Annotated in this window: 49 protein-coding genes, 1 other RNA gene and 3 pseudogenes; 46 read left to right on the plus strand and 7 right to left on the minus strand. The window is 37.9% G+C overall.

The annotated features are described in order from the left end of the window. From FNK51_RS20000 to FNK51_RS20010, 3 genes are all read left to right on the plus strand, one after another. Positions 1-247 (plus strand): fumarylacetoacetate hydrolase family protein (locus FNK51_RS20000; protein WP_181762301.1); only part of this gene is annotated, 247 nt, incomplete at its 5' end. A gap of 274 nt (positions 248-521) precedes the next feature. Then, positions 522-869: a PadR family transcriptional regulator gene (locus FNK51_RS20005; protein WP_034306796.1), complete on the plus strand. Its 348-nt coding sequence runs from the start codon at positions 522-524 to the stop codon at positions 867-869. Next, positions 856-1,845: an HAAS signaling domain-containing protein gene (locus FNK51_RS20010; protein ID WP_141994444.1), complete on the plus strand. Its 990-nt coding sequence runs from the start codon at positions 856-858 to the stop codon at positions 1,843-1,845. The genes FNK51_RS20005 and FNK51_RS20010 overlap by 14 nt, the downstream gene beginning before the upstream one ends. 176 nt (positions 1,846-2,021) lie before the next feature. On the opposite strand, the gene FNK51_RS20015 is transcribed toward FNK51_RS20010, so the two are convergent. After that, positions 2,022-2,555 (minus strand): IseA DL-endopeptidase inhibitor family protein, encoded by a 534-nt coding sequence (locus FNK51_RS20015; protein ID WP_098372401.1) that lies wholly within the window; start codon positions 2,553-2,555, stop codon positions 2,022-2,024. 655 nt (positions 2,556-3,210) lie between these two features. Between FNK51_RS20015 and FNK51_RS20020 the strand changes: the two genes are divergently transcribed. From FNK51_RS20020 to ssrS, 5 genes and pseudogenes are all read left to right on the plus strand, one after another. Continuing rightward, entirely contained in the window at positions 3,211-3,603 is a 393-nt protein-coding gene (locus tag FNK51_RS20020; protein WP_286178794.1) for a sporulation protein, read from the plus strand. A gap of 21 nt (positions 3,604-3,624) precedes the next feature. Beyond that, positions 3,625-4,506, plus strand: a complete 882-nt coding sequence (locus tag FNK51_RS20025; RefSeq protein ID WP_141994445.1) for a mechanosensitive ion channel family protein — start codon at positions 3,625-3,627, stop codon at positions 4,504-4,506. A gap of 685 nt (positions 4,507-5,191) precedes the next feature. Further along, a pseudogene (locus FNK51_RS20030) lies at positions 5,192-6,422 on the plus strand (MFS transporter). A gap of 229 nt (positions 6,423-6,651) precedes the next feature. Then, positions 6,652-8,133, plus strand: a complete 1,482-nt coding sequence (locus tag FNK51_RS20035) for a UDP-N-acetylmuramoyl-L-alanyl-D-glutamate--2,6-diaminopimelate ligase (RefSeq protein ID WP_141994446.1) — start codon at positions 6,652-6,654, stop codon at positions 8,131-8,133. A gap of 130 nt (positions 8,134-8,263) precedes the next feature. Then, positions 8,264-8,450, plus strand: a non-coding RNA gene (gene ssrS / locus FNK51_RS20040) — 6S RNA. 160 nt (positions 8,451-8,610) lie between these two features. Here ssrS and FNK51_RS20045 read toward each other — a convergent pair. Then, positions 8,611-9,153 (minus strand): ribonuclease H-like YkuK family protein, encoded by a 543-nt coding sequence (locus FNK51_RS20045; protein ID WP_098372396.1) that lies wholly within the window; start codon positions 9,151-9,153, stop codon positions 8,611-8,613. A gap of 672 nt (positions 9,154-9,825) precedes the next feature. Here FNK51_RS20045 and FNK51_RS20050 point away from each other — a divergent pair. The 4 genes from FNK51_RS20050 to cobA all read left to right on the plus strand — a co-directional run bounded on the left by FNK51_RS20050 (position 9,826) and on the right by cobA (position 16,543). Further along, the gene (locus FNK51_RS20050) at positions 9,826-11,031 is read left to right on the plus strand and encodes a nitrate/nitrite transporter (RefSeq protein ID WP_098372395.1); all 1,206 of its coding nucleotides are present in this window, start codon (positions 9,826-9,828) and stop codon (positions 11,029-11,031) included. Between the two features lie 54 nt (positions 11,032-11,085). Next, positions 11,086-13,407: a nitrite reductase large subunit NirB gene (gene nirB / locus FNK51_RS20055; RefSeq protein ID WP_141994447.1), complete on the plus strand. Its 2,322-nt coding sequence runs from the start codon at positions 11,086-11,088 to the stop codon at positions 13,405-13,407. A gap of 96 nt (positions 13,408-13,503) precedes the next feature. After that, positions 13,504-15,654, plus strand: a complete 2,151-nt coding sequence (gene nasC / locus FNK51_RS20060; RefSeq protein WP_141994448.1) for an assimilatory nitrate reductase catalytic subunit NasC — start codon at positions 13,504-13,506, stop codon at positions 15,652-15,654. Positions 15,655-15,772: 118 nt separating this feature from the next. Then, positions 15,773-16,543, plus strand: coding sequence for a uroporphyrinogen-III C-methyltransferase (gene cobA, locus FNK51_RS20065; RefSeq protein ID WP_141994449.1), 771 nt, complete (start codon positions 15,773-15,775; stop codon positions 16,541-16,543). Between the two features lie 183 nt (positions 16,544-16,726). On the opposite strand, the gene FNK51_RS20070 is transcribed toward cobA, so the two are convergent. Beyond that, positions 16,727-17,053: a MerR family transcriptional regulator gene (locus tag FNK51_RS20070; protein WP_286177147.1), complete on the minus strand. Its 327-nt coding sequence runs from the start codon at positions 17,051-17,053 to the stop codon at positions 16,727-16,729. Between the two features lie 204 nt (positions 17,054-17,257). On the opposite strand from FNK51_RS20070, the gene nirB (FNK51_RS20075) reads away from it, so the two are divergent. The 6 genes from nirB (FNK51_RS20075) to FNK51_RS20100 all read left to right on the plus strand — a co-directional run bounded on the left by nirB (FNK51_RS20075) (position 17,258) and on the right by FNK51_RS20100 (position 24,382). Then, on the plus strand, positions 17,258-19,672 hold the full coding sequence (nirB, locus tag FNK51_RS20075; protein ID WP_141994450.1) for a nitrite reductase large subunit NirB: 2,415 nt from the start codon (positions 17,258-17,260) through the stop codon (positions 19,670-19,672). 17 nt (positions 19,673-19,689) lie between these two features. Continuing rightward, positions 19,690-20,007, plus strand: a complete 318-nt coding sequence (gene nirD, locus FNK51_RS20080; RefSeq protein WP_098372390.1) for a nitrite reductase small subunit NirD — start codon at positions 19,690-19,692, stop codon at positions 20,005-20,007. Between the two features lie 217 nt (positions 20,008-20,224). Then, the gene (locus FNK51_RS20085) at positions 20,225-21,844 is read left to right on the plus strand and encodes a family 14 glycosylhydrolase (RefSeq protein WP_286178795.1); all 1,620 of its coding nucleotides are present in this window, start codon (positions 20,225-20,227) and stop codon (positions 21,842-21,844) included. A 662-nt stretch (positions 21,845-22,506) separates the two neighbouring features. Beyond that, a complete protein-coding gene (locus FNK51_RS20090; RefSeq protein ID WP_141994451.1) occupies positions 22,507-22,932 on the plus strand; it encodes an OsmC family protein in 426 nt (141 codons plus the stop codon). Positions 22,933-23,286: 354 nt separating this feature from the next. Further along, a complete protein-coding gene (locus FNK51_RS20095; protein ID WP_098372388.1) occupies positions 23,287-23,607 on the plus strand; it encodes a hypothetical protein in 321 nt (106 codons plus the stop codon). A 313-nt stretch (positions 23,608-23,920) separates the two neighbouring features. Continuing rightward, complete coding sequence (locus FNK51_RS20100) at positions 23,921-24,382, plus strand: hypothetical protein (RefSeq protein WP_141994452.1); 462 nt, start codon at positions 23,921-23,923, stop codon at positions 24,380-24,382. Positions 24,383-24,791: 409 nt separating this feature from the next. Here FNK51_RS20100 and FNK51_RS20105 read toward each other — a convergent pair. Next, positions 24,792-24,983: pseudogene (locus tag FNK51_RS20105) on the minus strand (recombinase family protein); the annotation flags it as partial. Positions 24,984-25,134: 151 nt separating this feature from the next. Between FNK51_RS20105 and FNK51_RS27305 the strand changes: the two are divergent. The 10 genes and pseudogenes from FNK51_RS27305 to FNK51_RS20150 form a co-directional block, all read left to right on the plus strand. Then, positions 25,135-25,374: pseudogene (locus tag FNK51_RS27305) on the plus strand (ArsR/SmtB family transcription factor); the annotation flags it as partial. A gap of 93 nt (positions 25,375-25,467) precedes the next feature. Next, positions 25,468-25,860: an SRPBCC family protein gene (locus FNK51_RS27310; protein ID WP_260398101.1), complete on the plus strand. Its 393-nt coding sequence runs from the start codon at positions 25,468-25,470 to the stop codon at positions 25,858-25,860. 82 nt (positions 25,861-25,942) lie between these two features. Beyond that, positions 25,943-26,536: a YdeI/OmpD-associated family protein gene (locus tag FNK51_RS20115; RefSeq protein ID WP_098372385.1), complete on the plus strand. Its 594-nt coding sequence runs from the start codon at positions 25,943-25,945 to the stop codon at positions 26,534-26,536. A gap of 897 nt (positions 26,537-27,433) precedes the next feature. Next, positions 27,434-29,377: a transporter substrate-binding domain-containing protein gene (locus tag FNK51_RS20120; RefSeq protein WP_141994453.1), complete on the plus strand. Its 1,944-nt coding sequence runs from the start codon at positions 27,434-27,436 to the stop codon at positions 29,375-29,377. A gap of 24 nt (positions 29,378-29,401) precedes the next feature. Then, the gene (locus tag FNK51_RS20125; protein ID WP_286178796.1) at positions 29,402-30,778 is read left to right on the plus strand and encodes a sigma-54-dependent transcriptional regulator; all 1,377 of its coding nucleotides are present in this window, start codon (positions 29,402-29,404) and stop codon (positions 30,776-30,778) included. A 161-nt stretch (positions 30,779-30,939) separates the two neighbouring features. Further along, positions 30,940-31,947, plus strand: coding sequence for a TAXI family TRAP transporter solute-binding subunit (locus FNK51_RS20130; protein WP_141994454.1), 1,008 nt, complete (start codon positions 30,940-30,942; stop codon positions 31,945-31,947). A 19-nt stretch (positions 31,948-31,966) separates the two neighbouring features. Further along, entirely contained in the window at positions 31,967-33,067 is a 1,101-nt protein-coding gene (locus FNK51_RS20135) for an ABC transporter substrate-binding protein (RefSeq protein ID WP_141994455.1), read from the plus strand. A gap of 47 nt (positions 33,068-33,114) precedes the next feature. Then, positions 33,115-34,248, plus strand: a complete 1,134-nt coding sequence (locus FNK51_RS20140; protein WP_141994473.1) for an ABC transporter ATP-binding protein — start codon at positions 33,115-33,117, stop codon at positions 34,246-34,248. Then, positions 34,212-35,156 carry an ABC transporter permease gene (locus FNK51_RS20145; protein ID WP_098372380.1) on the plus strand — a complete coding sequence of 315 codons (945 nt, stop codon included), beginning with the start codon at positions 34,212-34,214 and terminating at the stop codon, positions 35,154-35,156. Before FNK51_RS20140 ends, FNK51_RS20145 begins: the two co-directional genes overlap by 37 nt. Beyond that, positions 35,156-35,962, plus strand: coding sequence for an ABC transporter permease (locus tag FNK51_RS20150; protein ID WP_094246734.1), 807 nt, complete (start codon positions 35,156-35,158; stop codon positions 35,960-35,962). The genes FNK51_RS20145 and FNK51_RS20150 overlap by 1 nt, the downstream gene beginning before the upstream one ends. A gap of 62 nt (positions 35,963-36,024) precedes the next feature. Here the strand turns inward: FNK51_RS20150 and FNK51_RS20155 are convergent, their stop codons facing one another. Further along, positions 36,025-36,666, minus strand: a complete 642-nt coding sequence (locus tag FNK51_RS20155; protein ID WP_141994456.1) for a hypothetical protein — start codon at positions 36,664-36,666, stop codon at positions 36,025-36,027. Positions 36,667-36,778: 112 nt separating this feature from the next. On the opposite strand from FNK51_RS20155, the gene FNK51_RS20160 reads away from it, so the two are divergent. Then, complete coding sequence (locus FNK51_RS20160; RefSeq protein ID WP_141994457.1) at positions 36,779-38,185, plus strand: FAD-binding oxidoreductase; 1,407 nt, start codon at positions 36,779-36,781, stop codon at positions 38,183-38,185. 32 nt (positions 38,186-38,217) lie between these two features. Further along, a complete protein-coding gene (locus FNK51_RS20165; RefSeq protein ID WP_286178797.1) occupies positions 38,218-39,513 on the plus strand; it encodes a (Fe-S)-binding protein in 1,296 nt (431 codons plus the stop codon). Between the two features lie 296 nt (positions 39,514-39,809). On the opposite strand, the gene FNK51_RS20170 is transcribed toward FNK51_RS20165, so the two are convergent. After that, on the minus strand, positions 39,810-40,439 hold the full coding sequence (locus FNK51_RS20170; protein WP_098372376.1) for a homoserine/threonine efflux transporter: 630 nt from the start codon (positions 40,437-40,439) through the stop codon (positions 39,810-39,812). Between the two features lie 138 nt (positions 40,440-40,577). Here FNK51_RS20170 and FNK51_RS20175 point away from each other — a divergent pair, with 138 nt between their 5' ends. The 13 genes from FNK51_RS20175 (at position 40,578) to FNK51_RS20235 (ending at position 53,428) form a co-directional block, all read left to right on the plus strand. Then, positions 40,578-41,405, plus strand: coding sequence for a TrmB family transcriptional regulator (locus tag FNK51_RS20175; RefSeq protein WP_141994459.1), 828 nt, complete (start codon positions 40,578-40,580; stop codon positions 41,403-41,405). Between the two features lie 325 nt (positions 41,406-41,730). Further along, complete coding sequence (locus FNK51_RS20180) at positions 41,731-42,186, plus strand: HEAT repeat domain-containing protein (protein ID WP_141994460.1); 456 nt, start codon at positions 41,731-41,733, stop codon at positions 42,184-42,186. 319 nt (positions 42,187-42,505) lie between these two features. Continuing rightward, positions 42,506-43,447: an XdhC family protein gene (locus FNK51_RS20185; RefSeq protein WP_286178799.1), complete on the plus strand. Its 942-nt coding sequence runs from the start codon at positions 42,506-42,508 to the stop codon at positions 43,445-43,447. Then, complete coding sequence (locus FNK51_RS20190) at positions 43,444-44,046, plus strand: nucleotidyltransferase family protein (protein WP_141994462.1); 603 nt, start codon at positions 43,444-43,446, stop codon at positions 44,044-44,046. Before FNK51_RS20185 ends, FNK51_RS20190 begins: the two co-directional genes overlap by 4 nt. Positions 44,047-44,088: 42 nt before the next feature. After that, positions 44,089-46,410 carry a xanthine dehydrogenase family protein molybdopterin-binding subunit gene (locus tag FNK51_RS20195; RefSeq protein ID WP_141994463.1) on the plus strand — a complete coding sequence of 774 codons (2,322 nt, stop codon included), beginning with the start codon at positions 44,089-44,091 and terminating at the stop codon, positions 46,408-46,410. After that, entirely contained in the window at positions 46,410-47,252 is an 843-nt protein-coding gene (locus tag FNK51_RS20200; RefSeq protein ID WP_141994464.1) for an FAD binding domain-containing protein, read from the plus strand. The genes FNK51_RS20195 and FNK51_RS20200 overlap by 1 nt, the downstream gene beginning before the upstream one ends. Beyond that, complete coding sequence (locus FNK51_RS20205; RefSeq protein ID WP_098372369.1) at positions 47,245-47,742, plus strand: (2Fe-2S)-binding protein; 498 nt, start codon at positions 47,245-47,247, stop codon at positions 47,740-47,742. Before FNK51_RS20200 ends, FNK51_RS20205 begins: the two co-directional genes overlap by 8 nt. A gap of 42 nt (positions 47,743-47,784) precedes the next feature. Continuing rightward, entirely contained in the window at positions 47,785-48,240 is a 456-nt protein-coding gene (locus FNK51_RS20210; protein WP_397429082.1) for a hypothetical protein, read from the plus strand. A 655-nt stretch (positions 48,241-48,895) separates the two neighbouring features. Beyond that, positions 48,896-49,717, plus strand: coding sequence for an alpha/beta fold hydrolase (locus tag FNK51_RS20215; protein ID WP_098372368.1), 822 nt, complete (start codon positions 48,896-48,898; stop codon positions 49,715-49,717). Positions 49,718-50,055: 338 nt separating this feature from the next. Then, entirely contained in the window at positions 50,056-50,886 is an 831-nt protein-coding gene (locus FNK51_RS20220; RefSeq protein WP_141994465.1) for a class I SAM-dependent methyltransferase, read from the plus strand. Between the two features lie 414 nt (positions 50,887-51,300). Then, positions 51,301-51,444 (plus strand): hypothetical protein, encoded by a 144-nt coding sequence (locus tag FNK51_RS20225; RefSeq protein WP_286177145.1) that lies wholly within the window; start codon positions 51,301-51,303, stop codon positions 51,442-51,444. 156 nt (positions 51,445-51,600) lie between these two features. Further along, positions 51,601-52,518: a GntR family transcriptional regulator gene (locus FNK51_RS20230; protein WP_141994466.1), complete on the plus strand. Its 918-nt coding sequence runs from the start codon at positions 51,601-51,603 to the stop codon at positions 52,516-52,518. Beyond that, positions 52,511-53,428 carry a DMT family transporter gene (locus FNK51_RS20235; protein WP_141994467.1) on the plus strand — a complete coding sequence of 306 codons (918 nt, stop codon included), beginning with the start codon at positions 52,511-52,513 and terminating at the stop codon, positions 53,426-53,428. Before FNK51_RS20230 ends, FNK51_RS20235 begins: the two co-directional genes overlap by 8 nt. Positions 53,429-53,799: 371 nt before the next feature. On the opposite strand, the gene FNK51_RS20240 is transcribed toward FNK51_RS20235, so the two are convergent. Next, on the minus strand, positions 53,800-54,171 hold the full coding sequence (locus FNK51_RS20240) for a cyclic-phosphate processing receiver domain-containing protein (RefSeq protein ID WP_098372364.1): 372 nt from the start codon (positions 54,169-54,171) through the stop codon (positions 53,800-53,802). A 359-nt stretch (positions 54,172-54,530) separates the two neighbouring features. On the opposite strand from FNK51_RS20240, the gene FNK51_RS20245 reads away from it, so the two are divergent. The 3 genes from FNK51_RS20245 (at position 54,531) to FNK51_RS20255 (ending at position 56,797) form a co-directional block, all read left to right on the plus strand. Then, the gene (locus FNK51_RS20245) at positions 54,531-54,710 is read left to right on the plus strand and encodes a hypothetical protein (RefSeq protein WP_141994468.1); all 180 of its coding nucleotides are present in this window, start codon (positions 54,531-54,533) and stop codon (positions 54,708-54,710) included. Positions 54,711-55,064: 354 nt separating this feature from the next. Then, complete coding sequence (locus tag FNK51_RS20250) at positions 55,065-55,703, plus strand: long-chain fatty acid--CoA ligase (RefSeq protein WP_141994469.1); 639 nt, start codon at positions 55,065-55,067, stop codon at positions 55,701-55,703. Positions 55,704-56,584: 881 nt separating this feature from the next. Further along, positions 56,585-56,797, plus strand: a complete 213-nt coding sequence (locus FNK51_RS20255) for a hypothetical protein (protein ID WP_098372361.1) — start codon at positions 56,585-56,587, stop codon at positions 56,795-56,797. Positions 56,798-57,619: the final 822 nt, after the last annotated feature.

Raw genomic sequence — 57,619 nt, forward strand, 5'->3', positions numbered from 1 at the left:
CGGGGTAGATCCCACTAATTTGCGGATTGTGACCACTTTAAACGGCCGCGTTGTCCAAGACGGTAATACCAATGAAATGTCTCTAAGCATTCCGTTTCTAATCAGCTGGCTTTCACAGGTAATGACACTGGAGCCAGGTGACATTTTGGCCACGGGTTCACCATCTGGCAGCTGCCCGATCAAGCAGGGGGATGAGGTCGTTGTTGAAGTCGAGAACATCGGTCGATTAAGTAATGCTGTTCAGTAAGATTTGCCAGCATTTGAAAGTGACGGATGCCTACAAAGCTCAAACGATGGCAACCTTAATACAAGGAGTGGTCCAATTATCACGACGATGATATCATGGGTCATTCTTGTGTGATATTAATAAAGGAAAAACGGAGAGGCGTGAAACGCTTCTCTTTTTTATGCTTTAAATAAAATATATTTTCATTTTTATGGTGTTGTAAGAACTAAATTAGTGTATGATGCATAGTATAAGGTATGGTGTACGTCACATAGTATAGAGAAGAGGTGATTGGATGAGCACTTTACTGAATTCATTAACCACTGAGCTGCGCAGAGGCACTTTGACGTTAGCTGTTTTAAGTCAGCTCAAAACCCCTCAGTATGGGTACTCGCTTGTCCAGCGTTTAGAGAAGTCGGGAATTACCATTGATCAAAGTACTTTATATCCATTGCTTCGCCGCCTGGAAAAACAAGAATTGGTAACCAGCAGCTGGGATACTTCTGAAAGTAGACCGCGCAAGTACTATTCTTTAAGCGATTATGGGGGAGAAATCTTCACCCAGTTAAAAGAAGAATGGGAAAAAACTTCTCAAGAGCTTTATATATTATTAAAAGGAGAGGGAGAAGATGGAGCTGATTGAACTTTATATTCAGGAAGTGACCCGCAGGCTGCCAGAAAAAAACCGGGAGGATATTGCGCTTGAGCTTCAATCTACAATCGAAGATATGCTTCCAGTGGATCATACGGAGCAAGATGTGAAATCCGTTCTTTTAAAATTAGGAGATCCGGTTACACTGGCAAGCCGTTATCGCGATCGGCCGATGCATCTGATTGGACCGCGTTATTTTGATGTTTATATCTGTCTGTTGAAAATGATTTTACCAATCGCTGCAGTCATTTCACTGATCGGATTAATAGGGGATAATCCTTTTCGGGATATGGGGAATACGGTTGTAGACGCAATTTTAATAATAATCGGGAAAGGGATTGCGGGTATCATCAGTACAGGTATCCAAGTGTTTTTCTGGTTAACGATTTCATTTGCCATTTTAGAACGCGTGGATACTTCAAAAGACCAGTCGCCTTTAACAAAAGACTTGAAACCATGGACACCGGAAAACCTAAAAGATATTACGAACATTTCAAAGAAAAAAGCGGTTCCTATGATCGAGATTTTTGCGAGTTTGTTAGGTCTTTCTGTCTTCGCGGCCCTTTATTTCAATGCAGCAAACCTCTTAGGAGTCTATGAAAAAAGAAATGGCAGTCTCATTTTCGTGACACCTTCTTTCAATCAAGACGTCTTGAATTCCTATTGGCTGCTGGTATCATGCGTCGTCATCATTGGGGTGCTCTTGGCGATTTATAAATTATTTTTAAGGCGATGGACCCTGAAACTAGCTTTATTTCATGCCATATACCAGCTGTTATCCACTCTGACTTTCATCATCATCATCAGTAATCCTGATTTATTGAACCCGGAATTCATTGCGTACCAAAAAACACTATTTTCAACCGATGAATGGAAAACCTCGATTTACTGGGGGCTCATACTCATCTCCATCTTTTTTGCCGTCTACGATTCCTATCAAGGCTTCCGTAAGGCAAATATCCGTTAAGGCACAGCATCTAGCTGTGTTTTTTTGTTTGAAAGTTCCCTGAAGTGAAAAGTGAGCTGTTACAAGTCTGTAAGATTATTTCTTAAATTACAATGGAAAACAGAAAAACACCTCATATGAAATATAGTTTTTAACTAACTATACAGCATATGAGGCGTTACATTTAAACCATTTTTTTATTGAACTGCATCGAACTGATTAACTTTCCAAGTGGATCCGGACTTATAAAAGGTAACTGTTCTTTTTACTGAGTCACCGTCGACTGTAGGTACAGTTAAATTGTAGGATCTAACGTTAGTTTTTTGATAAACTAATTTAATTTTTGCTTTTCTCCACTCTAACATGCTGTCGCCGTCTCCGATTGGACGGGCTAATTTCCCTTTATGGGTAATGTAACTATATTTGTTCAGCCCTTTTTCAACTGCATTATTAGTAAATGTCTCTGCTAAGTAGGTAGTCAATTTATCTTTTGTATTAAACTCTTGGCAAAGGTATGAATACGCTGTTCCTTTATAATTGAAAGTTTTTTGTGAACATGAACGGGTTTTGTACCCATGTAAAGCATTCCAAAAATGTTTGCTGGCATTATCGGCTATCTTTAATGCATTTGCGTCAGACAAATTCTGTGATGTCGTTTTTGCGGTAACCTGACCACTTAATGTGAAAAATAAAATGATAATGGATAATAGCACACCTGAAAATTTTTTCATATTTTATCTCCCCAATCCCTATTAGGATACTTATGTAACGAAAGTTTAATTAATATTACATTTGTTACATTTATATTACAACATGATTGGCATAAGTAAAAGAGAAATCTTGTTAATTTTTAAATAAAATTTTATATATACATAGTTTGTTCACTTTATTCTTTTTGAAAGGAGCGTTCACCCATTTGTAAGGACTTGGCTGATACATACTTATTCCACCAACTGGCCTATTTAAAACCCAGCAGTTAATTCTTTTCCAATAACGGGACAAGTTAATTCATTATATTTTCATTAATATCAAGATATGTACAAAGAACCCGAATTTCCCGGGCAGATCCCGAAAATAATAAAATATAAAGGTTTGACAAACTTTCTAATCCTACCGTATTATAGATTATATACTTGAATACATCCTCCAAAGGGGAGTAGCTTTTACAACAATGTCGTCATTACGGAGCTCTTTGCTCTCGGTGTTGTTGGCAGCATATTGTTGTTAGCCAGACCTTACCTATTGGTAAAGGTCTATTTATTTTTAGTAAACCTTTACCAAAATGGTAAAGGTTTTTTTGTGCAGGATAATGCAGCCCTTAAGGAAATGTATAAATATATTGGGAATAGTAGAATTACAAATAAATATATAATTGGAGTGTATTCTTTGATACTTAGAAAATCTTTGTTACTTTTAGGGATAGGTTCTGCACAAATAGATTTAATCCTTCCGAAAAACACGTATAAATCTGGTGAATGCATAAATGGATATTTCTTGATTAAGGGTGGTACTCTTGCGCAAAGAATAAGGAGGATCGAATGTGATTTAATTATGGATTCTCATTCTACCGGAATCGACGAAATCCTTAAAACGAGCACCATTTTGTCTTCAAGAGAGATAAATTCAGGGGAAAGCAATGAAATTCCTTTTAACTTTTGTCTGCCTATATTGAAGGAACCTTATAAGCGAGGGGTTTCCTATCGCCTTAAAACGAGACTAATACTGGATAAAGGGATAATAGGGAAGGATGATGACTGGATTTTAATCGATTCTGAATAAAGTGGTAATGGAGGTGGGAACATGAATATCTTGAAATTTACTGAGCTTGCTATGGATTATTTTAAAGAATTTTTATTATTGAGGCTTTTTATATTAGCTTTACTGTTATTGGCGGTTTATTATATTTTGAATAAAATGGTTGAATGGTTCTTTAAAAGGTCCAATTTTTTTGAGGAAGAAGTCGAGAAAACGATACAGGGGGTTACTCGTTCTTCTCTTAGGTACGGCATTTCCGCGCTTTTCCTTATTTATTTGATTGGACAGTTTATAGACCTAAAAGGAATTTTAGCTGGAGCTGGGATTTTAGGGGTCGTTATCGGATTTGCCGCTCAGCAAATGCTAAAGGATATCTTATTGGGATTCGTAAGGCTATCAGATAATGAATTCCGAGTGGGGAATTTTGTGACATTCAATGGGACAAGTTCTGGGACGATTGAGGAAATCGGTATCCGGTTCATGCAGATCAGGGAATGGTCAGGGAAATTGCTGACTATCCCACACAGTGAAATCAGGACGATTCAAAATTTTAATAAAGGGAGAATGCGAATCATTGAACGCATTACAGTAAGTTACCAAGAAAATCCTGAAAAGGTAAAACGACTGTTGGAAGATATATGCCTTATCTGCAATGAAAAGTATGGTGAAACACTTCTAAGGCTAGAGGATGGTACACCTGAAGAGGATTTTAGATATATTGGCATCACGGATTTAAATCCGAATCTTAAATATGTTGGTTATGAACTATGCTTAGTGGGACTTGTTAATCCTGAACATTACTTTGAAACAGCGAGAAGCGTGAGGTTTGAAATGATGACAGCTTTTCATGAGCATCAAATTATAATGCCATCTGCCCATTTGCTTGTTCAGGGCAATCCTATTCATGAACGTATATTGGAGAATTGAAAAGAAGAATCACAATTGTTTGAGGTGATTCCGGTATAGGGTCATGAAAAAGTGATAGAGAAGATAAAAGAGGGCAGTAAGCATAACTAGTAATTCTTGGTAACTAATGGAATTTAAAATACTTTTTTAATGAAAGTGTTTGAACGTTGATTGGAAAGTAGGGCACTCGCTTTCCACGGGCGGTCCGCCCTCAACGCGTTTACGGCTAGGAGGCTTGGCAGACAGTCGGCGGAAAGGGAGCAGATTTCTGAAATCAAATGGAACGTTTTTTAATAAAAAAACCGCAGGCAAACTCGCTTTTCTTCGAGTTTGTCTACAGTCTGGGCTTTCTTTTAAAGAAAGTCCATTTTTTATACAATACGTCGAACAACCCTGCCCAAAAAAATGGGTTATTTTTATGGATTTCACCTTGATTTATCAGATTAAATAGATTATTATGAAATTAACATAAAATGGAAGGGTGACCTTTAAACAATGATCATTTAATCCTATTCTTTAAGAAAAAAATGCGTGCTAAATACGAACTTTTTTCTGGATAGGATTAGTCTGTACATTAAAATACAAACAAAGATCATTGTGTTCCGTCCATTAGGGATATTTTGCTCTGTTAATTTTGTATTGTACTGCCTCCTGTCCAGATATCTCACAGGAGGTTTTTATATTGGGGGAAAACACATCAGTAACATTGAGTAATAAGGAACCTAACTTATTTAAAAATCGGGTATTCCGGGCCATTATCTTTTCAGGCTTGTTTTTACAAATAGGGATATGGGTACGGAATTTTGCAGTTTTGCTATTCGTCATGGAAAAGACAAACGGGGATGCCTTTGCCATTTCCATGATATCAGTAGCGGAATTCGCGCCCATTTTTATTTTTTCATTTATTGGAGGGACGTTTGCTGACCGCTGGAGTCCGAAAAAAAACGATGGTTTGGTGTGATATATTAAGTGCAATATCCGTATTTGCTGTGCTTATCTCGCTTATCTTCGGCAGTTGGAAAATGGTATTCTTCGCTACTTTGATTTCGGCGATACTTTCCCAGTTTTCTCAGCCATCAGGCATGAAGCTATTTAAGATGCATTTGCCAGAAAGTCAAATTCAGACGGGGATGTCTGTTTATCAGACCGTCTTTGCAGTATTTATGGTTTTAGGTCCGATTCTCGGTACATTCGCCTTCCAATCATTCGGGATAAACATTTCGATTGCGATTACTGGCCTGGCGTTTTTACTTTCAGCTGGTGCACTCGCCTTTCTTCCAAAAGATCGTAAACTGAATGAAGAGACCGCAAAAACAACGATATGGCAGGAAATGAAAAGCGGAGTGAGGTATGTGTTGCGAAAAAAGGAACTAAGTTTGCTTGGTTTATGTTTTCTGGCAGCCGGGCTCGGACTTGGTTTCATTCAGCCGCTCTCTATATTCCTTGTTACAGAACAACTGGAACTGCCTAAGGAAAATCTGCAATGGTTATTTATGGTGAATGGGTTTGGCATGATTTTAGGTGGAGCCGGTGTGATGATTTTTGCCAAAAAGGTGGCACCTCAAAGATTATTAGCTTTAGGAATGCTTGTGAATGCTATCGGATTAGCGGTAATGGGGCTTTCAACAAATCTTTGGATTACACTTACAGCCGAGTTCTTTAATGGGCTAATGCTGCCTTGTATTCAAATCGGGATCAATACATTGATATTACAGAGGACCGAAGGTGAGTTCATCGGAAGGGTCAATGGAATCTTAAGCCCGTTATTCACTGGATCGATGGTGTTGACCATGAGTGCAGCAGGCGTACTGAAAGAGCAATTTTCACTCGTCGCCATATTTGAAACAGCCGCTTTCTTTTTTATTCTAGGGATGTTTTTCATTTTGCCATTGTACAATCAAAAGGCCGAAACAAAACCCCTGGAAATTCAATCGTAATTATCTTGCAGTATGCCAACACCTAAATACAGCTATAGCCATAAGAAAAGCAGCCAATTTTGGCTGCTTTTCTTTCTTTTTTTCCTTCTGACTGTAATTACAACTAACAAAATCTAGATTGACAATTATTTTTAGAGTACTGGTAAATACTAAAAATGGGCTTATTGGTACTTATGCATTTAATTTTCAAAAGTTGGTGAATAGCTTACATGAAAAAGGAGAAAAGTTAATGATCCTTAAAGACATATTGAAAGAAGCAATAAACGGGGAGATGCCGAAGGATGTTGAAAATATATCCATCACAGGTGTAACCGATAACTCTAAAGAAATTAAAAAGGGATACCTTTTTGTTGCCGTAACCGGATATAAGTCCGATGGCCATAATTACATTAAAGATGCAATTCGTTTAGGGGCATCGGCTGTGATTGGCAATCGCGATATTAAGGGATTGGAAGTTCCTTTTTTACGAGTGGAGAACAGCCGAAAAGCATTAGGGCTAATCGCCAAAAGGTTTTATGGAGATCCCAGCAATCAAAAAATAATGATAGGAATTACGGGCACAAATGGAAAAACCACAACTAGCTTTATGCTTCAGCAAATATTAGAAGAGAATGGGGTAACCTGTTCCGTCATTGGAACGATACATCATATTATCAATGGAAACAAAGTCGATTCCCATAATACGACTCCAGGTACCATGGAACTGAATTCCTTGCTGGCAGCCAGTCAGGACATGGTTGTCATAATGGAAGTGTCTTCTCATGGATTAGCTCAATACCGTTTAGAAGGAATTGAATTTGATTTCTGTGTCTTCACGAATTTGTATCATGACCATCTCGACTTCCACGGTACGATGGAGGATTATTTCCTGGCAAAATTACTGCTTTTTGAAAAATTAAAACCAAATGGTCTTGCGATTATCAATGGGGATGATTTCTGGGGAGAAAAACTACAAGAATACTTACGGGAGAAGAATGTCAGTGCCTTTGTATTTGGAAAATCCAATCACTGTGATTTAACCATCACCAATTATAATACTGCAATAAACCCCTTTATTTTATTGAATGAGAATCATGACTTTGTGAAAATTATGTTACCTATACCTGGACTTCATAATTTATATAACGCAACAGCTGCATATTCAGTAGCGAAGATGTTTCCAATTTCAAAAGAGGAAATCCTCACTTCACTGAAACGATTTTCCGGTGTGCCAGGAAGATTTGAAATGTATAAGAAAGAATTTGGACCGACAATAGTCATCGATTATGCACACACTGCAGATGCCATTCAACATATGCTTCAAACTGCCAAAGAATGCGGGGCCAAAAAGATTTATCATATTTTTGGTTTCCGAGGTGGACGAGATACAACCAAAAGGGCTGAAATGGTTAAAGTATCATCGGAACATAGTGATGTTTCGATTTTGACGATGGATGATCTGAATTCGGAGGGAATAGAGGTGATGGAATCGTCACTAAATAAACTCCAAAGCGATTACTCTGCTGTAAATGGGAAGGTTATTCCAGATCGGACACTTGCTATACAGGAGGCGTTGCAAGCAGGAAAGGAAGGGGATTGGATTATCATTACAGGAAAAGGAATTGAGAAGTATGAACAACATTTCGGACTGCCTACTATTTCTGACAAAGAAACGGTACTATATCTGCAAAATATAGACCATGGGGATTTTATCGGTTATTTTGATCAATAGTTTTAGTCTAATACGAATTCTTTTATAAAGGGCTAATAGGGCTTCTTTTCCCTTCTACAGCCATAGGTGATGTGATTTATATGGTGATTATTAACATTGTAACTTATGAGGATTACAGGTATTATAATAATACAAGCTGCACTGTTCGTAATGATAATAAAGTTTTAACCTTTAAGCTGTAATAGGGAGTTTTATATTGAAACAGGAATGTTATGCCTCGTTACTGACTTGGACAACAGGATTTTTTCTGCAAACACCCACTTTGAGGAGTGGTGGTTTAAAACTTTCTTACTGAATACGGCAATGGCGGCTTATATCTTTAAATGTTAAAGCCGGTCTCGTTCTGAGGCCGGTTTTTTGCTGTTTTTCGATAGGGATTGCATGTACCAATTATCCATATTTTTCTAAAATTTCATTTTGATCAGCCTAAAGAAATCCAATGATGAGAACTCTGGCTTATTAAATGTTTTGGAGACATTACTCTTGCTTTGTATACCGGTTGGCATAACTTGAAGCGACGAAAGCATTGGGTTTGATTTTCGGTTCCACGCCCATGGATTCCATCCTGGCTACCATTTCTTTTACAAACTCACTGGTTTTGTTCCGCTTCCCAATCCCGATATCAATGTGCCCTTCCATTGTGAACGTTGCCCCTTGATATACGGCAGGCAGTACAATATCGATTAACTGATTTTTTCTTTCTTCCGTAAACAGTGATACGATCTCCTCTGTTAACGACAATTCTTGGGAAATTCGTTCATGTAAATGCAGCATCCTTCTAGGAATCATCACTTTTCTTATACAACCCCATACACCATTTCCGACCTGCCGTATCACGATGCCTGTAATGAAAACCGTATGTTTTTTATGTACTTGCGAATCGGTACCGACCATTAATCGATAGTCACCGGAAGGATTTAATTTCATGAACTCAACAATATGAACAAATACCTCTTCAAATGACATGTCTTTTTTCTGAAGGTTTTGAAATGGAATGTTGTGAAATGGATATTGCCTCATATTATCGCACCCAACCTTTCCCCGGATATAATCAAATTATTAAATATCTCATGCCGCTCATAACACATCATATGAAGGAGGTCCTTGTTTCGTGCGGTGGGAAGAACCCGCAACCTATAGAAAATGCAGTCATTTTTTAAAGTTGATCTCGCTGAATAGATATCACCTCCAGTTTTAATTCTTCTATTTTAAACAAAAAGGACTTTAGGCATAAGGAGTCCTATCTTAATGTTAAAACAAAGTTGATTGGAGCGGATGTACGGACTCCTGCGGAAAGCGAGTGCCTGGAGTGGAAATTAACGGACAAATTAAACTGTAAACAAACTCAATCATAATCGGGTTTATCTACAGTCTGGAAGAGAAGCTAAAGCATTAGGTTTCTCTTTTTTTGTATGGAGAATATTACGAAAAAGCTTATTGGTTTTGGTATATCCCCTTCCATAACTGAAAAGTAAACTTTACATCACCTAAGTAAACCACAATATCATTCAATTTATATTAGAAAAAGGAAATGAAATTATTAAATTTTGACCAATAACTCCTTTAAAGTATACACATTTAATAACTTACAAAAAAAGTGTGTGATGTTTTCTTACATAAACAAAGAAATCTTGCTTTTATAAGAGTAAAATAAACAAATATTCAATTAATAAAGTATTGGAGAGATGAAAAATGAAAATATCTGAATTGAAAAAAAGCGGTCATGCTCCGTCATTATTAGCTTCATTCCTTTATTTTGATATCAGTTTTATGATTTGGGTATTATTAGGTGCACTGGGTGTCTATATTACAAAGGATTTCGGACTTTCCCCAGCTGAAAAAGGCTTGATTGTAGCTATTCCGATTTTGGGAGGCTCGTTTTTTAGAATCGTCCTTGGTTTTTTGACTGACCGCATCGGCCCGCGGAAAACAGCGATCGGCGGGATGCTTGTTACGATGATTCCGCTTTTTTGGGGATGGTTATTCGGAGAAAGTTTAGCCGAGCTCTATTTAATTGGGATTTTGCTCGGAGTGGCAGGTGCAAGTTTTGCTGCAGCACTTCCTATGGCCAGTCGCTGGTATCCACCGCATTTGCAGGGTCTAGCGATGGGAATTGCGGGAGCCGGTAACAGCGGAACTCTTTTTGCGACATTGTTTGGACCGCGTATTGCAGAGTCTCTTGGCTGGCATAATGTTATGGGATTAGCTTTGATTCCTTTAACCGTCGTATTCGTCATTTATATTTTAATCGCAAAAGACGCACCATCTCAACCGCCTGCAAAACCGCTCAAGGAATATTTCAACGTATTTAAAATAACGGACACTTGGTATTTCTGTATTCTTTACAGTGTGACATTTGGGGGCTTTGTCGGGTTTACTAGCTTCTTAAGCATCTTTTTTGTTGATGAGTATGGGTTAACACGAATAAGGGCAGGGGAATTTGTTACATTATGTGTCATCGCCGGAAGTTTCTTTCGTCCTGTTGGAGGATTTATTGCCGATAAAATAGGTGGGGTTAAACTGCTTATGTTTTTATTCGTTGGACTCACAATATGTATGTTTGGGATTAGTTTTCTTTATTCTCTTACTGTCGTTACGATCCTACTGTTCATCGGAATGCTATTTCTCGGTATGGGCAACGGGGCTGTTTTTCAATTAGTTCCACAGCGATTCTCTAAAGAAATTGGTTTTATCACAGGAATTGTAGGAGCTGCCGGAGGTGTTGGCGGATTCTTGGTTCCAAACATACTAGGTACGTTAAAACAGATTACTGGGACATATGCTACTGGATTTTTAGTATTTTCCGCAGTTGGAATCGTGGCTTTGCTTATCCTGGGCCTAGCTCAGCTTTCATGGAAAAAAACATGGGTACTCGGAAAAAATTCAGTTAAGATCTAGATCTTTGTTTACTGGTTATATTGGCTTGTTACAGTACTTGTTTGGGGGGATAAAATGTATAAACAAAAACTGGTTTTAGTAGGGAACGGTATGGCGGGATTACGCTGCGTTGAGTCAATTATAAGTAAGGATCCGACTGCATTTGAGATTACTATTTTCGGTAGCGAACCACACGTTAACTATAACCGAATCTTATTGTCGACTGTGCTTCAAGGCAACACTTCGTTTGAAGATCTTGCGATAAATGATAGGGGCTGGTATACGAAGAATAGTATCCAATTGTTTACAGGGGAAACGGTTGTGAAAATCGATAAAGAGACTCGGAAGATAAAAACAGACAAAGAACGGGAAGTTTACTACGATAAGCTGATAATTGCCACGGGTTCTATCCCATTTATTCTTCCTGTTACCGGTGTTGATAAAGAAGGAGTCATTGCATTTCGGACGATTGAAGATTGCCAAAAGATGATTGAAACTTCGCGCAAGCATAAAAAAGCAGTCGTCATCGGAGGCGGTTTATTAGGTTTAGAAGCAGCGAGAGGGCTGTTAAACCTTGGTATGGAAGTGAATGTCGTTCATATTGCTGACCATTTAATGGAAAGACAGCTTGATTCAACGGCATCACTTTTGCTGCAAAAAGAGTTGGAAAACCAGGGAATGAACTTTCTTTTAAAAAAGGAAACACAGGAGATAATCGGTAACGAGCGTGTAGAGCGCGTCCGTTTTAAAGATGGAACGGAGGTGGAAGCAGATTTAGTCGTTATGGCTGCGGGAGTCAGACCGAATATTCAGTTGGCCAAAGACAGCGGAATTGATACAAATCGTGCCATTATTGTAAACGACTATTTAGAAACCAGCATCCCAAATATTTATGCGGTTGGTGAATGTGTTGAACATCACGGAATTGTTTATGGATTGGTTAAACCCCTATATGAACAAGGTGAAGTGCTGGCAAAGCATATTTGTGAGATGAAATGCACCGGATACCAAGGTTCGGTCCTTTCCACCCAGTTGAAAATATCAGGAGTTGAGTTATTCTCTGTTGGGGATTTCCTTGGTGATGAAACAACGAAATCAATCACAACTTTTGATGAATTAGATGGTGTTTATAAAAAGGTGGTTTTTCAAGGAAGAAAAATCATAGGTGCTGTTCTGTATGGAGATACAAACGGCAGTTCACGATTACTCGATATGATTTTAAAGCGGCAAGAAGTAACGTCAGAAGAAAAGCATGTACTGTTCCAATCACCTAGTACGGCTGAGGGATTAATCGCTTCTATGGCAAATCATGAAATCATTTGCAATTGTAATGATGTTTCAAAGGGGGCAATCATTGGAGCGGTTCAAAATAAGGGATTAACAACCGTGGAACAAGTTAAACAATGCACAAAGGCTTCAGGTTCTTGCGGTGGATGTAAGCCCGCAGTGACCGAGCTTTTGACATATATTCAAGGTAATCTTTCCGATCAGGCTAATGAACAAACTGCAATGTGTTCATGTACGACATTAACGGAAGAAGAAATCGTGTATAAAATGCAGCTCCAAGATTTAACATCCGTCCAAGAAGCGATGGATGTTCTTGGATGGGAAAATACAGGAGGTTGTTCAACATGTCGGCCAGCCCTGAACTATTATTTAGGGATGATTCATCCAGAGTACGAGATCAGACAGCAAACTCTTTTCATAAACGAACAAAAGAATGCAACAGTTCAAAATGATAACCGATACTCTGTTATCCCGCAAATGTACGGCGGGATGACGAATGCGAAAGACTTGCGAAAAATTGCAAATGTTGCAGATAAATATGATATATCCCAGGTGGCGGTAACAAGTGAACAAAGGATTCATTTAATGGGTGTGAAAAAAGAAGATCTCCCAGGTGTGTGGGCTGATTTAGACATGCCGTTAAGTTCGAAATATGGTAACACCGTTCAAAACGTCAAAACATGTATCGGTGAACATGTTTGTTCTTGTGATAAAAAGCAATCCCTTTTACTTGCTGTAGATTTGGAAAAAAGATTGGAGCATGTATCAACACCTTACCGGATAAAGATGGGCATATCTGCTTGTATGCATAACGGTGCAGGATCAACAACGAAAGATATAGGTGTTATGGGCATTGACAGGGGCTGGGAAATATATGTGGGCGGAAGCAGCGGGCGTACTGTACGTGCCGGTGAACTGTTATGTGTAGCTGGAACAAATGAAGAAGCAATTGAAATCATCATCGGCTTTATTCAATATTATCGGGAAACGGCCAATTATTTAGAACGGACTTGGCAATGGATTGAGAGAGTGGGTTTAATTCATGTTAGAGAAGTATTGTTTGATAATGAACTTAGTCAGCAACTATCTCAACGACTGGAAATGGCTTAGGTCAGAGAAGGAACGAAGTGGAAAGTACCTTTTGATGCACGAAAACTAACGTGTAATTGTTATCTATAGAAATCCATGAGTAAAGGGTGAGGAGCCTTGACCGAATTATTATTAAAGTATTTCCGAACGAAGCAACAAGAGGTCCAATCAGAGAAACGCTATGATACACAATGTCCATTTTGCAGCATGCAATGTAAGATGCAGCTGTTGGAACAAAAAATAGTGACAAGAAAAAAGTATATGACGATTGGAAAAGATAATCCAACCTCAGAGGGGCGCTTATGTATTAAAGGAATGAATGCACACCAACATGCTCTGCATAAAGATCGAATTAAATACCCATTATTTAAAAAAAATGGTGAATTTGTTCGAATAACATGGGAAGAAGCATTAAACCACATTAAGGAGAATTTCACTAAGATTCAAGCAGAAGATGGTGTAAATGCATTATCTGTTTATGGGAGTGCATCCATTTCAAATGAAGAAGCATATTTGCTTGGGAAATTTGCCAGAGTAGCTTTAAAAACAAAATATATAGATTATAATGGCCGTTTGTGCATGTCCGCAGCTGCTTCGGCAGCAAGCCAAACGTTTGGTATGGACAGAGGCCTAACCAACAGCTTATCAGAGGTTCCGTTCACAAAGTGCATTATCTTGGCAGGCACGAATATTGCGGAATGTCAGCCGACAATCATGCCGTACTTTGAGAAAGCGAAACAAAATGGTGCATATATCATTGCTGTAGATCCACGAGAAACAACAACAACGAAAATGGCCGACTTACATCTAAAAGTAAAACCAGGGATGGATGCCGCCTTGGCAAACGGATTATTGAAAGTGATCATTGAAGAGGATTTTATTGATGAATCATTTATCCGGGAACGTTCAAATGGATATAACGAAGTTAAAGAGTATGTTACATCTTTACAGTTAGAGGAAATTGCCGAAATGACAGGGGTTCCTAGCGACCAAATTCAAAAAGCGGCTGTCATGTTCGGGAAAGAAGAATCAGGAATGATTTTTACAGCAAGGGGCGTTGAGCAGCAAACTGATGGTTCAGCCGCCGTTCGTAATTTTCTTAATATTCTTATTGTTACAGGGAAAATCGGAAAAGTGAATTCGGGCTATGGAGCTATTACTGGACAGGGGAATGGGCAGGGAGCAAGAGAGCATGGCCAAAAGGCAGACCAGCTACCGGGATATCGCATGATTGAAAATGAGAAACACAGATTACATATTGCAAGAATATGGGGAATCGATGAGGCTGATTTGCCACGTAAAGGTGTCTCAGCATACGAAATGATAGAGAAGATAAATGAAGGTGAAATTACCGGCATGTTTTTAATGTGTTCCAACCCAATTGTTTCAAATCCAAATGCTAACTTTGTCAAAAAGGCTTTGGAAAAATTAAAGTTTCTTGTCGCAGTGGATATGTTCGTTTCTGAAACTGCTAGAATGGCTGATTTGATTTTACCTACTTCGTCTTATTTAGAGGATGAAGGAACGATGACAAATTTAGAAGGACGGGTAACGTTGCGGGAAGCAAGTTTTTCGTTGCCTGGGGAAGTGAAGCATGATTGGCAAATCATTTGTGATATAGCAAAAGCTCTGGGAAAAGGGGAGTATTTTCCCTTTCAATCTGCAAATGAGATTTTCGAAGAATTAAGAGTGGCAAGCCGCGGGGGAACCGCTGATTATTATGGTATAACGTATGATCGATTAAGAAAAGAAGGAGGCATTTTGTGGCCATGCCCAACCATTGACCATAAAGGGACAAAAAGGTTATTCGAAACGTCTTTTGCCCACCCGGATGGAAAGGCGGCAATGGTTGTGGTTAATAATGTGCCTCTTGTTCCAAAAGAACAGCCATGTACGGATTTCCCACTTTATTTAACAACAGGAAGAATCATGTCACATTATTTAACAGGAGTACAAACGAGAAAAAGCTCATCATTATCCGCCAGAAATTTTGAATCATATATGGAAATCCATCCGGAAACAGCCAAGAAATATCATATTCCAGACAATACTTTGGTGAAAATTGAATCAAGGCGCGGAAGTATTGTTGTAAGAAGCAAATGGTCAGCAACCATTCGCCATGATACTATATTCGTTCCTTTTCATTGGGCAGACTCACAAAATGTCAATCGTCTCGTTTCAAAGGAATTAGATCCCGCATGCAAAATGCCTGGCTTTAAAGTCAGTGCTGTAAAAGTACATCCTATAGTAGAGTTAACGTCTAATTAATGGGAGGTTTTCTTCCCTTTAATCATAACTTTTTTAGGTTCATTATGGGTAAGCCTAACCACATAGCATTCCATATCAAATGGATTTTACATGACTAAACAACAAAAGGGGAAAAAGGATGAAAAAAGGTAAGGTCTATATTGTTGGTGCTGGACCAGGTGATCCGGACTTAATTACTGTCAAGGCAACCAAATGCCTCGCGGAAGCGGATGTCATCTTGTATGATCGATTGGTTAATCGTGAATTGCTTTTATATGGTAAACCTGAAGCTGAATACATTTATTGCGGTAAAGCGCCTGGTAAACATTGTGTCTCTCAAGAGGACATTCAAAAATTGTTAATTAGTAAATCAATAGAAGGAAAAACGATCGTTCGTCTAAAAGGGGGAGATCCTTTCATCTTTGGACGAGGGGGCGAGGAAGCAGAAGTGCTAGTTAAGCACGGAATTCAGTTTGATATTGTTCCTGGAATCACATCCGGAATCGCTGCGCCAGCTTATGCTGGAATTCCCGTGACTCACAGGGAATGGGGGAGTTCCTTCGCAATTGTCACAGGACACGGCGTGACCGGCAAGCCTGATAACATCAACTGGCATCATTTGGCACATGGTGTTGATACCATTGCTATTTATATGGGTATTAAAAACCTGCCATATATCTGTAAACAACTACGTTCCTGCGGAAAGAAGGCTGAAACTGCTGTTGCTGTCATTGAACAAGGAACGACAGGTTTTCAACGAACTTTCACAGGAACAATCGATTCAATAGTGGCGATTGTTACAAGAGAGCAGGTTGCCAATCCCGCCATGATTGTAATAGGAGAAGTGGTGAATTTATCCGAGAAATTATCATGGTTTTCAGAGAAGACAAAAGATAAGGAGTTCGCTTAGAAGAGGAATGATTAAGTTAGATAACTTTTATTGTAATGAAAATGTGAAAATGGAAAACTGGACATGAAAGTCATCATGTCCAGTGTAACAATGTTAACAGTTATTTTAAAAGTGCAAGGTGAAAATATTATCGGAGACTGAAATATGGACATTGAATTAATAGTTCCGGATTCTTAGCGAAAATCAATTACGTAGGCCAAAGTGAGCATTTAATTGGCCCTGCAGCATTTTTTTTCGCATTTTTTCCTGTTCAATTTTTCTGTTCTCTTTTAATTTTTCCTGTCTAATTTCATTGGTTTGCACTCCATCCTCTATTTTATCAGCGATTTCCACTAGTGCCTTGACGTCGGAAAAAGAGTATTTACGGTTACCACCCTTAGACCTTTCGGGGAAAACGAGTTTTCTTTCTTCATAATACCGAATTTGTCTATCTGATAGTCCGGTTAATTCTCTTACCACTCCGATGGAAATTACTTTTCTGTCAATATAAGATTCTTTTTGCAGGACGATGAAAATCACCTCATTTTGGATTTATGCTAGATCATTAAGGATATTATATCCTAATTTTCTGAATATTTGTAATAAAAACTAACATTAATTATTGATTTTCAAAAATCATGTGAGATTATATAACATACTTGTTGTTATAAATAGTGACCTCTCCTATAATCAAACACATAATCCTTTCAAAAAAATCTTATTGGAGGACAAAACATGGCTAAGCAGAAATTGGCACTCATTGGGAATGGTATGGCTGGAGTAAGATGTATAGAAGAAATTTTGAAAATTCAACCAGAAAGGTTTGAGGTGACTGTCTTCGGAAGTGAGCCACATCCGAATTATGATCGAATCCAACTTTCGAATGTATTGCAAGGGGCTACGACGATAGATGATATTACAATAAATGATTGGAACTGGTACAAAGAGAATAATATTACACTTTTTTCAGGTGAAACGGTCACGAACATCGACACCGCAAAGCAAATCATATACTCAGACAAAAATCGAGCAGTCGAATATGATCAATTAATTTTAGCAACCGGGTCAATCCCTTTCATTCTACCGATAAAGGGTGCTGATAAAAAAGGAGTGACAGCCTTTCGAAATATTGAAGATTGTGAAAAAATGATTGAATATTCAAAAAGTTATAAAAAGGCAGCAGTCATTGGCGGAGGATTACTGGGTCTTGAAGCGGCCAGGGGTCTTTTAAATCTAGGTATGCAGGTAGATGTTATTCACCTTTCGGAATATTTGATGGATAGGCAGTTGGACCCAACAGCAGGAAAAATGCTGCAAAGGGAACTTGAAAGCCAGGGAATGAATTTTTATCTTGGGAAACAAACACAGGAGGTTTTAGGTGAGTTTGATGTTAAAGGATTACGCTTTAGTGATGGGGAGGAAATCAGCGCCGATTTAGTGGTCATGGCAGTTGGGATTAAGCCCAATGTTCAATTGGCCAATGATTGCGGCATCCCTGTCAATCGTGGAATTATCGTGGACGATTATATGAAGACAAGAATTCCGAATATTTATTCGGTCGGTGAATGTGCGGAACACCGTGAGATGGTGTATGGTTTGGTCGCTCCCCTTTATGAACAAGGCAAAGTATTAGCCAAAAAGATTTGCGGGCTGGAAGGCAAAGCTTACGAGGGTTCAGTGCTGTCTACTAAGTTAAAAGTATCTGGTGTTGATGTATTTTCGGCTGGGGAAATTTTCGAGGATGAACAAGCTAAATCAATCAAAGAATTTAATGAATGGAATGGTACTTACAAAAAAGTAATGATTCGAAATGGGAAAATTTCTGGTGCGGTATTATTCGGGGATACAAAGGAAAGCAATAACCTATTGAGCATGATCAATAAAAATGCCGACGTTTCCGAATATCTAAAAGTTGGAACGAGTGGAGATCCCAGCAGTCTTGTCACTTCGATGTCACATGAAGAAATCGTCTGTGGTTGTAATGGTGTAACGAAGGGCGATATTGTGACGGCTATTGAATCTAAAGGGTTAACAAGTATCGAGGAAGTAAAAGGCTGCACAAATGCTTCCAGATCATGTGGGGGATGTAAGCCGTTAGTCAGTGATATTCTCGAGCTGACATTGGGCGCTGATTTCAGTGAGTCAAACCAGAAGGAATCCATATGCACGTGCACCACTTTATCCAGAGATGAAGTTGTTGCTGAAATACGCGAAAAAAACCTGACCCATACTCGAGAAGTCATGAATGTTCTCGGCTGGAATACAAGTGATGGATGCTCGAAGTGTAAACCGGCACTGAACTATTACTTAGGCATGATTCATCCTGTTGAATATGAGGACGAAAAAGAATCCCGCTATGTAAATGAAAGACTACATGCAAATATTCAAAAGGATGGTACATTTTCCGTTGTGCCAAGAATGTATGGGGGCGTCACTAATCCCGATCAATTACGGAAAATAGCAAATGTTGCCGATAAGTATAATGTTAAGTTACTTAAGGTTACAGGCGGGCAAAGAATAGATATGTTCGGCGTTGAAAAAGAAGACCTTCCAAGTGTATGGGCCGACCTGGATATGCCTTCCGGATATGCTTACGGAAAAACCCTTCGAACTGTGAAAACATGCGTAGGGGAAAACTTTTGCCGCTTTGGCACCCAGGATTCAATTGGGCTTGGCATTGCGCTGGAGAAGAAATTTGAACGTGTAGGCACACCGCATAAGGTTAAGATGGCCGTGTCGGCATGTCCTCGTAATTGTGCTGAATCCGGTATCAAAGATCTTGGTGTTGTCGGCGTGGATGGTGCATGGGAAATTTATATTGGCGGCAACGGCGGAACCCATTTAAGAGCTGCTGAATTATTATGCAAAGTGAAAACAAGTGATGAGGTAATTGAAATTGCAGGTGCATACCTCCAACATTATCGGGAGACTGCCAATTATTTAGAAAGAACGTCTGTCTGGGTGGAGCGTGTAGGGTTCGATACCATTAAGACGATTATTGGTGATAAACAAAAAAGAATTGAGCTTAATCAACGTTTAGATGAGGCCATTTCGGTATTGCAAGAACCGTGGAAAGAAATCATTGAGAGCAATGCGATCCAAACCGGTTTATTTCAAAAAGTGAAAATTCCAGCTATATCAAATAAATGAATATGGGGGAAGCCTACATGGGGAAGACTCTTCAAAAAATAAAGGTTTCAACAGTAAATGAGATGCCAAAAAACCTAGGGAAAACAGTAACCATAGGCTCTCATGAAATTGCTCTTTTTCATTTAGCAAATGGTGAATTCCGAGCTATTGAAAATCGTTGCCCACATAAAGGCGGTGTTCTGGTGGAAGGCATTGTGAGTGGTGATCACGTCTTTTGCCCGATGCATGACTGGAAAATCAGTGTCAAGAATGGAGAAGTCCAAAAACCTGATAATGGTTGCGTAAAAACATTCAATGTTGAAATAGAAGATGGTAATGTTTATATTGTTTTATAAAAATGTAGATAACCCGCTGCTCTGGATAGTCTCTTAGGGACTATCCATTTTTTCTTTTAGGAGATATGAACTAAATTACCATGACGAAATAATTGATAAATATTTCCAAAACAAATATAATTTCCAGTAAAGGAGTGTCTTAATAAAACGAAAAGAATGTAAGCGACTTCAATGATAAACAAATGAATTAAGTTATTGGGGAAAGGTTGGCGTTCTTATGAACAAATTATCTGTTGGTGTTTTTACCTTTATGCTGTATTTTGTTCCTTTATCAAGTACTTCACCTGGATCAGCAGAAGTAAAACCAGATTACAAGCTTTATGTAATGGCCCCATTGGGTGAAATAACAGATTGGGATGCATTTGAAGCAGAGCTGACCCAGTTGAAGGAAAATGGAGTTTATGCAATAACGACAGATATCTGGTGGGGATTAGTCGAGAGTAAAAAAGATAATCAGTTTGATTGGACTTATTATAAAAAATATGGGGAAACAGTGAAAGCTTCCGGTTTAAAATGGGTGCCCATTTTGTCTACACATCAATGCGGCGGTAATGTGGGGGATGATTGTAACTATCCCATCCCGAGTTGGCTCTGGAATAAAGACACTGCCGAAAACATGGCTTTCAAGAGTGAGAGTGGTTTCTGGAATAAGGAAGTACTTGCTCCTTGGTGGGAAGGTACAGCTGATCAATACAACGAATTGTACAAATCATTTGCAGAGAACTTTGCTGATCAGAAGGGTCTAATAGCTAAAATATATTTAAGTGCAGGACCAGCTGGGGAACTTAGATATCCCTCATACCAGAATGCTGATGGCTGGAATTATCCTGAAAGGGGACAACTTCAAGTTTATACAGAAGGAGCCAAACGGGATTTCAGGCTAACCATGAGAGAAAAATATTCAACGATAAAAAAATTAAATGCTGCTTGGGGCAAAACGTATAAAAACTGGAATGAGATACAGCCGCCAGGAAACGGGGATGAATTTTTCACAAAGGGCGGAGCAATCGATACACAATTTGGATATGACTTTATGCAGTGGTATCAAGGAGCACTCGAAAAGCATCTTGCAAAAATCTCTAAATTCGCCCATAAACATTTTGACAAAGTCTTTGGCGTGCCAATTGGAGCTAAAATCTCAGGAGTCCATTGGAAAATGAATGATCCCGTACTGCCGCATTCAGCAGAGTATAGTGCCGGCTACTATAACTACTCCAAATTATTGAATCAATTTAAGAAATCGAATATGGCCCTCACGTTCACCTGTTTGGAAATGGGAGATCAAGAAGCACATACTGCTCCATCTTATAGCGCTCCAAAAACGTTGGTGACCCATATTGCCTCTTTAACTAATGAAAAAGGAATTTCTTTAAACGGGGAAAACGCACTCCCGCTGATCAATAATGAAAGGGGCTTTGACAATATAGCAGAAATGGTTTTTAACCATGGTTTTGAGGGATTTACCTTGCTAAGGATGTCCTATTTATTCGACGATGAAGGAAATCCAACAAATGAGTTCAGGCTGATGGCTGATAAATTGGAAGGCATGTCGATTCCAGTTACATTCACAGTTGAAAATGTACCTCCCACACATGGAGTTTACTTAATTGGGGATAGAGGAGAAATCGGCAGGTGGAATCCTGAAGATTACGAATATAAACTCACTCAAAACAAAGATGGCAGCTGGAGTGGAACATTCCGTTTAGCCGCAGATCGATTCTATGAATTCAAGTTCGTCCTGAAAGATGAAAATGGCAATATTACTTGGCAAGATGGGGAAAATAATAGTTATAAAACTCCTTTGAATGGAGAAGGAAACTATAAAACTTCATGGTAGATGGATATATAGGGCAATGAGGAAATCGACGTTCAAAACCTCGCTTTCCGCCCTCGGTTTTTGCGCTTGTGGGCTCTCAATTGGACGCGCTTTTCCCGCATTAGTCTTGAACACTCGTTCTAATCAACTTTGTATAAAAAATTTAGATAGAAACCCTTTTGTCGACAAAAGGAGGTTCGGAATGCTCTCACAACTATGATTCTAAAGGTAAACTTAATATCCTTCTGTTTTTTTACTTCTTTATATGCATGAATCCCTGAATAGATTTAAGAAATTTGCGACACTCCTGCCGAATAACTGGCTAGCCGAGACCCCACAGACGCTTTGCTTTGATGAGGCTTGGCAGACAGTCTGCGGAAAGGGAGCGGATTTCTGAAATCATCTGGAATATTTTTTAGAGGTTTTAAAGCCTGAAGAGTTAAAGTTCAAATTTTACAGCATGACTAACTCAGTAGAACTTGTGGGAAGAATATAAGGAATGGAAAGTCATCACAAGTTAGGGTCATAGTATAAATCCTGAAGTCAATTATTCTGTAAATTTGCGTAAAGACCGCAATATTTGGGGCAATATTATTTTAGGACTTAAATGATCTGGACTTACATTAAATAAACATGTGGACTATTTTTGAACTAAACAACAAGTAAGGGAGGAATTGAAATAAATGAAGACAATGATTACATGGACAGGGGAAATGGCCTTTTCTGGCACAACTCCGTCGGGACATGAAATAAAGATGGATGCTGCCGAAGATGTAGGAGGAAAAAATAGCGGAGCAAGACCTACTGAGTTACTTTTACATTCTCTTGCCGGGTGCACAGGCATTGATATTGTAATGATTTTAAAAAAGATGCGATTTGAAACAAAAGCCTTTCAAATAGAAATAGAAGGGGCACGATCGGAAAATCACCCTAAGCGGTTTACCGATTTTCAAATCCACTATTTATTGGAGGGTGATCTTCCTGAAGATAAAGTGGTCCGTGCGATTCAATTATCCAAAAATACGTACTGTTCAGTATATCACTCATTAAATGCCAACATTAAAATCAGCTATTCGATAAATGGTGTTAAAGGAAAACAAGACTTATAATGTTTTAGTTAAGGGACTACCATTTAACAGAAAGTTGTATTACATCCATATAAGAAAAACAGCCTTCAATTTCTATGCAAATGGAGGCTGTTTTCGACTGAAATGAACATCCTTGTTTTATGGATAATCATTTTTAAACCTAAGAAAAAAATCCCTCTATATGTTAATCCAAGCCGTATTCTTAAGAAAAAATCATCCTACAATTTGTTTTTCAGGTAACAGAACTCCATTTTCCGGAAGGAAAGGGTTTATTTAGTTAGCAAGTAATCAAATTGTAATCGTTTGTCATTGGAATGCCCTTGATGTTAGGAGTTTATCCATATAAACTTTAGATACAATTGAGGAGTGGTTAAGTTGAAAGAGATAACAATTGACAAATTAAATTTTAAAGATCATTTATCGATGATTGAACAATATTCATTGAAAGATTTCATGTTTAAGTGGCTCGGCAGCCCCGAAGAAGGATTGGATGATCTTCTTCCGCTTACATACACAGATCAAGTTTTTGCAAAAATGGAAACGACATTGGAGACAAAAATAAAGATCAACGGAGAAGAAACCTTCAGATATGTCACCATTACGGAAGATAATCAAATTGTAATAGGGGGCTTGGACTCGAATCAAGAGTTAAAGTTTAGAATTGTGTCCCTGGAGGAGCGTTTGAAAAGCTACTAAAGCTTTAAGTTTTGCATTGTATACTTTTTAGATTGAATCATATTTTCAGATAAATAATTTAAGACCGTTCCTGTTTATTAGAGGAACGGTCTTTTTATTTTTTTCATCACGTTAAGATCAGCGTCAATACCATATAAGATTTTGATCTGTACTTGAAAGCAATAGGAAATTCATACCTTTGGCCCGTTGAGCGAGTAGTACTATAAACTTGGGATATTTTTTGGATTTATTTAACAAAATATAAACGATTATTGATTTGTCTTAGTGTATTATAAAGTAATGAAGTCAATTAAAACACTTGGGGGGAATTGAGATGAGCAAGACTTTGGCTAGTTCAATAAAAACGCTTTTGAAAGAAACGTTTGAAGGACCGGGAAATGAAGGGAGCTATTATACTGAATCGAAACCGAATACCGGGGTTTTTGGTACACTTGATGGTTTAACCGCAGAAGATGCTTCACGTTCCATAAATGGATCAACCATTGCTGCTCATTCTGACCACATACGGTATTATTTGTGGGTGATCCGAACAATGATCAGTGGTGCAAACTTCGAGAAAGATTGGGACGCAAGCTGGACCATTCATCATGTTGATGAGGTGAAATGGGCGGAAATCAGGGAGGGATTACATAAAGAATATGTAACTCTTTTCGAAGAAATCGACACAATCGATTTAGGAAAATGGCTGACAAATGTAAATGCGACCATTGCCCACTCGGCTTATCATCTTGGAGCGTTACGGCAAATGTTAAAAAGCCTTGAAATAGAAAAATAATTTACAATATTGAGGGTTTGTAAAATGATTGGAGCGATTTGCACCTGTGGGGTCTCCTTTGGACGCGCTTTTCCCGCGGGAGTCTCGTACACCCGTTCCAATCAACTTTGTTAAAAAATTAGATAAAATGGTCCCAGCCCGAAGCATGATTTTGAATCAAGCCTAGGAAGTCCTTCATGTTTTTTCCTGTAATCCTTATTGGGTTGAAGAAAATTGCGACACTTCGGCCGTAGAACTGGCTATCCGAGACCCCAGAGAAGCTTACGGCGAGGAGGCTTGGCAGACAGTCTGCGGAAAGGAAGCGGATTTCTGAAAAGAAGCTGGAACTTTTTTTGGGGTTTGTAAAATCTTATCGTTTATTTCCTTTTCATATACTTTAATGAAGTCATTATTCATTCATACATATCACGCCGTCATTCTTTGCCACTTCAATTCCTTCAGCCTGTCGTTTGCTTATTTTTTTATATTCTTGCTCAGCCACATATGAAAGCAGAGTTAAAAATTGGTCCTCCAATAATTTTTCAGTATCACCCATACCTCTCGATTTCCTACTATCAAAAAGTGCCTCATTTTCAAGTATCACAATATCTGCGTTCAAATCTCAAGTAATCTATTGAACAAATAATAAAGAAGGAATCTATAAGCTTAATGATGGGAGAATAAAACAAAAAATGTGATGTCAATAATAAAATTGACAGGACACCAGTTGGTGTCATATAATAAGACACCAATTAGTGTCCTATTAAGGGGGGGTGATTTTGAACGAAAAAAATCAAGAGCGTGATATTTATGTAGCCATCGCTGACCCAACAAGACGTAAATTGCTACGTTTGTTGGCGGACGTGGAAGAATTGCCACTCAATGGGATGTCCGTTCATTTTGAAATGGGTCGTACTGCGGTTTCAAAGCATTTGGCAATCCTTAAGGAGGCTGGTCTCGTAATCAGCAGAAAGGTCGGCAGGGAAACGCGTTATCGGCTGAATGCTGCCCCGTTGAAAGAAATTGAGGATTGGGTATCGTTTTACAAGAGATTCTGGAGTGAAAGAATGTTACTTTTAAACCAAATATTACAGGAGGAACAAAAAATGACTTTAACAGTATCACAAGATTTTAATTTTAAGAGCCCGATCGAGAAGGTATGGCTCGCCTTAACAGATGCAAATACTCTTGCAAAATGGGTAATGGCTAATGATTTTAAACCTGTCGTCGGGCATAAATTTCAGTTTCGGAATGAACAGTGGAATTTAATTATTGATTCAGAAGTTCTTGAAATGGAGGAGCCTTATAAGTTATCTTACACTTGGGTAGGTGGCGGGATAAACACTACAGTCACATGGACATTAAAGCACGAGGATGGAACAACCTACTTACATCTTGAACAAACAGGATTCGAAAAAGAAGATCAAGCGTTCAATGGTGCGAAATTTGGTTGGGCGAGAATGGGCGAAGATCTAAAAAAAGTGTTAGAGGAAATGTAAGACCAAACTTCCGAACTTGTTTTTTAGTATTTAGCTAACATATAGGAAAAAGCAAACTGCTCGGAAAGAGGAGTGTTCCGTGATGACAAATAGTAGAATGAATCCTAAAGTTGATGAATTTATAAGTAAAGCTAAAAAGTGGAAAGAAGAATATGAGACGCTGAGAAATATCGTTCTTGATTGTGAGCTGACCGAAGAATTTAAGTGGATGCATCCTTGTTACACGTTTGAGAATAAAAACATAGTTTTAATACATGGATTTAAAGAATATTGTGCGCTCCTGTTTCACAAAGGTGCCTTGTTAAAGGATGCCCATGGGATTCTAATCCAACAAACGGAGAATGTACAGGGGGCGCGCCAGATTCGCTTCACCAATGTTCAAGAAATAGTTGCAACGGAAACCATTCTGAAGGCCTATATCCATGAAGCCATTGAAGTTGAAAAAGCCGGTTTGGAAGTGAATTATAAAAAAAATACAGAATTTATAATTCCTGAAGAACTTCAAAAAAAATTCAATGAAATTCCATCCTTGAAAACAGCTTTTGAGGCATTGACCCCGGGACGGCAAAGAGCGTACATTCTTCATTTTTCACAACCCAAACAATCCAAAACTCGAGAGTCAAGGGTTGAAAAATGTATGAAGAAAATTCTCGATGGAAAGGGATTAAATGATTAGTATATTCGATGAGAAAATAAATTAATCAAGTTTCAAGATATTTCCTCTACCTGCGACATCCAAATAACCTACTGGTAAAAAACAAAAGTGATACGTAGAGTATATGCAAACTACTACCGTACAACAGGCTTAAGCATTCCAACTAAGAAAAGAAAAATACACAAAAAAGTGTACCCTTTGGCTTTTATTGAAAGGTACGCTTTTTTGAACTAAAGGGTGTTTATAATGAACTCCAACAAAACCATCTAATAAAAATAATGTGTAAATCCATTATAGGGCGCTTTTATGGAGTAACAAAAAAGCCTAATTTCTCAGTGAATTGGGCTCTTAATTCTGGAATTTCGATTTAAGAAAATGGCGTTTCTTTACTTTTGGCAATGTCTGGAGGTTCCCGATGGTTTAATCCCGAACCATGTTTATAAAAGAAAACTTCGTTATCCTTCATGTTATTTTTTTTATATGGAAGAAACCCTTATTAAATTGAAGATTTGCGACACTCCTGCCGAATAACTGGCTAGCAGAGACCACACAGGCGCTTGCTATGATGAGACTTGGCAGACAGTCGGCGGATAGGGAGCGGATTTCGGAAATCAACTGGCTCCTTTTTAGGTAAACTGAATCTTTTTCTAATTTCATAAAAATTAGAAGTCTATTCCTAATCTAAAACCCGGCAAAGGTTGCTGGGTTTATATTTATTTCGTTTGATAGAATCACATACCTTTTTGTAGATTATTGTTAGATTGTGTCAGAATATACTAAGAATTTAAAGGGTTCAAGTCCTAATTGGAGAAGTATATTATCATGATGTTTTTAGCCGAGGAATATTAACTGCAGGATTTTGACATAGGAGGAGGGCTCTTAATTAAAAAGCAGCTGTTTATAATAAGTATATTTTGCTTGATAGTCTTTGTTCAAACGCTTTGGTCTCCCGCTGTTTATGCTGAACAAAAAACCTTTATAATTGCTGGGGAAAGTGCTCTTCCTCCATTTTCATTTGAAAATGAAGCTGGTGAGCTGACAGGCATCAATATTGATTTAATGGAGGAAATAGCAAAATTTAATGGCGTAGATTTCAAATATATTCCGATGAGAATGGAAGAAGCCGAAAAAGCTTTAAGTAATGGAACAATTGATGCAATTGTTGGAAGTACCTATAATACCGAAAAAGATAACCAACTTGATTTCACTCAATCCTATTTTACAATGTCCCAATCAATTATCATTCCTAGTAATAGGAAACAGGATATTCATACGTTAACGGATCTACGTGATTCACATGTTGTCCTTGACCAAAACACTCCAGTAATCAGTACATTTCTCAATATGAGGAATACAAATTTAACGACCGTTTCAAATCAATACTCGGGTATTTTAACATTATTGAACAACCGTGCAGATGTATTCATCGGAAACAAATGGACTGCAGATTTCTATTTAAAAAAGTTCCGCCAAGAAAAGAATTACATCATTCTCAATGAAGTCATTGAACCAGCGGATTATACGATTGCAGTGAAAAAAGGGAATCAATCGCTTCTTTTCATGATGGATAATACACTCACAGAACTTAAAGCCAACCGAAATATCAATGGGATAATCGATAAATGGGTCATGCCACAATCCAATCAAAAAATTGCCAGGCTGGAGCAATTCATATTCTGGTTGATCATAATTCTAACTGCCGTGGCCCTTATCCTTCTAATCATCTACATATGGAATCAAAAGCTAAAAAAATCCGTTCATAACCAGACGTTAAAATTACATTTATTAAATAAGGATTTGGAGAAACAACGGCAAAACATTGCTAATGCTGAAGCGTTCAAAGATCAAATCTTAAACAATATCAATCATGGAATCATTACATTCGATCTCGATTTCATGATTACCAGCTGCAATGCAAAGGCATCAGAAATTCTTAACATTTCCAAGGAAATGATTCTGAATTTTATGAATCATTCACAATTAATGAGGAATTTCGGGGCTTTACATCAAGAACAAAATGAGAATAATCGTACGGGTTCTTTTCGAATCTTGGTATTTGATGAGGAAAATGAACAGAAGGTGATTTCATATTCGATGCATAAGATGTTCAACTCTGAAGATATACAAACCGGATACTTACTTTCCATGAATGATGAGACGGAAAAGAAAACATTGGAGAAAAAATTGGTCACACAAGAAAAGCTGCACGCTCTTGGTCAACTAGTTGCAGGTGTCGCACATGAAATAAGGAATCCTTTGACATCGATTAAAACATTTATTGATTTACTTCCGAGTAAATATGATAATCCTCAATTCCGACAAGTTCTAATGGAGCACTTGCCTACTGAAGTTAACCGTTTGAATGCGATTGTTACTGATTTAATTGAATATGCACGTCCGCGTCCGCCAAATATTACAAATTGCCGCGCTCATGAACTTATATCATTACTTGCTTTTCATAAAGTGACAATGGGGAAAAAACAAATAAATTTCGAGCAGACGATTGAGGAGGACCTTATTTTTTATATAGACTTACAACAAATTCAACAAGTACTTCTTAACTTGGTGTTGAATTCGATTCATGCCGTTGAAGAAACAAAGGAAAAGACCATTAAAATCACCATTGATAAAGAGAACGAAAAGACAGGCCGGATTACTATATCCGATACTGGAAAAGGGATGAAACAGGAGGAACTGAACCATATTTTCGAGCCTTTTTTCACAAATAAAGAAAAGGGCGTCGGTTTGGGACTAACGTTATCGTATAGGTTAATTAAAGAAAATAACGGAGATATCCATGTGAAAAGTTATCCTAATTCAGGTACGAAATTCACCATTTCACTACCTTTATATATCGAATAGAATCCTAGAAAGAGGAGGAGTAATATGAAAATGCGTGTATTGGTGATTGATGATGAACCTGCTATTTGCACCGCTCTTAGCTTTGCATTGGAAGATTCTTATCAGGTCGTGACAACTACTGACCCGGATGAGGGGCTCCGGAAGATCGACAATCAGGCTTTTGATATTGTGTTACTAGATTTGAGAATAGGAAATAAAAGTGGACTTGATGTCCTGCCGAAAATCAAACAAATAGCACCTAACGTAACAGTCATCATGATGACTGCCTATTCATCCATTGAAACTTCCATCGAGGCCATAAAAAAGGGGGCCTACTACTATATTGAAAAGCCAATTAATATTGAAGAACTTTCTTTGCTCTTGATGAGGGCAGCCGAATTCAAACAGATGTCCAATCAATTGGAGACATTACATGAAGAATTGGAGATTCAAAAGGGATTTGGTAACTTCCTTGGTAACAGCAAGGCGATGCAGCGTATTTTCTCAATGATCGAAAGAGTGAAAGATATTGATTCCAGTGTTCTTATCACGGGTGAAAGTGGTACTGGAAAGGAGCTTGTAGCCCGAAACATCCATACGCTAGGAAGAAGGAAAAACAATCCAATGCAGATTGTCAATTGTGCAGCAATTCCTGAGATGCTACTGGAATCTGAGTTGTTCGGTTATGAGAAGGGAGCATTTTCCGGTGCAACACAGAGGAAGGAAGGGAAATTCGTTGCGGCTAATGGAGGCATCCTTTTTCTCGATGAGATTAGTGAAATGCCCCTTCCTCTTCAAGCCAAATTATTACGAGTATTGCAGGAAAGGGAAGTGACGCCTCTGGGGTCCAATACAAAAATCTCATTGGATGTCCGTATTATAAGTGCAGCAAATAAAAACTTGGAACAAATGGTGATGGAAGGGGAATTTAGGGAGGATTTGTATTTCAGGCTAAATGTCATTCCCATCTCGATGCCGCCTCTCAGAGATAGAAAAGAAGATTTACCGATCCTTATGGATTATTTCATAAAAAAGCACGCTAAGGATATGAATCGAGAAGATAAGACTTTCTCGGCAGCCGCACGTCGGATTTTACTGGATTATCATTACCCTGGGAATGTCCGTGAGCTTGGTAACATTATAGAATATGCTGTCGCCCTATCAAACTCGAAAAAAATGGAGGATACCGACTTGCCGCAATATGTTCAAGAGCAGAAGTTCATTCTCCACCCGGATGGCAATGACGACGATTTTAATAGTTTCAAAATCCCAATTGGCATATCCATGAAAGAGATAGAAGAAAAAGTCATAACGGCCACTCTTCAATACTGTAAAAACCATCGGCAAAAAACAGCTCAAATCCTAAAAATTTCTGAAAGAAGCCTGCGTGATAAAATCAAGCTCATTTCAAAAGGAGAATAAAAGGTTCAACGTGTTAATCGGCATTTTTTTCTGGATAACCGGCAAAAATTGCCGATTTATACTTGTATATCATGCAATAAATCGGCAGGATTCGCGTTTTAAAGCAGAAAATCGACTTGGCATGGTATTTGCATCTAATACAATAAGAAAGGAGGGCCACAATGAAGAATGGAGCACTCTTTATAAAAGTCGCTTTGTTATTTTGTTTCATGACAGGATGTTCTTTTATGAATGAGCAGCAGGAAATATCTAAACCTGCTTCTACCTTGATTCAGAGTCAACTAACTTCTGAAGGACAGGACTTAAATAATAGGATGCTAATCATTGGAACTGGAGATATGACAGGAGTTTATTTTTCATTAGGTCAAAGATTATCAAATATGTATGAAAAATATAATGGAACTGTCTCAGGTACCCAGGTAACCCAGGCTTCCATCGAAAATACTGAATTGGTTAGCCGCCATCGTGCAGAAATTGGTTTCACCACAGTGGATGTACTGGATTTGCCTGAAACGGATAAATCCAAGTTAAGAGCTTTAACGGCCCTATATTCCAATTATGTACAAATTGTTACTACTAAACAAAATGATATTGATTCCTTAAAAGATTTAGTTGGTAAACGCATTAGTGTGGGAACGGCAGGAAGCGGTACAAGGCTTATTGCAGAGCGGATACTGTTAGAATCTGATTTACCGACTGATCAATTGAATTTATCCTATCTTTCTTTTTCTCAATCTGCAGAAGCATTACGAAATGGTACCATTGATGCAGCTTTCTTTTCTTCGGGAATCCCGAATAATGAAATCGCTTTCATATCCAAGCAGACGGAACTATCTTTTATTCCAATCCCGGGAGACATCATTGAAGGTCTTCAAAAACAATATGGAGTTTATACTCATGATGAAATTCCCAGAGATACATACGGGGGAATGAAAAAAAATGTCCAAACGATTTCAATTAAAAATGTCCTGGTAACCTACAAGGAAATGTCTGACCCTCATGCATACAGTCTTGTGAAAACATTATATGAACACCTGCCTGAACTACAGCATACACATCCAGCTGCTTCTGATATTTCAATAAATGAAGCAACTAAACAAGTTCCACTTGATTTTCATCAAGGGGCCATGAATTATTTTAACGAACAAGGAATTATTGGAGATCAATGAAAAACGGGAGGTAATGACTATGAAAAAACTGCTGAGTCTTTTATCAATAATAGTATTGATCGCTCTTGCGGGATGTGGTAATCCTACTCCGCAAAAACCGGGGGAATCCGTCCAAACAGATGCAGGTGAAAAAGGAGAGAAAAAAATAACGATTGCTGGTAATGGCGGTGTCATTGAAAGTGCCATCAGAGATGTGATCGCACCAAAGTTCAAAGAAGAAACGGGAATCACTGTTAATTATATTTCCGGTTTATCAGGTGAAATCCTATCCAAAGTGGAATTACAGAAGAACGCTCCGCAAATAGATGTTGCTCTTTTTGTACCGGTTGATGTAATTCGAGCTAAGGAGAAGGAACTGATCGTACCAATTGATGAGTCCAATGTTCCCAATATGAAATCGGTGGATTCACGTTTCATTCCGGTTGAAAATGCTGCCGCGCCAGCATTCGGTTTAGTCATTGCGCCAGCTTATAATACGGAAACCTTTAAAAAGAAAGGGTTAAAATCAATTGAATCATGGAATGATCTTGTCTCACCGGATTACGAGGGTAAAACGGCATTTTCAGATATTACGAATGACTGGGGTTTCAATACCCTTAATGGTCTGGCGATTTCAAACGGCGGCAGTACGGAAGACATGGAACCAGGCCTTGAAAAAGCAAAAGATCTTGCAGCTTATTCCAATACGTTTTATAAAAACTCAACGCAAATGATGCCAGCTGTCCAACAGGGAGCTGCTGACGTAACGGTCATGGGAAGTTATTCCATAGGCGAACTAGCCGTTTCAGGTATTCCCATTAAGATGGCCGTACCTAAAGAAGGTGTACCGCTTCAAGCTTTTAGTGCTGGTCTCGTGAAAAATACGCCTAATAGCAAAGAAGCCCTTGAATTCATCAACTATGTAATCAGTGAAGAAGCGCAAGCGTTAATTTCCGAAAAAGGATTTTATCCGACGGTAGAAGGAATGAAAATTCCAGAAAAATATGAAGAGTCAATCGGCCTTAAAGCAAGTGATAAAACATTCAAACCTGATTTCGCCAAGTTTGCCGAAATCCGCGCCGAGGTGTCAGACAGATGGGCGAAAGAGGTTACTCCTGAATTAGGGAAAAAACTCAAATAAAAAAGGAGCGTGTTGATCACATGGAAGTATTAAAAAAAGATGTGGAAATGAATAGGCAACCCCTGGAGGCAGTTCAGGGATTTGGATCAAACAAAAATGATGTAGAGATAAAAGGCGCGTTTAAACAATTTGGAGCGAATGTTGTCCTGAATGGCATTGATCTGGAGGTGAAACAAGGAGAGTTACTTACTCTTCTTGGGCCCTCAGGGTGCGGAAAGTCTACAACCTTGAACCTAATTGCAGGGTTCCTCGATGCAGATCGGGGTGAGGTCCATATTAAAGGCAACAATGTTACGAAGGTTCCGCCTTATAAGCGTGATTTAGGAATGGTTTTTCAAACTTATTCGCTTTTTCCTCATATGACAGTCTATGAAAATCTCAGTTTTGGCTTGAAACTGCGCAAAGTTAGTAAAGCTGAGCAAAAAAAGAAGATAAGTAAAGCGCTTGAATTAGTGAAAATGTCAGGATTGGAGAATCGTTATCCAAGGGAATTATCAGGAGGTCAGCGTCAGCGTGTTGCGATTTCCAGAGCACTTGTAGTTGAACCGGAGCTCCTTTTGCTTGACGAACCGCTTTCAAACCTTGATGCAAAGTTGCGCCATGAACTCAGGGCCGAGATAAAGCGCTTACAAAAGGAAATTGGCGTAACGACCATTTTTGTGACTCATGATCAAGAAGAAGCTCTTTCCATGTCTGATCGAGTCGTGGTCATGAATGCAGGGAAAATTGAACAAATCAGTACTCCGACTGAGATTTACAATCATCCCAAGACTGAATTCGTGTTTCAATTCATCGGGAAATCGAATTGTTTTGAAGGGAATGTGTCTGCTGTGGATAAGCGGAAAGTTTCAGTCAAGATAGGGCCTGATATCACTCATGTCGATGCAAACAACATCATGGGAAATGATAGTGATTTGAAAAACGGTGATGAGGTGAAGCTTTATATTAGACCAGAAAAACTGCAAATTGTTTCTCTTGATGAAAAATCTACCTCTCCATTGGATTTCCAACATGCTAAGATAAGCCAAATTAACTATCTTGGTACCTCTTGGGAAATCAATGTTCTATTACATGGGAAAAGTATTCAAGTATTGACTTCCGCTTTCGATTCATCATGGCAAAATGGAAGTGAGGTGTTGATTGGATGGAGCCCATCAGAAGTTATGCTAGTCAAGAAATAGAACAGGAAACGAATCCTATTGAACCGCAAAAGGAACCTAAAATCAAGAAAAGGAAAGTCTGGGTGCCGGGATTACTCCTTTTAACGCCGATTCTGCTTTTCATATTTGGTTTCTTTGTCATACCGATGTTATACATTTTATATTTAAGCTTCATATCAACAGATAATCTTGGAGGAGCGGATGCAGTTTATAGCCTAAAAAACTATACACAATTATTTACCGATAGCTATTACTTATCTTCTTTATGGCTGACAGTGAAAATCAGTTTATATTCGGTCTTGGTTGCTTTATTTCTTGGATATCCGGTAGCTTTGACGATGGCCAAAAGTTCAGCTCGGATCAGAGGGTATATCACTCTCTTGATCGTGTCACCGCTCTTGGTAAGTATAGTTGTCCGTAATTTTGGCTGGTACCTTTTGCTATTGCCTAACGGAACGATTAATCAAACCTTGATGGCCCTTGGCATAATAGATGCACCATTGAAACTATTGTTTTCGGAAATCGGAGTTGTGATTGGGCTATCCAATGCATATCTTCCTTTCATGATCTTATCCATCGTTGCCAGTCTTTATAATATTGATCCTTCTCTGGATAAGGCTGGAGCAATACTTGGGGCAAGCCCATTCAGAAGGTTCTTTTCGATTACATTGCCGTTAAGTATCCCTGGTATCGTATCTGGCTGCATTCTCGTATTCAGTTTATCAATGAGTGCTTATGTTACGCCTGCACTAATGGGGGGAGCCAATGTGCCCGTAATGCCTGTTGTCATCTATGATCAAATAAATAACTTGCTGCATTGGACATTCGGATCTGCTCTTTCTTATATTCTATTAGCAACCACTGTCATATCAGTGGCCGTCTTTACCAGGGTGTTTGAAAAAGGGAAATTCAAGGAGGTATTCCGATGATGAAAACGTTTGGCGGCCTTCGGATTGCCGTAGCCGTGTTAGCAATTATCTATATCTTGATACCGCTCATAGTCGTTATTCCCGCTTCTTTTACAAGTGCCAATTATCCAAGTTTTCCGGCTGAAGGCTTCTCACTGCAATGGTATGCCAAGATCTTGGAGCGTCCTGAATTTTTGGAAGCCTTTTTGAACAGTGCGAAGTTCGCAGCATTAGCTGCCCTTTTCTCCGTCATATTCGGAACTTTGGGTGCCCTTGGCATCGCAAAGTATGATATACCTGGAAAATCGTATATTACGGCCCTATTAACTTCTCCATTAAGTGTGCCGCAATTAGTCTTGGGGATTGCACTTTTAATGTACTTTACACCAATGATGCTTGCCGGTACGTCTACAGGATTTTTAATTGCCCATATCGTCATTTGCATACCATATGTTATGCGGCTCGTATTAACCGGTTTAAGTGGATTTGATTATAATCTCGAACGGGCCGCGGCGATACTTGGAGCGAATCCACTAACAGTATTCATGAAAGTGACACTGCCGCTAATTGGATCTGCGGCCATCTCAGGGGGATTATTCGCATTTTTAACATCATTTGATAATGTAACGGTCTCTCTCTTTATGGTATCACCGGAAATGAGAACGCTGCCGATCGAAATATTCTCGCAAATGCAGGATGCCTACAATCCAATCGTTGCATCCGTGTCAAGCGTGGTTATTTTCATATCAGTCCTTCTAATCGTCATACTTGAAAAAATTCAAGGTGTCGGGAAAGTTTTTGGTGGTTCCCATCATACTAACGGTTAAAAACGAGATGAATGATGCGACAAACGATCATGCTGGCTAAGTTCTGATATTACGAAGAAAACTCATCCAAACGTTCCATTCAAATGAGCCAAACACCTTTTAGCAGCCAATAGCGGAGCCGTTAGGACAGGGACAGAGGGATTAACCTGCTTTGCGATATGTTCCATACTATATTGTGAAAGCAAAATCACTTCTGTCTTTCCATCCAATTGTTCCACCATCTTTTTAACCCGATCGTCATGTTCCTTTCTTTTTCCTTGTGATAATAAATGGATGATCCCGGGATCCACCAATGATTCGATCATACAGTCAGGATTCTTATTTAATAAGTAATTTTGAAGGGCGATTGGCGTTTCTTTTACGGTTGAAACCAGGCCGATGCTAGCATAACGAAGCGCTTCATCAAGCATGGCCTCATCTGAACGAAATAACTTTACAGGGTATAGAGGTTGTAAGATTGAAGTGATGTCATTAAAAGCAGAGCAAGTAAGTTGGATGCATGAAACATCAGATTCATAGGCTATATTCACTAATGCAGAAAAGCGGCGGATGATTTCCGGAGTCAACTTGCCGCTCTTTTCCATCAAGGCGAGAAGACCCGTGTCCATGAAATGAAGTAGTTCAATGTTTGGAGCAACAGTCTGAAAGGCCACTTCAATTGGGCGTAGTGCAGTTGTGGTTGCGTGAATCAGTGCGATTTTCAAAAAAAAACCTCCTTTTCCTTTCTTCATTATATCTAGCAGAATCATAAAATGCCATTATATTACATACAAATAGTTCTTCTCCAATTTACTATTAAGAAAGGAAGTGAGAGGCATGGAGAAAGAAGCCTTGGACGACCTTAGGCAGGTAATTCCAGATGACAGAATGTTCCTTGATTTGGCAGAAAGGTATTGTTATAGCTATGACGCTTCTTTTGGGGAATATTTACCTGAAATCGTTATACAGCCAAAAAATGCGAAGGAAATCAGTGAAGTGATTAAATTGGCCAATACTCACAAAATACCTGTTTACCCTAGAGGATCTGGAACTTCGCTAAGTGGAGGCCCATTACCTGTTAAAGGGGGGATGGTTCTTGATATGACCCTTTTACGGGATAAATTGATCATTGATCGGGAAAATATGCTTGCCATTGTCTCACCAGGTGTGATTACGGCAAATATCCATAAAAAGGCTGAAGAAGCCGGCTTGTTCTATCCACCGGATCCAAGCAGTTCCAATGTTGCCACTATAGGCGGGAATCTATTAGAAAACTCCAGCGGCCCAAAGGGATTGAAATACGGAACGACAAAAGAATATGTGATAGGCCTGGAGGTGGTCACCCCGACGGGAGAAATCATTCGTACTGGCGGAAAGACCGTAAAAAATGTAACAGGTTATGATTTGACCCGATTGATCGTAGGATCGGAAGGTACCCTGGGCATCGTTACTGAGGCAATCATCCGCTTAATACCAAAACCTCAATCTAAACAAACTTTTGTCGCCCACTTCAATCATTTGATAGACTCTGGCCATGCCATTACCAGCATTTTATCGTCAGGGATTCTACCATCTGCCCTGGAACTGATGGATAACGCGTGTATCCGTGCTGTCGAAAGCTATCGGCCTTCAGGATTACCTCTACAGGCAGAAGCCATTCTGATCATAGAAATAGATGGTCACCCATTGGCGATTGAGGAAGAAATCAATAAATGCGCCGATATATGCAAGGCGGAGGGTGCTTCCTACGTCAAGATAGCGGAGACAGAGGAAGAACGCCAAACTATTTGGAGTGCGCGTAAATCTGTTTCCCCGGCCATTACACAAATGGGTCCTACAAAAATTTCTGAAGACGCGACCGTTCCACGCAGTCAAATACCGGCGATGATGGAGAGATTAAACACTATACGGGAGAAATACGGGTTGAACTTGGTTGTATTCGGTCATGCAGGGGATGGCAATTTACATCCGAACATCATTACCGATAAACGAAATATTACGGAAATGAAAAAAGTGGAGCTTGCAGTCAGTGAAATTTTTGAAGCCGCAATCGAACTAGGCGGAACACTTTCCGGGGAACATGGTATCGGTACTTTAAAGTCACCTTATATGGAAATGGAATTAGGAATAACAGGGGTGAATATGATGAAAAAAATTAAAGAAGCATGGGATCCCAATAATATCCTGAATCCAGGAAAGATTTTTCCTGATAAAGGCCAGACAAGGGTCGTGTTGGTTACATGAATCTATCCGTCAAACCGAACGAGACAAATTCAGTGGCCAATAATTTATATTCAGATGCCTATGATTGGACAAACCAATGCGTAAAATGCGGTTACTGTTTACCAGCTTGTCCTACATATGAATCAATGGGAGTGGAATCTGCCTCTCCACGCGGTCGAATCAATCTAGTGAAAATGGCAGCCGAAGGGAAAATAGATTTCCAAAAAGATTTAGCTGAACCGATCGACCTATGTTTAGGCTGCCGTGCTTGTGAAACCGCATGTCCTGTCGGTGTGCCATACGGACATATACTGGAAGCGGCAAAAGAAGCCATTGAAAACTCCCCGTCAGCTAACCAAAAAAACAAAATGAACAAGATCAAAAAACTGGCATTGGTTCATCTTTTTCCATATCCAAAACGGATGAACAAGATTGGTAGTGCAGTACAGTTCTATCAAAAAACAGGATTATCCAAGCTTTTCCGTTCATCGAATGTACTGCAAAAGGTTTCCCCAGCCCTTGCACATTTAGAACAAGCACTTCCAGCCATCGAGACGTCCTCCAAACGAATCCGGACAGGTACGATAATGCCGGCAAAAGGGGAAACGAAATTAAAAGTGGCATTTTTTGCTGGGTGTATCATGGATTCCATGATGTCACGAATAAATCGTCTTACCATTGAGCTGCTCACCTTAGCAGGTTGTGAGGTCATTCTCCCTGAAAATCAGAATTGCTGCGGTGCACTGCATTCCCATCAAGGTGAAACAAAACAAGCGAAAGTATTGGCAAAGAGGAATATCCAAGCCTTCATGCAATCAGATGCTGATGTAATTGTAAATAACGCAGGAGGCTGCGGCGCTTCGCTTCTTGAATATGGACATTTATTGGCAGATGATCACGAATGGGCTGGGGCGGCAAGGGCTTTCTCGGAAAAATCAAAAGACATCAGTCAAATTCTTCATCAATTAGGGCCACTCCCCTTTACTGAAGAATGGCAAGGCATCGTTTCCTATCAAGATTCATGTCATTTACGCAATGTTCAAAAGGTCCAAAAGGAGCCTCGTTTATTATTGCAATCCATACCAGGTGTTTCCTATGTGGAAATGGAAGGGTTTGACCGTTGCTGTGCATCTGGAGGCATTTACAATCTTCTTCACTTTGATGAATCCATGAAGATATTGGATGAAAAAATGAAGAACCTAAAAGATACAAAAGCCACTACAGTAGTGACCGTTAACCCGGGCTGCCAAATGCAAATGAGTATTGGCATTCAAAGGGAGGGGGCAGCAAACCAAATCAAAAGTATGCATCTTGTTGAAATACTTGCCAAGGCATGCGGCTTGGATTGACAAAAAGGATATTAAAACTTCATAAGACATTACTCGTCAGCATTTTCGCACTTATGGGGAAATGCTGACGTTTTATTTTTCAATTAATTAATGACCATGTTAGGGAACTTAATGAATGAGGAAAAACTCTTTGTAGATTAATAATGCAGTGCCATTTGTACGGATGAAAGATTGATTATATGCAACTTACAGTGCAGGTTAGTATACAGTATGTTAATTGCATGTATATACATATGAAAAAAACCGTTCAATTTTCTGAACGGATAGAATCAAATTAGATGTGTAAGTAAATGAACTTAAATTCCTGTTTTTATGCCAAAACCTATTAAAATTAAGCCAGTTGATTTTTGGAATGCTTTCTGGAATTTAGAGTTGTTCATCCATTTTTTTGCGTAATCAATTAGAAAAACAAGAAAAAGAAACCACAATACCGCAAGTAAGGTTAAGATGAAGGCTAATATAATCAATTGCTGGTTTACATTTCCGTTCAAATTGATAAATTGAGGCATGATTGTTATATAAACTAAAACGGTCTTTGGATTAAGAATATTATTAAGTAATGCTTGCATAAAGGAATCTTTATTATGCCGGCTTGAATACTTCGTAGGTGTATTTGCTTGTGCTTGAATTTCTTTTAAGGAAAAAACGCTTTTAGAAAAAAAACTTTTTATCCCTAAATAAATTAAGTAGGCGGCTCCCAAATATTTGATTGTACTGAACAGAATCACAGACTTTGCGATGACAACAGATAGTCCAAGAATGGCAATAAGCGTCCAAAAAGAAAGTCCGGTTGCCATTCCGAGAACGGTATAACGTCCGGCTTTTGGACCATAGCTAAGCGTGTTTTTCACTAAGAGCATTGTATCTGCTCCAGGTATAATAACCATCATTGCAACTATTGATATGTATGTAAGTAAGCTATCCATACTATTTCTCCCTTCCCTTTAATAGTGGTTACTAAAGTAACTACTTATGTAAGTATATTAGATGAAAATGGAAATCGTCAACAGATTTTGCTAAAATATTAGTTACAAAGGTAGCAACTACGGTTGTGTGGAGGGTTTATGAAAGAAAACATTTTAGACACATTAAAAAATCTAAATTTTACCGAATATGAAGCGAAAGCATATCTTGCCTTATTGGAAGAATCGCCATTAACAGGCTATGCAGTTGCAAAAAACTCCGGTGTACCACGTTCAAGAATATATGAAATACTGGACAGTCTCGCAATAAGAGGAGATATTCTGGTTAGTCCTGGAAACACACCACAGTATACTCCCGTTCCTGCAAGGGAGCTAATAAAAAACCGACGCATGAAAGCAGAAGAAAATTTTGAACTGGCAGAAAAATCATTAGCGGAGTTTGAACGTTCTGCAAATGATCGTGAAAACATCTGGAATATTATGGGGCGCAATAAAATACTCGATAAGGTAAAAGCTTGTATATTATCTGCTAAAAAAAGAATACTCTTAGAGATTTGGGAAGACGAATTCGAAGAATTAGAGTCTGAACTAAGACAGGCCGCAAATGAAGGAGTCAATGTAACAATTATTGCCTATGGGGAAATCGTCTGTGATTTTGCTAATGTTTACCTCCATTATATGGGGCATGAAATTACAGAAGAGTATGGTGGACGATGGCTTGTTATTAGTGGAGATGATTCAGAAGTAGTAGCAGGTATTGTCTCGCTTGGTAAAGATAGCCGTGCAGCATGGACCATGCATGTAGGTTTGGTAATGCCCATTACAGAAGTCATGATTCATGATTTGTATCTCATGGAAATCATGGAGAAACATAGAGAACTTTTAGAAGAAAGCTTTGGTGTAAACCTCGCTAATTTACGTAAAAAATTTTCTATCCATCCAGATTATAAAAAACATTACGTGGACTAGATTTGTGCTATTATTGTCTGTTTTTACAACATAATAAGAAAAGCTTACTTCATAGTCAACAATAGGGGCATGAATCCATGCAGAATTTATGCCCTTTAAAGATGAAGTTACTTATTGAGCATAGGTGCAGGTAAGTTTTTAGAAGCAAAGCATCGCCCCCGGCACCCGACTGATTGAAGATACAGCAGATGATTAAGAAATATAACTATATTAAAATATGGAAACGGGTATAATGAAGAATGGAATAAACCATTCTTGGTAATGGGATTATTGTAGTATCGGATTAACATTTTGATATCCGGATTACATAAAGACAGAAGGAGAAATGATTCATTTGAATAATAAAGAAACAAAAGGTATCGAGTTACCTGCCAACTATGAGGAATTAAAAAAATCTGCCAATCGCAAATCTAATTGGAGAGAACGTTTAGATGCGATCGAAGAGTTAGGTCAGTCAAAAAATAAACAAGTAATCGATATTCTCACACATATCATGAATAGTGATTCTGTATATAAAGTTCAAGAGGCTGCATACCGTCAACTGAAAAGATTAGGCGAAGATGTCCAATTGCCACCAAGGAAAAAGGGCGAATTGGTTAAAGGATTAACCAAAATCTTAGTAAGGATCAAGAAGAGTTTACCAGAAAATCACTCATATACTGAATTCAAAGAGAAACTTCAGAAAATGAGAATGGATATATATGATACCTATGAGGGTGAAAAAGGGGCAGATTTTGATAATTGGTTAGAAAATACTTGGTCTGCTTTATCGAAAAGATAAAATTTATTCAAAAGGAAAACAAATAAGATTGGATGCAGGAGCAAAATTTTTGCTCCTTTTTGTTTACCAATAAACTAGGAATACATTTATATCCCTCCCCTTTTTTTTAACCATCGAATGCGACACTCTCTTGCATACAAGGATTAAATGACTGTGAACCTCTAAAGCACAATTCAAGAAAAACCACATTTCCCATGTGTTCAGCCCGCACTAGAATAATTCTATTTCTATATAAACACATTTTTTTTATAAATCAACATAATGATATTAATAGAATGAATGAACTCATAGAAGACCAGGGGGAAGACAAGTGAATCAAATGTATACTATCCTTGAAGAAATTCAATCGACATCCATGGAGTGTGTATTGGCTACCATCATTCATGTAGAAGGTTCAGCATACTTGCGTGAAGGTACCTCCATGCTTATAAAAAAAGATGGTACTTCTTTAGGCGTTATTAGTGTTGGGTGTATCGAGGAAGATCTTATTCTTCATTCTTGCAGAGTGTTTGAAAGGAAAAATACAGAGACCTTTGTTTATCACATGGAAAGTGATGAAGATCTAGAATGGGGAATTGGAACAGGTTGTAACGGAACTATATATATATTACTGGAGTATGTGGACCATAAATTAAAAGAAAATCTTTCATATGTCTTGGCTTCCATTAAAGAAGCTAAGGTAATCGTCCATCAAATTGAGTTAGATGATGAGTGGAACTTATTGGGGTCTTCTTTCCGGCCAGAGGATGAGAATAATAATGAACCCAAAGATAATGATGTTAGCTTTATTTATATGCAAAAGTTTATACCTAAACCGCGTTTAATCATTTTTGGAGCTGGATGTGATGTATATCCAGTTGTCACTATGGCTACCTCAATAGGGTTTTTAGTTACTGTTTGCGATTGGAGGTCCGAGCTTTGTAACGAAAATAATATACCCGACGCAGTTAGCCATATTATAGGATTCCCAACTGAAATTATGGAACAATTATCTTTTAAAAAAGATGATTATGTTATCATCATGACTCATAACTTTCAGAGAGATAAAGAAATACTTTCACTAATGATGAATCAGTCATTATCCTATATAGGCATTTTAGGTTCCAAAAAACGTACAGCCAGTTTATTTGACACGAAAACCCCTAATAATATACACTCACCGATCGGTTTATCAATTGGAGCTAAGGGCCCTTTCGAGATTGCAGTTAGCATTATAGCCGAATTAATTCAGCATAAAAGAATGAAGGGACATCCCGAATGAAAATAACTGGGGTATACCTGGCCGCTGGAAATAGTTATCGAATGGGTATAAATAAATTAGCATTGCCATTAGGAAATAAAGAAATGGGAAGATGGGGATTAGAAAAAGCGGTTCTATCTGAACTTAACGATATTATCATTATTTCAAATCATTTAAACCACCTAGATTTATCAGGTTTTTGTTCTGAAAAAATAATTACGGTCGAAATTAAAGAACCTGAAGCAGGTCAATCCCATTCACTCCAAACAGGTATACGATCAGCAAACAACATACATTCGGACGCCGTAGTAATTTTACTTGCTGATCAGCCCTTTATAACAACAAATATGATAAACAAACTCATCGAAATATACAAAAGAAACCCTAATTACTCCTTTGTTGCCTCTAGTTTTTATGGTTGTATACGACCTCCCATACTTATTGACAAAGATCTCTTTTCCGACATTCACCTTTTACGAGGAGACCGAGGCGCAAGACAGATTCTAATGGCGAAGAGAGAAAAGGGGATACTTGTTCCTTTTTATGTGAAAAAATGGTTTGTTGATATTGATAATATGAAAGAATATCTTTTTTGGAAAAACAAAATAGATAACAATTAAATAACAATTAAATAAGAATAATAATGAAAATGAGGAGACTATATGGATATTATCGGAAAAGGGGTAACTCGAAAAGATGCCTGGGAAAAGGTGACTGGGCAGGCGATTTACACAGGAGACCGCGAAGAAGTAAAAATTCTCCATGTTAAAAAGGTAATTAGTCCTTATGCACATGCCCTTATTAAAAATATTAATCTAACCAAAGCTGAAAAAGTTCCAGGCGTTCGTGCAATCATAACAGGTGGGAATTTACCACTAACAGGAGAAGAAATCAGGGATCGGTACCCCATAGCTCAAGATAAAGTCCGCTATCATGGAGAAGTAGTAGCACTTGTTGTTGCTGATACAATGAAACAAGCAGAGATTGCAGCTGACAATATTCAAGTTATCTATGAACCTATAGCCGTTGTCAATTCACCAACGGAAGCCTTAAATCCCAATTCCCCTCTACTCCACCCAGATTTAGACACCTATAAAAAAATATCCGAGGTATTTCCCGAGCCAGGCACAAATATAGCAAATCGAACCAAAATCAGAAAAGGTGACAGAAAAACAGGTTGGCAAGAGAGCGAAATCATTATTGAGGAAAAGTTTTCTTTTTCCCCCTCCGACCATGCAGCCATGGAAACAAGATGTTCTTTAGCGGAAATTCACTCAGATGATAAGATCATTATCACTTCTTCTTCTCAAGCTCCCTTCATGATCAAGCGTTTGATAAGTGATTACTTTGATGTTGAAATTGGAAACGTCATAGTAAACACTCCACTTGTTGGAGGGGCATTCGGTGGTAAAGCCTCGGTCCAACTTGAACTATTAGCTTATATCGCGTCAAAGGCCGTTAATGGCAGGCTAGTAAAAGTTGAAAATAGTCGTGAAGAGGATATTTTGACATCACCTTGTCATATTGGATTAGATGCTACCATTAAATTAGGTTGTACACAATCTGGTTTGCTAAAGGTCGCAGAGCTGACGTATTTATGGGACGGGGGAGCATATGCCGACAAAGCTACAGATCTAAGCCGTGCTGGAGCTGTAGATTGCACCGGACCTTACAATATAGAAAATATTTGGTGTGACTCTCTCTGTATGTATACAAATCATCCATATGCCTCGCCTTATCGAGGTTTCGCCCATTCAGAAGTTCTGTTTGCTTTTGAGCGGACTATGGATTCTCTTTCAAAAAAGCTTGGAATGGATCCACTTGAACTTCGTGAAATGAATGCGATACTGCCAGGGAACTCCACCCCAACACAAGTTAAATTGAATTCAAGCACGGTAGGTAATCTTCCTAAATGCATACAAGTGCTTAAGAAAAAAATGAATTGGGAAGAGGGCCAGTTAGTTAAAATAAACGACAAGATAATAAGGGCAAAAGGGATCGCTTGTATATGGAAAACTTCAACGATCGATACCAACGCTGGATCTGGTGTCATTTTAACCTTTAACCCTGATGGCAGTGTAAACCTTATTTCAGGACTAGTAGAAATTGGTACAGGAACGAAAACGATATTAGCACAGATTGTATCAGATAAATTAAAGGTCTCAATTGATCGTGTAAACGTTCAGATGAAGGTAAATACACAAAATACTCCAGAACATTGGAAAACGGTAGCAAGCCGTGGAACATTAATGGCAGGAAGGGCTGCGATTCAAGCTGTGGAAGATGCTCTTTTACAAATAAAGAAACTTGCTTCTTGTGTATTACGAGCTCCAATTGAAGACGTCGTCCTTGGCCAGGAAAGGGTCTTTATGAAAGGGGAACCGAATATAGAAATTCCTTTCAAACGGCTAGTGTATGGGTATACATATCCTGACGGAAGCACAATTGGAGGACAAATCATCGGTAGAGGGCAATATACCATACCACATATAACAAATTTAGATCCCAATACAGGTGCGGGCAGACCAGGTCCTGAATGGACTGTTGGCGCACAAGGGGTAGAAGTAGAGTATGACATAAATGAATATACTTACAAGATAGTAAGGGCAATATCTGTCATTGATGCAGGAAAGGTTCTGAATCAAAAAACTGCAGAAGGACAAATAATGGGTGCAATGAGCATGGGCATAGCATTTGGTGGGCGTGAAACATTCTATTTCGATCACCTTGGCAGAGTATTAAACCCTCAACTCAGAACCTATAGACCGTTAAGATATGGAGAAAACCCTGAATATATCTGTGAATTTGTAGAAACACCACACTTAGATGCCCCATATGGCGCAAGGGGCCTTGGAGAACATGGGCTTCTTGGTATGCCAGCTGCTTTAGGTAACAGTTTATCTTTGGCTGCTGGGATTCCTTTGAACCAGTTGCCATTACTTCCTGAACTCATTTGGAGGGGGAAGAGAGGGAGAAGAGCGTAATGTTACCTTATAATTTTGATTATTATAAACCTCAATCGATAAAAGAGGCGATTGAACTTTATCAACTATTAAAATTTCAAGAAAAAAAACCTATGTATTATGGTGGAGGGACTGAAGTTTTAACATTAGGACGTTTAAATTTTATATACACCGATGCGATTATTGATTTAAAAGGGATTCCCGAATGTAATGCATTCGGGTTTCAACACCAAGAACTGATCATTGGCTCAACATTGAGTTTACGCGCAATCGAAGAAAATAGGCTGTTTCCGCTATTAGCGGATACTTCAAAAGAAGTTGCTGATTATACATCAAGAAATAAAATCACTATAGGTGGAAACATATGTGGTCAAATTTTTTATAGAGAGTCAGTTCTTCCATTTTTATTATCAGATAGTACTGTCATTATTGAAGGACCAAAAGGAACGAGGAAAGAATTTATTAATGAAATTTTCCAAAAAGAGCTACGACTTGACGAAGGGGAATTTCTCGTACAAATTGTAACAGAAAAAGATTATCTGAAAGCTAAACACATTAGTGTAAAGAAAAGGCAGCAATGGAAAACGGGATATCCGCTTTTAACAGTTGCCTCATTAAAAAAAGAAGGATTTATTCGATTTGCATTCAGCGGGATATGCCCATATCCTTTTCGGTCAATTCAAATGGAAAACAAACTAAATGATAAGAGTTTATCTTTTAAAGATCGAATTTTAACCTCTTTTGAGTTTTTACCAACTCCTGTTTTAAACGATATAGAAGGATCCAATGAATATAGATTATTTGTTTTAGAAAATACCCTTTCATACATTTTGTCATATATAGGTGGTGAGGAACATGAATAGCCATTCGGCGGATCGAAAAATTACCATTCAATTAGAAATAAATAAAGAACGTTATGAGAGGGATATATTGGCATCAGATATATTGCTAGATGTTCTCCGAGACAAAATTGGACTTACAGGAGCTAAACCTGGATGTTTAAATGGAGATTGCGGCGCTTGTACGGTTATAATGAATAAACAGCCAATGAAATCCTGTTTAATGTTAGCCATTGAAGCCATTGATTCAGAAATCCTTACAATAGAGGGCCTCAAGAATACCCCGATTCAGAGAGCATTTGTGGAACATTTTGCTTTTCAATGTGGGTATTGTACATCAGGATTTATAATGATTTGCCAGGCTTTACTCCTTAATGACAGGAACCCAAGTCCTGAAAAAATTGAAACATGGCTTTCTTCGAATATTTGTCGATGTACCGGATATAAAGAAATTGAAAAAGCAATATATTCAGTAATAGAACTTTTAAATATAAAAAATCAAACAAATCAGTGACGTTTGCCCGTTTATATGAATAAAATGCCTACATGGGGAGTGGTGATATTGATTGAAACCTGTGTAGATAATTCAGAAAAAAAAGTAATTCACTCCTTTCAGCGTAATCTCGAAATTACAACAGCCATCCTATTATTAACTGGACAAATCACAATCATTGGCGTTTTTGTAAGAGCAGGCAGATTTAGTCTCTCATTAGGTGGGCCTCTTTTTGGGGGCCATCGTTTAGAAGGGAAGGACCACTCGCAAGTGGGAAATCTTTTTATCGATATATTGGACATCATTATAGCTATATTATTAATCAATGATGCCATACATGTGACTGGAATATTTATTTCGTCAGGTGATTTCTCAATTAATGTTTCCGGTCCTATTTTTGGTTATCCTGAAGTTGTTCCGGCATTGCCAATTGAAGATTATAATTTTTTTAATACGATTGTAAAGAAGCACTATAATGTACCACCAGAATTATTAACTACATTAAAAGGGAATGAGTAAAAATGTCATTAACAGATATTCCTACAATTAAAAGTTCGAGAAACAATGCCTTTCTAATAGCCATTCCCATTATCATCTTCATATTTTTTTTCACTCAGCAAAAGTCCACAGATGTCTAAATTACAATAAAGGAACCTACCTAAAACCTAGAAAAGATTGGGTTAGAAACTTTGAATCATTTACGGATTCAAATGAACTAGATGAAACACCCGTAATGATTAGATCATGCATTATAGAGCGGAAGTACAATTTAAGTGGATTGATCAATTAACTTTGATACCTTTAGAGTAATAAAGGTTTTAATCATTTCAGAGGTAAGGCCTTTTTGTGGCTTTACCTTTTTTTGTTGTGCTGTTTGATGTTATATAGGGTAGAGATGGAAGCGAATAAATTTCGGACAAAGAATTGAAGGAGTCCATATCCACGATAAATCCATTTTTGAATAAACTTTGGATAAAAATCTAAAAACACAAGCATTAAATAGCAAACTAACATAGAAATGAGAGAGGGAATTTGATAGTAATTCCATTTAAACTCTCTATATGGTTATTTTATCCATAGTCTATTCTAAAGAAATCCCCATTCTAGCCAGGAACTATCACCTGGCTTAATGCTAATAAGGTTTCAAAATACTTTATACAGGAGGTAGATAAAAGTGGAAAAGAAAAAAATGATAATAAATGGAAAGATGGTATCTTATATCGAGAAAGGCAATGTTAATGATCCCCCAGTTCTTTTATTGCACGGGGTACCTGAGTCCAGCCTTTTGTGGAAGGAAATGATTCCATGCATTGTGTCTTGTGGATTTAGAACCATTGCACCGGACCTCCCTGGATTCGGCCAAAGTGAACAGTTTGATGAATCCTCAACATGGGAAAGATATGAACAGTTTGTATCGGATTTTACAAGGGAACTAAAACTAGATAAATTCCACCTTATTGTACATGACTGGGGCGGACTTATTGGACTGAAATGGGCATGTGATCATCCAGAGAGAATACTAAGTCTCTTTGTTTCAAATACAACCATATCAGTAGATTATAAGTGGCACTCACTTGCTCAGATTTGGAGAACACCATATGCCGGGGAGAAAATAATGAAGCGCATGTCAGATGATCCCCAAGCTCAAACTGAATTGAAGAAAACGATTCCGAGCATAGTTGACGAAATTCTGGAAGACTTCTTTCGTGTCTTTAGAACACCCGAATCTTGTAAAGTCATCTTAGATCTATACCGTTCCGGAAATATAGAAAAGGTAAAATCGTACAATCAAAAACTAAATCAGATCAAAATACCTGTCACAATAATTTGGGGAGAGATGGATCCTTATATACCTTTTGAATTTGCCTACAAGCTCCAGAAAGAAGGATTCCCACATGCACAGGTTCACATTATTCAAAATGCCGGGCATTTTATCCAAATCGAAGTGCCTGATAAAGTGAATTCTTATATCCAACAGCATTTTAAAAACGTGTAAACCTTTTATAAGATAATAGAAGGGGAGAAGTGGATGAAACGTCAGCTTTCCCCTTTTCGATTAATGTTAACAAAACTTTATTGATAATCTTATTGTATTATTAAAAAGAGTACCTATAAAATAGAGAAATAGAAAGCCCTAAAGCAGTGAGTCTTTGGACAAAACGCTGCAAGTAGTTGAGTATGACCAATTCTAATATGTTGAGAGATTATAATATAAAAAGGCTTTGTTCATTATCAGGAGCTGATTTGCAGCTCTTTTTCTGTTGCAACTATGGGGTAAGAATAGTTTAAGAAAAAATTATTATACATAAATTATATAATTTGAGGAGCGTGCGGATGAAAACCGATAATTTTGATTATATTGAACTTTGGAAACAGGCAATGGCAGATCATACAGGGAAGATACCTAACAGGCTAAAAGATGATGCAGCAGAAGAAGCTTTTTGGTCTTCCAAGGTGGCAGAGAAAAAACAACATAAAGCGGATCCTTATGCAAAACATGTGCAGCAAGAGTTATTGGCATTATTAAAACAGGATGATCATGTTTTGGAAATCGGCCCTGGATGGGGCAATTATACATTCGATATTGCAAAAGAAGTCAGGAAGCTAACTTGTATAGATAGTTCCAAAAGCATTATCAGTTTTTTGGAATCCCAGGCGAACGAAAAAGATTTCGAAAACATGGAATTGATTCATGATAAGTGGGAAAGTGATACTAAAAGAGACAGATATGATGTAGTATTTGGTTTTAATTGTTATTACCGTATGACAGAAATCGGTCAAACCTTATTAAAAATGAATGATTCTGCAGCCCGGTTAGTGATTGTAGGTATGACAACCGGCCCAGAAAAACCTCATTATATGGAGTTGAAGCAACGAGGATATACGATCAATTTAAGAAAGCGGGATTACATACACATCTTGAATGTTTTGTATCAACTTGGAATACTGGCGGACTGTAAGATCGTTAAATTGAAAAGTAAAAAAATCTATTCCACCTATGAAGAAATGATTCGCGATAATACAACAAAAATTCTCGATGAACATTTTTCCTATGATGAAGTAAAAACGATCCTTAATAAATATGTGGTGGAAAAAGAAGGAGTTTTCGAATACGAATATCCGTTTCATGCCGCTTTGATGTATTGGAATCCGAAGGGTAATTGAATATCTTGGTACCTTTTTCTCTGAATACTTTTCCCTCTTTTTGAGGAACTTCAGGAAAAAGGTATTTTTTCTGAAGGATATTCGCAAAATAATATTAACAAGGCTACAAACAATGATGGGAAAACGGAGTGTGAATGATACATGAAAGAAATAACCGAAAAGAGATTTTGTGAAACTTGTAAAAAAGAGACAGTACATACAGTAACTGAAGATGCATTAGAAATAGAATATTCCTGTAATGAGTGCGGTCAGCACCAAGACATTTTCAAGACATTTTTTTAGAAAACATTCGAAACAATTCGAATGGAATTCGCAATCGGAATTTTGCTGCAAGGGAAGAAGTTTGACTAAAGTCGTCTTTCTTTGGTATTTTGACATGACCAACCCTAATGGAATGACTCCCCGAATAAAGGGATACCAGTAGGAGTTCTTTCAACACCGCGCAGATATTCCCACTCCCCAGTTGAATTAGTCAATCTCAATGATGCCGAAGGGGTCTTGAAGATTGCAAAAGGAATCGTATTGGACAATGGAGGGAAAGATTTAAGTTTTATTTAACATATTATTGCGTAAAGAATGAGTTAAGTTTCTTATACCGTTCATACTTTAGAAAATAAATAAAGGTTAGCAGTTTTCCGCTTTCCAAGGGCAAAAGAATAACTTATTAATGATGGGATAATCTCAAATAAAAAGACAGCACTCTGGTTGTGAGTGTTGTCTTTTTGGTTTGAAAAGAAAATGTTTGAATTCTATTATTCTTGGCTTTTACTTTCTCCGTTGACGAGACCATCACGACTGAGTCTTACGCCATGTGGTGGAGCAATTATGAAATCAATTAAAAAATACAGCGGTAAAACTTTCTTATTTCTATTTCAACGGCATGCGATATGTGATATATTGCATATTATATATTGGTATTTCAAGGAGGTAAAGCCGTTGGTGCATTCAAATTCATCACATAAAATTAAACGTACTTCTGTACGTGAAGAAGCATACATGATTTTGCGGGATTGGATTGTGCAGGGAATCCTAACGCCAGGCCAACAATTACGCGACAAAGAATTAGCTGAACAATTGGGAGTAAGCAGAACCCCCATTAGAGAAGCACTTTTAAGGCTTGAGGATGAGGGATTTGTAGAGACCAAGCCTAGTCGTTCAACTATTGTTTCCCCTATTCAATTCGAAGGGGTATTAAACATATATTCCATTGTTTGGACACTGGAAAAGTTGGCTATGGAACAGGCTTTTGATTTTATTGAAGAAAAACACTTAATTGAGATGGAAGCCATCAATCATGAAGTGAAAAAAGCAATCGACGAGGGAAATCAAATAATGGCCGTTCAGAAAGATGATGACTTTCACTCCATTTACATCAATCTTTCTACAAATGATGAATTGAAGCGGATTCTATCAGGACTCAAACAAAAGCTTATACGAATGGAACTGTTTTATTTCAATCAGGTAAGTGATGTTCATCTTTCCATTGATGAGCATGATCAGATCATACAGGCATTAAGAAATGGAAATCTCACTATGGTGCTTAAGGTGATAGAAAAGAATTGGAAAGAAAGTTACTTTAGAATTCAAGCCCATACGAAACGTGTAAAAAGTGGGGAAGAAAAAAATGAGTAATGATACTTTAGTTGCTATATCAACTTCAAGAAATAAAGGAATTGCACTAGTACTGACTGGCGCTGCGTTATGGGGAGTATCAGGAACGGCCGCTCAATATCTATTCCAGCAGCAAGGTTTCAGTCCAGAGTGGCTCACTGTTGTACGCTTGTTGCTTTCTGGGATCATCTTATTGGGGGTCGCGTATAAGAATGAAAGACTGAAAGTTTTTGAGATTTGGAAAACTAAAAAAGATGCGCTTCAAATTATCCTTTTTGCAATTTTGGGAATGCTCGCTGTTCAATACACATATTTTGCAGCAATTGAACATGGCAACGCAGCCACTGCCACAGTCCTTCAATACTTGGCACCGGCCCTGATCACTTGTTATTTAGCCATTCATTCCAAACGTTTTCCAAGCATTACTGTGAGTGTAGCTGTGATCATAGCGATTTTAGGCACTTTTTTGCTTGTGACAGGAGGAAGCATACGTACACTTTCCATTTCCGGGTGGGCAGTATTTTGGGGAATAACATCAGCCTTTGCATTGGCATTCTATACATTGCAGCCTTCTAAACTCCTTTCAAGATGGGGTTCAATGATTGTTGTGGGATGGGGCATGTTGATTGGGGGCATATGCTTTAGCATGATTCATCCTCCATGGGCATTCGAAGGCAGTTGGACGTTACCTTCATTTTCAGCGGTATTATTCATCATCATTTTCGGAACGATCATTGCTTTTTATTTTTATTTGGAAAGTACAAAATTCATCTCTGCTTCAGAGGTAAGTTTATTAGCTTCAGTTGAGCCATTATCCGCAACCTTAATATCCGTTTTCTGGCTGAATGTAACATTCGGTTTTGCCGAGTGGCTCGGCACACTCTGCATTATAAGCACTATTACGATTTTATCAATCGTAAAAAACAAGTAATATCTGTTGTAAACCGGGCAAAATAATGGAATCTCTGCTGTAGAATATAAAGCGATATATAGACTTTAACTTATAAACTACCATGAAGCTCGAACATACATTAAAAAAAGCAATTACACTACATGTGAATTGCTTTTTTTGTATTTTACGAGTTTTACGCAAGCATTTAATCATTCAAAAATACATTGATTTTTAAAAATGCTTTTCTAGCCTGAGCAATTTTTACATATTACGGCTGTTGTCGAGATGGTATTACAATAAACTCATTAACAGTACCATCTTCAGGTTGAATTAAAGCAAAAAAAATCGTTTCCGCAATACGATCTCAAAAGCATCGTATAATTCTTCTATGAAATGTAATTGAGAAGAGTTTACCTTATATCTATATAATGTTGCAGAACCTTTGACGGGAAGAATTTGAGGGGCAGGGGGCGTAAGGAAACAATAATGGCAGGGGGCATTGTTAAATTCCGTTGTGCTTGCTTTAAACAGTTATACATTGCTTTACCGCCAACTGAATTGGCAGAGTGAATAGTGATGCGGTTAGCAAAAAGTTTTTCTTTGACCATCTTTTGAACAAGCATAAAACCATTCCTAGTTTTATTTAATAAATCATGGTCCAAAGAGAGGTGTTCAATATCAAAGTTTTGCAATAGCTCTATACATTCGTCAATAGTCTCGACTAACACATAGCCATCGGGAGCTTTCCGATAGTCATCCAGAAAAACGCTGATTTTCTCCATTTCTTATACTCCTTCCCTTATAGAAGTGTGATTAATAAAAGTCAAAAAACCCCAAGAAAATATGGTTTTATATATTAAGTCTAACACAACAATGTAAGAAGGGGACATTTTCGACGTTAAAGGCTAATATACGACAGCCTTTTTTTATAAATATTCTTTATACTTATCGTTGTGCTTCTTCAGCCACTCCCTTATGAAACTCAGTTGCATGGTTTTTTTAACTAACCTATTGTCTTCGGACAGTTTAGTAACTCCCTCTAAATATTCCTTGTGAAATATGATACAAAACATCCGCTTAAAAGTTAATAATTGTAATAATTAGGGTAAAAGGTAATATCTTACCTAAAAGGAGAAGTGATATGTTACATCCAGAAGAGATTTTCCTTGTACTAAGGGACAAAACGCTGCTGTTGGAGTTAAAGGAACAAATAAATGACTATCATATTTTCTACTTATCAATGATTGATGATCAGCTTTCATTGATTGATAATGCTTTAAAAGAATGTAACGTTGATTCCTGCACTATATCAAAAGGGTAAAACCAACATTCACTGTCTTATATAAAGGGAATCAATTTATTAACTATAAATAACCAGCTTAGCGCCCCTGAGAAAGGCGCTTTTTTATGTCAAATTTAACTTGCTCCTATATTACACCCACTATTTCTTGGCGTCTCATTCTTGAAGTTTCAAGTAATTTAAACATTAGTTCATCATATTTTAGGCACAAATTGCACGTTGTAGTGTCCGTGTATTAATACTATGATAAATGACCTAATCTTATAAAAAACAGCTTACATAGGACCATGTGAAGTAGAACCATTATTATGAATATTAAAATCCTATATATCAATAATAAAAAGGTGTTATTAAACTTTGGAAGGAGATGGTGTTATGAAAAAATTATTGTTGATGGGATTTATTTTTTTATTTCCTCTAAGCATGGTGTCTGGAACAACCAGTGCATACGCTAAACCGCAGGTACAAAGTGTTAGTCAATCTGAGCTAAAGTTCGCAAATGAATTCAGGAAACTTTGGATTGATCATGTTTTGTGGACAAGTAATTACATTACAAGTGCAACAACAGCTGGAGCGGAGGATCAAAAACAGGTATTGGCTAGGCTTCTGAAAAATCAGGAGGATATTGGAAATGCTATAAAGCCAGTATACGGAGAGAAAGCTGGGAACAAACTTACGGATTTGCTTAAGGAGCATATTGTTATTGCGGGAAAGATTGTAGATGCGGCTAAAAGCGGAAATGAAGTCTTGGTGAAACAGCTAAACAAAGAATGGTATAGAAATGCTGATGAAATAGCAGCTTTCCTTAGCGGTGCCAACCCCTATTTGAAAAATGAAGATCTAAAAAATTTGCTTTATATGCATTTGAAATTAGTGACAAATGATTTATCTACAAGCTTAGCAAAAAATTGGAACGGAAGAATCGTTTCAATTGACGAAGGGGTCACACATATAATCTTAATGGCGGATACTATCTCTGCGGGAGTTATAAAGCAGTTTCCGGATAAGTTTTAAAAATAATCTTAAGAATCCTCCAGCATTCTGTTGGAGTTTCTTTCATTTTGAGAGGCAATTGATTATGTTTATATACTAGTTTAATCAAAAGCCGCACGCTGGTTGGGTAACTGCATTATTACACTAAATTGCCTGGTTACTTTAAGTACATTCCTTCACAACCTCTATTATAAAAGAGATTTCTTTAGCATCATGCCAGTACATATAAGGCCAACATCAGAAATGCTTTGATAATGATTTGTTTATGGTATGAGGTATCAGGAAAGCATCTAGATATTAAAGCTACTTCAAGAAAATTTATGGATTAGGAAACCGAACATTCTTTAGCTAAGGAATGTTCGGTTTTAATTTTATTGATGCTCCTACTTTATTTGAACGCTTTAATGACCAACCAAACATCTTAGTAATGTTTGGTTAAACGTTTTTCTTAAACTCTCGAGCAATTCTCATATAAATATGTCACAGTATTCCTTAAAAAATCGCTTAATTTTCAACACTATTTTTAAACATAACCAAAAGAAGAACCCTTTTCGAAAAGAGTAGGGTTTTTTTTTATTTCCAGTTAAAGATTGAAGTCCTCAAGAGCTTCGTCCAATGTATCGGAGAGTAATGGACGGAAGCCGATTGGTTGAAGCTTTTGTAATATCTTCTTGGTAATAGCCACAATGAATTCTTATTCAACTAAAGGGTGCGTTAGCTGAAGATCAGAGCTGTCTTTAAGGCGGCTTTTTCTTATGGCACTAACGGGACAGGTTAGTTGAACAAGCTATGAAGATCCAGCTGAATACTTATGGAAAAAGAAATTTTTGACAGTTATGTGAACTGGTAGGATTAGCGACTAGAAATAAAGAATACCTATTTATCAAAAGGGGGCATCTTTAATGGAAAAAGAAAACTTACTAGCTGTAAAATGTTCGTGCTGCAAAAAGGAATTGGACGCAATAGACTTGGTCATCATCAATGAATCACTTCAGCTGACGCATATTCAATGCCCTGATAAAGGAGAAAAAGCAATTATTGATGTAGGATATTTTAATGCTGTATCCCGAAAATACCTGACCTGTACTCGTGAAGAAGCCCCTATAAGTTTTTAGTGGAGCGTAAGTCCATGGCTTTAAAATCCTTCTACAACTAACAGGTGTGTTAGCTGAAAATGAAAGCTATCTTTAAGTGAGTTTTTTCCTTTTACTATAATTACCTTTTATTTAGATTCAGCATGAAATCGTTCCAGGATTTATTTGCATTGTAATGGGTTACGATATTAGTAATTTATCTATTTTAATTTTTATCATGATGAATTAAAGTTTATATATCCGAAATAATAAAATTAAAGTATACCAATTAATCTGTTTCTTTCACATTTGGTTGTCTGGCTCCTGCAAGACACAATGTATTCTTTAGAGTACAATTATCATATGATAGCAGAATCTTATTCCTTTTAGGACACAACTCCATATTAGTTAAATCCCAAATTTAATAAATCGGAGGTATGAATGTTGAAAGACAAATTTAAAAAATTAATAAATGATCCAAAAGTACAAAAGGCAGTAAAAGAAAAGGTAATTCCTTTGGTGAAAAAAGAAATTGAAAAAAGAAAAACAAATAAAACATAATCCTTATGAAGGACCTAGGCTGCACCGAATGGATTCGAAGTGATTAACTACGAACACACGGATGTTTCCGACATTAGAAAGTTACCATTTGAAGCCAATTAAAATTTAAACACATTAATAACTAACGACTGTCTTAGTTCATTTAGAAGGCCACCAAATTGGTGGTCTTTTGAATGTAAGATTCTTATACAAATCATACATTCAAATTAGAGAAGAAAGTACCCTTATGCAACTAACGGTGCAGGTTAGCATTCCTGTAGTTCGTTAAATATCAGGTTTGAAAAAAATAGAGCCCCTCAGTAA

Origin of the sequence: Bacillus sp. B4EP4a (genome assembly GCF_006680105.1) — a bacterium.
In the GTDB taxonomy this organism is placed as follows: domain Bacteria; phylum Bacillota; class Bacilli; order Bacillales; family DSM-1321; genus Peribacillus; species Peribacillus simplex_E.

What these genes read in the sequence shown, in the direction of transcription:
- nirD (WP_098372390.1), top strand. Translation starts at nt 19,690, where the DNA reads ATGGGGAAGACTCTTCAAAAAATAAAGGTTTCAACAGTAAATGAGATG.
- cobA (WP_141994449.1), top strand. Translation starts at nt 15,773, where the DNA reads ATGAAAAAAGGTAAGGTCTATATTGTTGGTGCTGGACCAGGTGATCCG.
- FNK51_RS20205 (WP_098372369.1), top strand. Translation starts at nt 47,245, where the DNA reads ATGAATAGCCATTCGGCGGATCGAAAAATTACCATTCAATTAGAAATA.
- FNK51_RS20035 (WP_141994446.1), top strand. Translation starts at nt 6,652, where the DNA reads ATGATCCTTAAAGACATATTGAAAGAAGCAATAAACGGGGAGATGCCG.
- FNK51_RS20250 (WP_141994469.1), top strand. Translation starts at nt 55,065, where the DNA reads ATGAAAAAATTATTGTTGATGGGATTTATTTTTTTATTTCCTCTAAGC.
- FNK51_RS20160 (WP_141994457.1), top strand. Translation starts at nt 36,779, where the DNA reads ATGGAGAAAGAAGCCTTGGACGACCTTAGGCAGGTAATTCCAGATGAC.
- FNK51_RS20125 (WP_286178796.1), top strand. Translation starts at nt 29,402, where the DNA reads ATGAAAATGCGTGTATTGGTGATTGATGATGAACCTGCTATTTGCACC.
- FNK51_RS20200 (WP_141994464.1), top strand. Translation starts at nt 46,410, where the DNA reads ATGTTACCTTATAATTTTGATTATTATAAACCTCAATCGATAAAAGAG.
- FNK51_RS20195 (WP_141994463.1), top strand. Translation starts at nt 44,089, where the DNA reads ATGGATATTATCGGAAAAGGGGTAACTCGAAAAGATGCCTGGGAAAAG.
- FNK51_RS20100 (WP_141994452.1), top strand. Translation starts at nt 23,921, where the DNA reads ATGAGCAAGACTTTGGCTAGTTCAATAAAAACGCTTTTGAAAGAAACG.
- FNK51_RS20255 (WP_098372361.1), top strand. Translation starts at nt 56,585, where the DNA reads ATGGAAAAAGAAAACTTACTAGCTGTAAAATGTTCGTGCTGCAAAAAG.
- FNK51_RS20240 (WP_098372364.1), bottom strand. Translation starts at nt 54,171, where the DNA reads ATGGAGAAAATCAGCGTTTTTCTGGATGACTATCGGAAAGCTCCCGAT.
- FNK51_RS20025 (WP_141994445.1), top strand. Translation starts at nt 3,625, where the DNA reads ATGAATATCTTGAAATTTACTGAGCTTGCTATGGATTATTTTAAAGAA.
- FNK51_RS20135 (WP_141994455.1), top strand. Translation starts at nt 31,967, where the DNA reads ATGAAAAAACTGCTGAGTCTTTTATCAATAATAGTATTGATCGCTCTT.
- FNK51_RS20220 (WP_141994465.1), top strand. Translation starts at nt 50,056, where the DNA reads ATGAAAACCGATAATTTTGATTATATTGAACTTTGGAAACAGGCAATG.
- FNK51_RS20170 (WP_098372376.1), bottom strand. Translation starts at nt 40,439, where the DNA reads ATGGATAGCTTACTTACATACATATCAATAGTTGCAATGATGGTTATT.
- FNK51_RS20185 (WP_286178799.1), top strand. Translation starts at nt 42,506, where the DNA reads ATGTATACTATCCTTGAAGAAATTCAATCGACATCCATGGAGTGTGTA.
- FNK51_RS20045 (WP_098372396.1), bottom strand. Translation starts at nt 9,153, where the DNA reads ATGAGGCAATATCCATTTCACAACATTCCATTTCAAAACCTTCAGAAA.
- FNK51_RS20085 (WP_286178795.1), top strand. Translation starts at nt 20,225, where the DNA reads ATGAACAAATTATCTGTTGGTGTTTTTACCTTTATGCTGTATTTTGTT.
- FNK51_RS27310 (WP_260398101.1), top strand. Translation starts at nt 25,468, where the DNA reads ATGACTTTAACAGTATCACAAGATTTTAATTTTAAGAGCCCGATCGAG.
- FNK51_RS20145 (WP_098372380.1), top strand. Translation starts at nt 34,212, where the DNA reads ATGGAGCCCATCAGAAGTTATGCTAGTCAAGAAATAGAACAGGAAACG.
- FNK51_RS20175 (WP_141994459.1), top strand. Translation starts at nt 40,578, where the DNA reads ATGAAAGAAAACATTTTAGACACATTAAAAAATCTAAATTTTACCGAA.
- FNK51_RS20190 (WP_141994462.1), top strand. Translation starts at nt 43,444, where the DNA reads ATGAAAATAACTGGGGTATACCTGGCCGCTGGAAATAGTTATCGAATG.
- FNK51_RS20150 (WP_094246734.1), top strand. Translation starts at nt 35,156, where the DNA reads ATGAAAACGTTTGGCGGCCTTCGGATTGCCGTAGCCGTGTTAGCAATT.
- FNK51_RS20180 (WP_141994460.1), top strand. Translation starts at nt 41,731, where the DNA reads ATGATTCATTTGAATAATAAAGAAACAAAAGGTATCGAGTTACCTGCC.
- FNK51_RS20235 (WP_141994467.1), top strand. Translation starts at nt 52,511, where the DNA reads ATGAGTAATGATACTTTAGTTGCTATATCAACTTCAAGAAATAAAGGA.
- FNK51_RS20010 (WP_141994444.1), top strand. Translation starts at nt 856, where the DNA reads ATGGAGCTGATTGAACTTTATATTCAGGAAGTGACCCGCAGGCTGCCA.
- FNK51_RS20245 (WP_141994468.1), top strand. Translation starts at nt 54,531, where the DNA reads ATGTTACATCCAGAAGAGATTTTCCTTGTACTAAGGGACAAAACGCTG.
- FNK51_RS20090 (WP_141994451.1), top strand. Translation starts at nt 22,507, where the DNA reads ATGAAGACAATGATTACATGGACAGGGGAAATGGCCTTTTCTGGCACA.
- FNK51_RS20015 (WP_098372401.1), bottom strand. Translation starts at nt 2,555, where the DNA reads ATGAAAAAATTTTCAGGTGTGCTATTATCCATTATCATTTTATTTTTC.
- nirB (WP_141994450.1), top strand. Translation starts at nt 17,258, where the DNA reads ATGGCTAAGCAGAAATTGGCACTCATTGGGAATGGTATGGCTGGAGTA.
- FNK51_RS20130 (WP_141994454.1), top strand. Translation starts at nt 30,940, where the DNA reads ATGAAGAATGGAGCACTCTTTATAAAAGTCGCTTTGTTATTTTGTTTC.
- nirB (WP_141994447.1), top strand. Translation starts at nt 11,086, where the DNA reads ATGTATAAACAAAAACTGGTTTTAGTAGGGAACGGTATGGCGGGATTA.
- FNK51_RS20140 (WP_141994473.1), top strand. Translation starts at nt 33,115, where the DNA reads ATGAATAGGCAACCCCTGGAGGCAGTTCAGGGATTTGGATCAAACAAA.
- FNK51_RS20005 (WP_034306796.1), top strand. Translation starts at nt 522, where the DNA reads ATGAGCACTTTACTGAATTCATTAACCACTGAGCTGCGCAGAGGCACT.
- FNK51_RS20050 (WP_098372395.1), top strand. Translation starts at nt 9,826, where the DNA reads ATGAAAATATCTGAATTGAAAAAAAGCGGTCATGCTCCGTCATTATTA.
- FNK51_RS20115 (WP_098372385.1), top strand. Translation starts at nt 25,943, where the DNA reads ATGACAAATAGTAGAATGAATCCTAAAGTTGATGAATTTATAAGTAAA.